The organism is Pseudomonadales bacterium (genome assembly GCA_024234435.1).
Lineage (GTDB): Bacteria > Pseudomonadota > Gammaproteobacteria > Pseudomonadales > Porticoccaceae > JACKOF01.
In genome coordinates this window covers 1210802-1268472 of record JACKOF010000001.1, presented here as the reverse complement: position 1 = coordinate 1268472, position 57671 = coordinate 1210802, and the positions used below count along the sequence as shown (strand labels likewise).

Sequence of the window (57671 nt, the reverse complement as noted above, 5' to 3'; positions counted from 1 at the left end):
GGAACCCGTTACGAAATCGCGCTGACGTCAAATATTGATTACGATTTTCGGTATAACCTGAAAGTAGTTGATGAAAATGTTGGCAAGATGATTCACTACCTTGAAACCGGTATATCTGTTGGTTTGCTGAACAACCTCGATCTCAATGTGAAACTTTATATGGATCGAGTTGAAGAGCCGCAAATGAGTCGTGATGGCAGTCGCCCTGACAGTGATGATTTGCGGTTGTCTGTTGGTGTCAATTACGATTTTTAGTACGGATGTCGCTGGGCAGCATCATCTTTTTTTCAACAGTGCTCCACACTCCAGGTGATGGGTGTAAGGAAACTGGTCGAACACGGCGAATTGTTGCACCTGATGACTTTTGTTGAGGGTGTCCAGATTCTCTTTCAGCGTGTCCGGGTTACAGGAAATATAAATGATATTGTCGAATTTGCTTACCAGTTCAAGAGTCTCGTCATCAAGCCCGGCGCGCGGTGGATCGACAAAGACAGTGCTGAAATTATAATTGTTGAGTGCTATTTCCCTAAGGCGTCGAAATGGGCGCACATTGTTCAAGGCCTGGGTAATTTCTTCACTGGACATTCGCACAACCACAATATTGTGGATTCCGTTTGCCTGAAAATTATGCTGTGCCGAGCGTACGGAAATTTTCGATATTTCAGTGGCCAGAACTTTTTCAAAGTTCTCTGCCAGTACGCAGGTAAAGTTGCCGTTACCGCAGTATAGCTCGAGTAAATCGCCGCCGAGATTCCGACTACAATTGAGCGCCCAGGCGAGCATCTTTTCATTCACTCTGGCGTTTGGTTGGGTAAAACTGTTTTCAATCTGCTGATAACTGTACTGTCTACCGCCGACCTGCAGTCGCTCGGTGATGTAGTCTTTATCCAGCACTACTTTCTGCTTGCGGCTGCGGCCTATGATACCAGTAGAGAGCTTGGCAGACAGCGTTTTCGCTTCTGTTCTCCACTGTTCGTTCAGTGGTTTGTGGTAGATGAGCGTGATCAACACTTCGCCGCTCAATGAAGACAAAAACTCGACGCTAAACAGACGTTTACTCAGTACGGGGCTGGCATTGATTTCGCTTAACAGTGCAGGCATTAATTGATTGATGAGTTTCGACGCAATCGGGAAATTATCAATCCTGTAAGGACGTTTTTCGCCGGGCCGGTTCATAGCGTAATGTGCCTGGCCATCTTCGTGCCAGATGCGGAATTCTGCCCGCATCCGAAAATTCAGCGGTTCGGATGCCAGAACACTGATTTGCGGTAATTCGAGTCCGGCAAACTGGTTTTTTAGCCGTTCGAGCTTGTGCTTCAGTTGTTGTTGGTAATTGTCGGGGTCGATAGTATTCAGCATGCTTTAACCCAAAAAGTGTTCAGCTTGAGTGAGCGGGGCGGGCATTATACTGGAACAGCTGCATTGGTTAATATTGCATTGAGTATTTGAGGAGAGTCCTTTTGATTTATGAGTGTGACATTAAGGTTGTCGGCCAGGGACTGCACGACATCACCGCCCGGGTTGCCACTCAGGTTTTGCAGTCAGGTGTGGATGAAGGTTTGTGCAGTCTCTTTATTCAGCACACATCAGCGAGTCTATTGATTCAGGAGAATTATGACCCATCGGCAAAAGCAGACCTTGAAAACTGGTTGAATCGACTGGTGCCGGAAAACGATCCAGTGTACAGCCATACCCTTGAAGGTCCGGACGATATGCCCGCTCATATCAAATCGGCGTTAACGGCAACTTCCCTCTCAATTCCTGTCATCAATGGAAAACTGGCACTGGGCACATGGCAAGGCATTTTCCTGTGGGAACACCGACACCAGGCTTGCCAACGCAAATTGCTGATACATCTGCTTAATAACTAAAAAACCATTGAATATAAATTTTTATTGCTAATTATTCTATCTGTGATTGGCTGGTGCGTACCTTTGTGACGATACTTGCAAGGTGGTTGGGCTATTTCTTTCACATACGTTACGCGTCAACCATACTGACGGTGGGTATAAAGGTCACCACAATCAATAGAACACAAGGAGTGGCTTATGAATCGACACTATTTTGTCAGTGGTAACCTGGACGAACTGGAAAATATCAGCAGGGAACTGGAGAGCAAAGATATCACTGCACTGCAGACCCATGTACTGACGCTTGATGATGCTGCTTTGGTAGGGCGTGGCTTGCATCAGGTGCCGTCATTTATGAAAAGCGATGCTGTTCGCTCTGCGTTGAAGGCCTCGGTTTTTGGCTTAATTACCGCGCTGCTGGTGATTCTTGTTGCTTATTTGATGGATCTGCCAGAGCAGGTGGGCTGGCTGCCATTTATTTTTTTGGCAGTTGTCTTAATGGGTTTTATCACCTGGGAGGGTGGCATGTGGGGTGTGCAGGAACCCAATGCGCATTTCAAACGCTTCCAGGAAGTACTGGCGGAAGGAAAGTATGTTTTTTATGTTGAAGTAAAAGAAGATCAGGAAAGCGCTCTTAAGCTCGTTATCGACAACCACCCTGATCTGGAGCATGCCGGTACAGAAGCGGTGCCAACCGACCTGGTTCTTAGTGTAGAAAGCGGTGTTTCAAAGTTTGCAAAATGGGGGCCCTGACAGGCTTTCGTGATACCAGAAATGGTGTTGGTTTTCCGAGGTAGCCTCTTTAAAGGGAGCTGTTTGTTTCAAGAAGCTGATCTGTTTTTGCCGCAGCAATGAAATCGTTGCGGTGTAGCCCTTGAATCTTGTGGGTCCACCAGGTAACTGAAACGTGGCCCCATTCCAGCAAAATAGCGGGGTGGTGGTTGGCGGTTTCGGCGAAACTCCCTAACCGGTTCGTGAACCTCAGCGCTTCGGCAAAATTTCTGAAGTGAAAGGTTTTCGTTAGTTGCATGACACCATCAATGGTTTGCATACTCCATCCCGGCAATTGTGTTAATAAAACGGGTATTTCCTGCTCCGGCACTTTTGGTGAGTCTGCGCGGCAGGCCTCGCATTGTTCTGATGCAAGTGATGGTTGCGCAATCTGTTTTTTTTCAGGATGGATTTCAGTCATAAAGGGCCCATTATTCAATGGAGTATAGTTGAAAACCGTTATTGCTTCAGGCTAAAGGCAGTCTTTGGGTTTTGGTAATCCCGCAATTTTTGCCGCAACCCGGGCCGGACTGGGGGGGAACAGTTGCATCATGTAAATACTGCGCCCCTTACTGATATCCAGGTGAGTGGCGATATATTTAAGCAGTGGGCGCATGGAGGGGGAAAAGCCGTATTCGGCATAAAATGATCGGGCGATATACAGTATTTCAATATGCTCAGGTGTCAGGCGAATATCTTCTTCATTAGCAAGCTGCCTGGCCAGAGATTCTGACCAGGCAGCAAGATTGGCTAAATAATTTTTTTCGGATACCACTCTCAGTAAAATCGCCTTTTATTGAGTGGTGACACTCGGTTGCAATTAGTCGTCAGCAAAGCCAATCAGGTGGAGCAGGCTGGTGAAAACGTTATAGATCATCACGTAAAGCGTGACGGTAGCGGATATGTAATTTTTCTCACCGCCGTGGATGATAGCACTGGTCTGCCACATGATAAGGCCGGAACAAACCACCAGGAATACACAGGAAATAGCCAATGAAAGTCCCTGAATCTGGAGGAAGTAATTGGCAATAGCGGCAATAAAGGCCACCAGAATGCCGGTCATCAAGAAGCCGGTCATAAAAGACAGTTCTTTGCGGGTAACCAGTACATAGCCGGAGCAGGCAAAGAAGATGATAGCGGTGCCGCCCAGGGCCATTAATATGGGCTCTGCGCCGGAAGTTGCCAGATAGAAGTTGAGAATGGGGCCAAGAGTGAAGCCCATCCACCCTGTGAGTGCAAATACCCAGAGCAGGCCCATTGCATTGTTTTTATTTTTCTCTGTGAGCCAGAGAAAAGCGATATAGGGCAGTAACATCCACAAACCCATGAAGGGCGCGTTGATCGCCATGGCTATGCCAGCAGTTACTGCACTAAAGGTGATAGTAAGAGCTAACAGGGCGTAGGTGTTGCGTAATACCTTGCTGACCTCACCGCTTAAAGCCGTGGATACAATACCACTCTGGTGATCAGTTGTTCGGTTTACAGGTTGTTGTTGCATGGTTTTTCCTCAAATGACATGGTCAAAGCTTGGACATATGTTACCTGTAGATGGTTTCAAATCAAGTAAACAATTGTGGCAGTTGGTTTGCTCGTAAATCGCCAGTAAACTCGCGCCTCCGATAGCGTAATTTTTTGATAGCAACTGAGAGTGGATTTAATGAAACAAACGGCAAACCTGAAAATAGAGAATGAGCGTCTGTTGACGCTGGCAGGCAATTTACTGAATAGTTATTTTATACAGGCCAATAAGGAACTGGGGAAAAAGCGTTTCAAGGAAATTGATGACGGCAAAGCCGTTCGGCTGGGATCTCTGGAAGGTGGCGATGGAAAAATGCAGGTGAATCTGAAATTGTCACTGGACGCTTCAGAATTTCGCGGCCATCTGACGTTTCACTTGTTTGTGCAGGCTCTTACTTCAATGCTTAAAAATTACAGTCATTATTTGCCGAATAAAAAGAAAGCGCCATTCTTTACCAACGATCAGGCCGGCGCCGGTATTTTTCTGGTTCCCGGAATTATCGAAAGTGACGGGCAAGCCAATATGCTGGTTCTGGGGGTAGAGACAGGAGGGGATAGCCTGAATCTGAAATTACAGTTTATTGATCCCGAGCAGTTTCGCAAAGAATCGCCGGAAGAGCAGGCGTAAGCCGGAAACGGGGGGCTAACCTGCCTCGGGATAGTGGCCGAATTAGTGTGAACAGGCCGTCGTCTGATCGGTTTGCTCCCGGCATGGCTCTATCTGTAGCTTGCCGTCTGTATCGTCGGACGTGTTCAGGTTGAAAAAGGTACGAATATCCTCGGCCTGTTTCATACCGTCGCGGTAACCAAGCTCCACCAGTTTCCGGCAGAACCCTCTGGAAAACAGTAAATAACTGGCGGCACTGATACCGCCGCCATGTGCTGTCGCACCCGTCAATCGCAAGAAGGCCCTAATGCTGTAGGGCAGTTCTTTAATGTAGTCAGCGGCGAGCTCATCAATTGGGTCAGAGGGTGAAATGGCCAGGTATTTCACTGGGCGAAGTGTTTCAATTCCGCCTGCAGCCCGCTCTTCAGGGCTAAGACGATCTGCCAGCTGGTTAACCATTTCCAGTGTTTCAAGATCACTTTCAATCGAGTCAATAAAGGCTGTGTTAAACATGTGACCGATGATTTGCGCGATGGACGGTGAGTGACGAATGAACTGATGTGGTTTTTTATGGATGGGATTGTCGCTGACGCCAATCACAAAAACCTTGTCGGCGCCCAAGTGCAGGGCGGGGCTTATGGGTTTGAGCTGACGTATGGCACCATCGCCATAGAAGCCATCTGCAATTTTGCGGGCAGGGAACAGTGTTGGAATAGCGGAGGATGCCATTAGATGGTCAACCGTTAAGCCGGTTCTGACGCCAACACGTCGCGATCTCTCCCAGGGTTGCAGATCGCCGCGTCCCTGAAAAAAACAGACGGATTGCCCGTTGGTGTAGCTCATGGCTGTAACACTTACCGCTTGCAGCTCACCGCTGGCAATAGCTTCATCCACATGACGAAAACGGACATAGTCTTTCAATAGTTCACGCAGAGGTTCGTTGTCCAGCAGGGCTTTTGGCTCTCCAAGGGCATAGCCGCTATTGAGAAAAGAGAACAGCATTTTGATGCTGTTTTTCAACACCCCCCAGGTGTCTGTGCGATATACATTCTCAGGCCCCAGGTTGTTCCATATGGTTTCCAGCTTGCGGATCCTGAGTCGGAAATGGCCAGCCCTGCCAGCAATTGCCAGTGCGTTGATCGAACCGGCGGAAGTGCCGCAAATAATGGGGAAGGGGTTGCAGACATTTTTGGGCAGGATCTCTGCGACAGCTTTGAGAACGCCCACTTGATAGGCAGCCCTGGCACCACCACCTGAAAGAATCAGTCCGGTTGTTCCTTTTCTTACAGGTGTTTTCTCAGTTTTTACTGTCATTGAATCTACCATTGATGCCCTGTTGTTCGTCAAAAAATGCCGATGCTCAATCCTGCGGCCATCGACTGCCCCAGCTCTTCCGCCTGTCGAAGATGTTCGCTGGTTATTTCTCCCTTGCAAATTAATGATTCTGAAACTTTTCGCAAGGGGTAACCTTTTACGATGCGATCTACTTCCCGCTCGGCGCCGCTGCCGTCGTTGCCAGCGCTGATAAAGACAGCATAGGGAAGGTTAATTTGGTAAGGCTCCGCTGGATAGTAGGTGCGATCAAAAAAATCTTTCAGTGCACCACTCATATAGCCGAAATTTTCCGGGGTGCCAAAGATGATGCCGTCTGCCCAGAGCAGATCATCAAGGTTGCTTTCAAAAGCTGTCCGAAACCGGCTTTCTACATCGGCCTCGTGAGAAGCGCCTTTTAGAACAGCTCTTGCAAGCTGCCCTGTGTTTCCGCTCTGAGTATGATAAATGATCAGTAAATGAGGGTTCATGGTGGAAGCGTAACAGATGTGCCTCACGGGGCACACTGTGGTTAAATACGGTCTCTTTTCTGCAACCATCAACAAGGATGTTAATGGTGTTTCGGTTATTACTGCTTTCTGTCGGTGTTTTTCTTGTGGGCTGGCTGCCACTGCTGCCTGGGTGGGTTTTTGTTGTTTGCCTGTCTTTGGTAATGGGTTTGCTGTTGCTTTTTGCCAGGCTGACGTCGAAATCTCCGCGCCTGAAAAATCTGAGTTACTACGCGGTATTTCTTTTGGCAGGCGTGAGTTACGGCTTGTATTCGGGCTATCAAATGCTTGCAAACCAGCTCCCCGGTAATTTGACAGGTCAGACCTTTAAGGTGGTTGGCAGTGTGGTGGGGCTGCCATCAGTCTCTTCACAAAGCGTGCGGTTTGAGTTCCAGGTCAAGCATGCTGTGGATAGCCGGTATGTGTGGCTCAATCGGAAAAAAATCAGCTTAAGTTGGCATTGGGGGGCGAATGGTGAAGTTGCTATTCCGGAGCCCGGCCAGCAATGGCAGCTGGAGGTGCGGCTGCGGCGCCCAAGAGGGTTTGTAAATCCATACGGATTTGATTATCAACGGTGGTTATTGAGCGAAGGAATAGCGGCAACCGGTTATGTGAGAAACAGTGGTGATAATGAGCTGATCTCTGGCAATCACTATTCGCTGTCACACTGGCGCTGGCAGTTGCGGGAAAGTATTCAGCAGCTTGAGCTTTCCTCTGACGTGCGGGCATTACTGGTGGCGCTAACGGTTGGTGACCGAAGTTTATTACCGGAAGATGTTTGGCAACAACTGACTCATGCCGGTGTTATTCATCTGCTGGTTATTTCCGGGCTGCATATTGGTTTGATCGCGTTGATGGGGTTCTGGCTGGGTAGTGGCGTGGGCCGGTTGGTTGTCGTTTGCTGGAAATTCGGCATTTCTCATTATTGGGGCAGTGCTTTTTCCATTACTTTTGCGGCCGGTTATGCGGGGTTATCCGGGTTGGGTCTGCCTGCGCAACGGGCTCTTGTGATGGTTGCCGTTGCAAACCTGATGATATTGATGAACCGGCAACTGCCACCAGGTTATGGTTTTGTGCTGGCACTTTTGGGGGTGGCTGTTGTCGATCCGTTGGCAACTCACAGTGGCGGGTTCTGGTTATCTTTTACTGCGGCAGCCATTTTGCTCTGGTTGTTGCCAACCCTGACGGAAAAGCAAACAGATGCTGTTGCAAAACTAAAGCAGCTGATGCGAGTGCAATGGTTAATGTTTGTCGGGCTATTTGTTGTTTTAATGCTATGGCAGTTGCCGCAATCAATTATTTCGCCACTGGTCAATTTTGTCGCTGTGCCGTGGATCAGCTTTCTGGTGGTGCCGTTCTGCCTGACTGCTGCCATGATTCAACCGTTCAGTACAGATGGTGCGGAGGTATTGTGGTGCCTCGGGGGATGGCAGCTTGAAATCTTCATGAACCTGATAGCTTCTATGCCGGATACAACACTGCCCACGATTGTACCGGGTCCGGTTATGACTGCTTCACTACTGGTGGTGGCGTTCTTATTGTTGATGCCGAGAGGTTTTCCTGGGAAGTATTTATCCGTTCCGTTACTGGCAGCTTCGTTATGCACCTCTGTGAAGTCTGGTTTTCCGCTGGTAATAACAGCGCTGGATGTCGGACAGGGACTGGCTGTGGTGGTTCGCACTGCCGCACATACACTGATTTATGACACTGGGCCGCGTTACAGTGAACGCTTTGATGCCGGTAGCGGGATTGTTGTTCCCTATCTCAGAGGGGTGGGGGCAGGCGCTCCGGATGTGCTGATTGTCAGCCATAATGATCTGGATCATGCCGGTGGTGTGGACGGTTTTCTCAAACACTATCAACCGCAAGAAATCCTGATGGGTGAGGTGATTAATAGCAGGGATAACAGGGATAACTGTTATTTGGGGCAGAGGTGGGAGTGGGATAATGTGACATTTCGTGTGCTGCACCCGGAACCAGGAAGTAGCAATAAAACATCCAATAACCGCTCTTGTGTGTTGTTAATCAGTTACGGGAACCGTCATATTCTGCTGCCAGGGGATATCGAAAGAGAAGTCGAGTTTGTGCTGCTGCCAAGACTGAAACAGATGATGGATAACAACCAGCTGACAATGCTGATGGCGCCGCATCACGGCAGCGCTACATCGTCGAGCTCTGCTTTTGTAAGAGCAGTCCGCCCTGAGCATGTGGTTTTTTCTGCAGGGTTTCAGCATCATTTTGGCCACCCTCACAAAAATGTTGTCAGGCGTTACCTGTATCAGGGGACTAAACAGTGGAATACTGCTTATTCGGGGGCATTAACGTTTCGATGGAATGAGCAGGGAGAGTTGTTCATTGATGAGCAGCGAGTGGTTGCCAGAAGATACTGGTTTCAGTAATTAAGTTCATAACAGTGCTTGTCGGGAAATGTGCGTGTTTTGCTGGCGGCGGTAGCTGATTGCAAAGGCGGTGCGGGCTATCAAATCTGTGGACTAATTACGTTGTCTTTCTTAGCTGAAAGCGAATGAATATGGTACAGTTTTGGCACTTTGGCTTTAGTGGGGTATTCAGTGTACGAACTCGTCGTTGCCGGTGGCTGGCTGATGCTGCCAATTATTCTTTGCTCAATCATTGTGATTGCGATTTCATTTGAACGCTACTGGACTCTCAGGCCGGAAAAAGTTGTACCTCCTACCTTACTGGGGCAGGTCTGGAATTGGCTGAAACATGAAACTTTTGATCGGGAAAAACTGAGTCAGTTACGTCAGTCTTCGCCTCTGGGAACGATTCTGGCGGCAGGGATCAGTAATTCGAGCCATGGCCGTGAAGTGATGAAAGACAGTATTGAAGAAGCTGCCAGCCAGGTTGTGCATGAACTTGAAAAGTATTTAGCCCCACTGGGGACCATTGCGGCTATCGCACCTTTGTTAGGGCTGCTTGGCACCGTTATTGGTATGATCAAGGTATTTACCGCCATTATGATTGAAGGCACAGGCAATGCGGGTGTGCTGGCGGGGGGTATTTCCGAAGCGTTGATTACTACTGCAGCGGGCTTGACGGTAGCTATCCCCGCTATGATTTGTCACCGTTATTTTGAGCGCAGGGTGGACTCGCTAGTGGTTGACATGGAGGAGCAGTCGATCAAGCTGGTAGACGCATTGCATGGCGATCGGCGTTTTAAAATGGATGAAAGCCATTGAAGTTTCGCCGTCAACGTAAATCCGAAAATGGCGTCAATTTGACGCCATTGATCGATGTGGTATTCCTGCTGTTGATTTTCTTTATGGTGTCGACCACCTTTACCAAAGAAACTCACTTGGTGATTGATTTGCCCGAAGCTGAAGGTGAATCGGTGGAACAACCGGCCATGGTTGTTGAAGTGCTGGTGAACAGGGATGGCAGTTACAGCATTAATGGCAATGCCCTGGTCAACAGAGATATAGAAACCCTGATGAAAGGTCTTTATGAGGTTTCCGGTGGTGATTCGGAGCTGCCCATGATTATCACCGCGGATGCTAAGGCGTCGCACCAGTCAGTAATTACGGCGATGGATGCCGCAGGTCGAATGGGATTCGTACATTTACAGATTACCACTCAGCAGCCTGCCGGGCAGTCGGCTGAACCTTCGCGGGAGTAGACGTGACAAGGGATAAGTACGAAGAAGTTCACCCCTCCATGTCCGGGGCACAGGTTTATTTTCGATTATTATCGCAGCTGAAACTGTACTGGAGCGTTTTTTTACTCAGTATCCTGGGTCTGATGCTGTTTTCCTCGATGGAAATTCTTTCCGTCGACCTGTTTGGTTATACCATCAATACCATTGCCGCAACGTCGGGAGATTCAGCGGAATTGCCTGCTGTTGCAAGCGGGCAGGGAAGCGGAATTACCTCCTGGTTAGTCGGTTTGTTGTCGGATGACGTTGGTGGCCTTGGCAGCCGTTTCATTATTCCACTGGTGATGTTCGGTATTGTGGTGGTTCGTGGTATCGGGTTTTTTGTCGGCAGTTACTGCATGTCTTACGTCACGCAGTATCTGGTTCACAATTTGCGCATCATGCTGTTTAACAAATACACCCGTTTGCCCAGTCACTATTTTGATCAGAGTATGTCCGGGCATTTGGTTTCCAGAGTCACTTTTCATGTGGCGCAGGTGACACAGGCGGCAACCGGCGCGCTAAAAACCGTATTTCGTGCCGGTTCTCTGGTTATTGGTCTGGTCTTTTATCTGTTTTATCTGAATTGGCGGTTGGCAATCATTTTTTTGCTGGTATTACCGGTGATAGGCATTCTCGTGGGGCTCGTCAGTAAACGATTTCGCACTCTGAGTCGGCGTATTCAGGCGTCGGTGGGTGACGTGACTCAGGTGACGCAGGAATCCGTCAGTGGTTATCGGGAAATGCGTCTGTTCGGTGGCGAGGATTATGAACGCAAACGAATGTTTCGCGCCAGCAACTATAATCGCAGGCAGCAAATGAAACTGGCTGTGGCGGAAGGGTTAAGTACGCCGGTTATTCAAATGCTGGTGGGCGCATCTTTATCGGTACTTGTCTGGATGGCCTTATCGCCAGAGGTGCTTACCGATATGTCTGGTGGGGAGTTTGTGCAGTTTTTATTGGCTGCCGGTCTTATGGCGAAACCTATCCGGCAGCTTTCTGAAGTCAACAGTATTATTCAGCGAGGGGTGGCGGCAGCCGGGACTATCTTTACCACGCTGGATGAAGGAGAAGAAACGGATTTAGGCACCATTGAGAAACCCCGGGTCAGAGGTGATTTCGAGTTCAGGGGTGTCAGCTTTTCCTACGATGGTGAACAGCCGGTACTCAACGACATTAATTTTAGTGTGGCTGCGGGCGAGTCTGTGGCGTTGGTCGGCGCGTCGGGCAGCGGTAAAACAACACTGGTGAGCTTAATTCCTCGATTTTATAGGCACACTCAGGGCGAAATTTTGCTGGACGGTGTGGATGTTAACGATTACACCCTTGCCAACCTGCGCGATCATGTTGCACTGGTATCACAGAACGTGACGCTTTTTAACGACACGATTTATAACAATATTGCCTATGGCGAGCTTGCTGGTCGGAGTGAGGAAGAGGTTCGGGCTGCAGCAAGGGCGGCCCACGCTCTGGGCTTTATTGAACAGTTGCCAGAAGGTTTTAAAACGGTGGTCGGTGATGACGGCGTGATGCTGTCCGGTGGGCAGCGTCAGCGACTGGCTATTGCCCGTGCGTTGTTGAAAGATGCGCCCGTGTTAATTCTGGATGAGGCTACCTCGGCACTGGACACTGAATCAGAGCACCATATTCAAGCGGCGCTTGAAGGTTTAATGAAAGGTAGGACGACATTTGTGATTGCACACCGACTGAGCACGGTCGAAAATTGTGATCGCATTCTGGTTCTTGAACAGGGACGAATTGTGGAGCAGGGCAGTCATCGTACATTACTGGAGTCGGGTGGACGTTATGCCAGCCTGTACCGCAAGCAGTTTACCGAACAACGGGAAGACTCGTGAGTTCGCGGTGATAGCCTATTCATGAACCAGTCAGCATTGGAAAGAGCCTGGTACCGTCGCGGCAGCTGGGCGGCTTTACTGTTACCGCTCAGTTGGCTGTTTACAGGTCTGTCCGGGTTTCGCAAACGGCGGTTGCAGAAAAAAGTCAGGCCGCCATTTTCTGTTCCGGTGGTGGTGGTGGGTAATATTTCTGTGGGTGGCACCGGAAAAACCCCACTGTTGCTGTCTATTATTGATTACTTTACCGGGCAGGGCTTTCGTCCTGGCGTTGTCAGCCGCGGTTACGGTGGCAAATGCTTGTCATATCCTTGTTTGGTTACTCCGGGTAGCGTGTCTAGCGAAGTGGGGGATGAGCCTCTGCTGTACGCGGGAAAGTGCCCGGTGGTTGTGGATCCAGATCGTGACCGGGCTGTTCACTACCTGCTGCAACAGCAGGATTGTGATGTCGTATTCAGTGATGACGGTTTGCAACATTATGCAATGCAGCGTGATATTGAGATTGCTGTGATAGATGGTCAGCGGGGCTTCGGTAATGGTTTCTGTCTGCCAGCCGGGCCGCTGCGAGAACCACCAGAGCGATTGCAAACAGTAGATTTTGTTGTGGTCAACACGGCATCAGGAGACTTTTTCCTGAGTCACCCTGGTCGTTATGAGATGGCGATTGAAGCATTGGCATTTACCCGCTTGGGTGATCAGAAGGTGATTGACGCGCATGCCTGGAGCGGCGATAAAAAGGTACACGCGGTTGCCGGTATCGGTCATCCGCAACGGTTTGCCGACACATTGCAACGGCTGGGGTTTGATGTGGAGCTGCATGCGTATCCGGACCATCATGTCTTTACCGGCAGCGAGTTGTTGTTTGAGGACCGAAAGCCTGTTGTTGTGACCGCCAAGGATGCGGTAAAGCTGGTTGATTTTGACCCCGGAACGGTGGATGTGGATATCTGGTCATTGTCAGTCGCGGCCAGAGTTGATGAGCACTTTTTACAGCAGTTAGTGCAAAAGGTCATCTGTTGCCAAACGAAAAAAACGGCATAATTCGAAAGTCTGTGACGACTTGCCCCGTTAACGTGATTTTTCCCAAGGTTTGAATATGAAATTTAATGTTGTCATTCCCGCTCGCTACAGTTCGTCTCGCTTGCCTGGTAAACCATTGCGTGACATTGCTGGCAAGCCTATGATTCAGCGCGTCTACGAACAGGCCTCACTCAGTGCCGCTGATCGGGTAGTCGTGGCGACTGACGATCAGCGTATTGCCGATGTCGTTGAGGACTTTGGTGGTGACTGCTGTATGACATCGGCAGAGCATCCGTCGGGTACTGATCGACTTCAGGAGGTGGCAGGGATATTGGGCCTCAATGCCCAGGATATTGTTGTTAATGTCCAGGGCGATGAGCCGTTGATCCCGCCAGAGGTGATTAATCAGGTGGCAGAAAATCTGTCAAACAACCCTCATGCGGGTGTGGCAACACTGGTTGAAGCTATTTTCAAATACGACGATTTCCGGAACCCCAACGTGGTCAAGGCGCTAGCGGATGCCCGGGGTATGGCCATGTATTTTAGCCGGGCACCTATCCCTTGGCCCCGCGACCTTCTGGCTGGAGAAGTTGACGACCCGATGCAGCGCATGTCTGAGACATTAAAGCCCATGCGTCATATCGGTATTTATGCCTACCGTGTGGAACAGCTGGATCAGTTTGTTGGCTGGCCGGTTGCCCCCATGGAGCAGCTGGAATGCTTGGAGCAACTGCGCTTTTTGTGGAATGGCACCGGTATTCACATTGCCGAGGCGGTTGCAGATGTGCCCGGTGGAGTAGATACCGAAGCGGACCTGCTGCGGATTGTTGATCTGATGGGCGAAGATATCTGATGAAAGCAGATGTCGGCGTGTTGTTTGTTTGCCTTGGCAATATTTGTCGTTCGCCTACTGCACACAGTATGTTTGAAGCCATGGTTAGCGAGCGAGGCCTTTCCGGTAGAGTGATTGTGGATTCTGCCGGAACCGGCGATTGGCATATCGGCAAGCCACCTGATAAAAGGGCGCAGGCGACGGCGCTGGGTCGGGGAATGGATATGAGTCACCTGCGCGCCCGCCGGGTCACTCGTGGTGACTTCCAGCTGTTCGATTACATTCTGGCGATGGATTATCAGAATCTGGCCGATCTTAAAGAAATGCGTGATGACCGCTATAAAGGTTATCTCGGGCTGTTTCTGCCTTTTGGTGGGGGACCTTTGGAGGAGGTGCCAGATCCTTACTTTGGCGGCAAGCAGGGCTTTGAGGATGTGTTTGATCTGGTCGAGCGGGCTTCAGCGGGGCTGTTGAATCACATTTGCGAACAGCATGGATGGTGACCGGATGTTGACGCTGGAAACCGGCCGCTCGTTAAGGCAGCACAATAGTCTGGCGATAGATGTTAAGGCAGAGTTCTTTTGCCGCATCACTACTGTTGAGCAATTGCAGGAAGCCATCCGTTACGCCAACCAGCACTGTTACCCTATTACCATTCTGGGCGGTGGTACGAACGTGGTACTGACAAAACATATGGCTGGTCTGGTGATTGCCATCGCTATTCCCGGTTTACGGTTGGACGAGCAAACTGATGACAGGCGATTAATGACGGTGGGCGCCGGTGAAAACTGGCATAAACTGGTTGAAATTACACTGGCTAACCGATGGTTCGGGCTAGAGAATCTGGCTCTGATTCCGGGTATGGCCGGTGCTGCACCCATTCAGAACATTGGTGCCTACGGGGTGGAACTGAAAGATCGCTTCGTGGCGCTGAAAGCGGTTGATCTGAATTCGGGAGAAGTTATCCGTATGGATGCCGCAGATTGCCAGTTTGGTTACCGTGACAGTATTTTCAAACACCGTTACCGTGACCGCTTTGCCATTTGTGACATTCAGCTGACACTTTCCACCGAGGCGGCGTTGAGAATTGAGTACCCGGCACTGCAGTCTGCGCTGCGTGAGACGGAAGACATAACACCGGAATTAGTGGCAGAAACAGTGTGTGCCATACGTCGCAGCAAACTGCCGGACCCTGAAAAAGCACCCAATGTAGGCAGCTTTTTTAAAAACCCGGTCATCAGTTCAAAGCAGGCTGAAGAAATCCGATGCAAATTCCCAGCGCTGGTGAGTTATTCCCAGCCTGGCAATGAAGAAAAACTGGCTGCCGGGTGGCTGATAGAACAGTGCGGCTGGAAAGGCTTTCGGCGTGGTAATGTCGGTGTTCACGAACATCAAGCTTTGGTGCTGGTTAATAACGGGGGCAGCGGATTGGAGCTGCTTGAGCTGGCAGCCGATATTTCCGCCTCGGTGAAAGAGCGGTATGGTGTTAGCTTGGAAATAGAACCCAGGGTTTATTTGTGAGCCCGGTCTATGGTTTGATGAACTAAGCCAGAAAAGTATTAAGACACAGGGATGGTGGTGATGGAGAGAGTGGCTGCGGGAACTGCTATGAAAAAAGTGTTGGTAGTGGATGATCACGACCTGGTCCGTCTGGGCATTATCCGGCTCTTGAATGACGTGCCGGGCATTTGTGTTGTGGCTGAAGCGGACAGTGGTGAAACAAGTCTTGAAAAAGTTCGCCAATACCACCCGGATATTGTGTTTATGGATATCCGCATGCCTGGCATAGGTGGTCTTGAAGCTACCCGCCGTATTCTGGCTGCACACCCGGAAATCAAGGTTATTGTGGTCAGCGCGTTTAGTGACGAGGTTTATCCATCACGTTTGCTGAATGCAGGTGCTTCCGGTTATATCACTAAAAATGCAGACTCCGCCGAAGTGAGTATGGCGGTGCAGACAGTGATAATGAATAAAGTCTACGTCAGCCCGACCCTGGCCCAGCAGATGGTGACCAGTAACCTGAATGGCAGGCTGGATGCATCGCCTTTCAGTCAGTTATCCGAGCGTGAATTGCAGGTAGCAGAAATGATCACCAGCGGTCGGCGGGTATCAGATATTGCCGACACACTTCATGTCAGCCCGAAAACCATCAATACTTACAAATACCGGATTTTTGAAAAAGTGGGTGTCAACAATGATGTAGAGCTGACGCTGTCGGCCGTTAAGTTTGGTCTGGTGGATCCTTCAGATCTGGTTTAATGAGGTAAAACCTCGGATAAATTTCCTTCTCATCTCCAATATTTGAACGTCAAAACCACGCCCGGCTGGGTTACAATTTGCCTATGTCGTTCGATTACCAGCCTTTTCTCAAGCAACTTACCCAGCACCCGGGCATTTATCAGATGATTGATGCCGAAGGCGCAGTGCTTTATGTGGGTAAAGCCCGCAATTTGCGCAAGCGAGTGAGCAGTTATTTCCGAAAATCCGGGTTGCCGCCGAAAACACAGGCATTGGTATCCCGCATCGCCCGAATTGATGTCACGATTACTGAAACCGAAGTGGAAGCCTTAATACTGGAACAGAACCTGATCAAGCAGGCTCGGCCGCCTTATAATATTCTGTTGCGAGACGATAAGTCCTACCCTTACATTTTTCTGTCGGACCGTGATTCGTATCCCCGGTTATCCTTTCATCGGGGGGCCAAAAAACGCAAAGGCAGTTATTTTGGTCCGTTTCCCGGGGCTCAGGCAGTGCGAGACAGCATGAGTTTTCTACAGAAAACGTTTCGGGTCCGGCAATGTGAAGACGCTGTTTTCCGGAATCGCGCCAGACCTTGCCTGCAATATCAGATAAAACGATGCACGGCACCCTGTGTGGGGTTGATAGACACCAAAAGCTATCAACGTGATGTGCGCCATACAGCCATGTTCTTACAAGGTGGCAGTGATAAGCTGGTGCGTGAGCTGGAAAAGGATATGGACAAGGCTGCTGCCGAATTTGCCTATGAGCGGGCGGCAGAAATACGAGATCAGATTATTTCATTGCGCAAGGTACAGGCCGAGCAGGTTATCGAGTCAGGCAAAGGTAATATTGATGTAATAGCTGCGGCCAATGAGGGTGACAAGGCTTGCGTACACATGCTTTACATCCGCCATGGGCGGATACTGGGAAGCCGCAGCTTTTATCCTAAAGTCCCTCTGGCTTCATCTTCTGCCGATGTGCTGGTGGACTTTATGCCGCAGTACTACTTGCGGGAAGGTGCCCGGGGAGATTTCCCCAGAGAGGTGCTGCTGCCGGAGACGATACCGGATGAGGAGCTGCTGGAGTCCGCCCTGAGTGGAGCGGCGGGCAGAAAGGTTTTGATTAATTCCCGCAGCCGAAGTACCCGGCAGCAATGGTTGCAACTTGCGTTGCGTACTGCACAGCAGAACCTGGCGGGGCGTCTGGCGGAACGAAAGAATTTGCTGCAGAAATTTACGGCTTTGGGTGAAGCATTACAGATGGACGAGCCTCCCGAGCGGCTGGAGTGTTTTGATATCAGCCATAGCAGCGGTGAAGCCACGGTTGCCTCATGTGTGGTTTTCAATCAGGAAGGTGCGGTTAAATCCGATTACAGGCGTTTCAATATTGAAGGTATTGAACCGGGAGATGATTACGCGGCAATGGAGCAAGCGTTGACCCGGCGTTACACCCGCCTGCAAAAAGGCGAAGGTAAAATGCCGGATGTGCTTCTCATTGATGGTGGCATCGGGCAAATGAGGAAGGCACAGTCGGCACTGAACGAACTTGGTGTAGCAGGCATTACGGTGGTTGGAGTTGCCAAGGGGGTTACCCGCAAGCCGGGTTTTGAAACGCTGTTTCTTGTAGTGGGTGACAGGGAAATTGAGCTTGATATCCAGTCATCCGGGTTGCTGTTAGTGCAGCAGGTTCGTGATGAGGCACACCGGTTTGCGATTACCGGTCACCGGCAGCGTCGCGATAAAAAACGCAGAACTTCTCCGTTGGAAAACATTGAGGGGGTCGGGCCTGGACGAAGGCGTGAATTGTTGCGTTTTTTTGGAGGACTTAAAGAGGTTGAGCGGGCCAGCGTTGCTGAATTAATGCGAGTTCCCACAATCAGCCGAAAAGTTGCAGAAGCTATTTACAGTGCCTTGCGCAATGGGTAAGTTGAACATTGTTACTTCATCCTGAACCTGACAAAGAGGACCCTATGTGGAACTTGCCAAATATTCTTACCCTGTTGCGGATTGTGCTTATTCCGCTATTCGTACTGGCGTTCTATTTGCCTTGGGAAGGACGCTATTTGGCTAGTGCGGCAATCTTTGGCCTTGCCGCAATAACTGACTGGCTGGATGGTTATCTGGCCCGAAAGCTGGATCAACACACCCCTTTTGGTGCGTTTCTTGACCCTGTTGCAGACAAGCTGATCGTTGCCGTAGCGTTATTAATGCTGCTGGAGAGCTATTCCAGCATAGCGTTTGCATTGCCCACTATGGTCATCATCGGTCGTGAAATCGTTATCTCTGCATTGCGGGAATGGATGGCAGAAATTGGCGCTCGCACCAGTGTTGCTGTTTCGTTTGTCGGTAAAATCAAAACCACCCTGCAGATGATTGCTATCGCTGTATTATTGCTGGTAAATCCTGAGCAGTACCCGGTCTATTCCTATTTGGGTATTGTGCTGCTGTATGCCGCAGCAATACTGACTCTGTGGTCGATGGTGATGTATCTTAAAGCCGCTTGGCCGACGCTTAAAGAAACCAGTAGTTGAGACCCAGGCTGGGAGGGGGTTACGTATGCAGAAATGCCAAACAATACCTGCCACAAGTTTTAACCGCGGCCATCCAGGTAAGGTTATTGAGCGCTTATCAGTATTAGGGTTCGACCATTGGATTTACTCCGCTATTCCCAATTATCACGATAACAGCAATATTAGAGTTAACAGGGTGAGTAGCTACCCGGATGGTTTTATTGAATCTTATAACCAGCTTGATTTTGCCCGTGTAGATCCGTTTACTCCGTATTGGTTTAAGCATGACGATCCCACCAGTTTCAGAAAAGTCAGGCAGTCAGCAATATTAACGCCGAGACAGCGAGAGCTGATGTCGCTTAACGCTGATTTCGCAGTAAATAAGGGTGTTGTCTTACCGTTAAAGAATGTCAAAGGTTTTAAAGCGGTATTGGCTTTATCATTTGATGGTTCTTTAGCGGAGTTGAACGCTTATATTGGGACGATTGAAAAAGAATTATATGAACTAGGGCAGCGGTGTAATCAGGGCTTCCTTCGTCAACATAAAGAGCTGTTTTTGGGTAACAACTCCCCGCAGCTTACCTCGCGGCAGCAAGAGGTAATGTTACTGTTGGTCAATGGCAAACTAACCAAACAAATTTCAGATATATTGTCTATTTCACAAAACGCTGTAGATAAGCACATAGCAAAAATCAAAACTACGTTATCGGCTCGCACAACTCCCGAAGCCGTCGCTCTGGCCCTTCAATGGAACCTGATTTAAATCGCAAACTTCACAATATTTAAAACTCCAGATTTCCTGACTATCCACCACTAATTTATTAGCCAGAATAGCTTCTACACATTAATCAGATACGTGGATGAAGTGATGGATATAAAAAAGAAAAAGCGCTTGTGTATGGCAGCCGTTCTACTGGTTTCTTTTACTCATGTGGTCTTCTCGATGCCGCGAACCGGTGAGGTTGACACTATTGATGAAATAAAAGAGCAGGCATTGGCTGGAGTCGAAATGCTATCCAATAGCGAACTTAAGCAGCGCATTGAAGATAACCCCAAACTGGTATTGCTTGACGTTCGAACCGAACAGGAATATACCGCAGGGCATATTAAAGGGGCAGCCTGGGTTCAACGAGGGATTGTTGAGTTTGTGCTTGTCAGAACACTGAGAGATGCCGATCAGGAGATTGTGGTTTATTGCAAAAAAGGTTATCGGTCAGGGCTTGTAGTAAAAGCGTTGCGTGAAATGGGCTATAACAATGTTTATTCACATGTTGGTTTTGATCAGTGGGTAAGTGAGGGTAACAGTTATCAAAACTACCATGGTGAATCCAGACTGATCAGGCCAGTTGAAAAAACCGCAGCTGGTTTTAAGCCGGATTATTTTCAGCCAAAAAATAACGCAGGGAGGTAATGACATGTCAGTTATTGCGATAGCGAAAGTTACGGCTGCAGACGGTGAGGCTTTAGAGGCGCTAGCTATGATAAAGCAAAGCCAGGTGAAGGCGCTGAACAGTGATGTGTGTGAAAAGTTCGATATTTTACAAAATGTTGAAAACCCTCATTGCTTTTCACTCTTTGAAGTATGGCATTCCATAGAGGGGCATAAAGCATTCTTACAAATGCTTATGAAAACCAGAGACTTCACAGAAGGAATGAAATGTGTTGCGGAAGGCCCCTATATTGAATATTTTGATTTAAGATGAGTGAATTAAAATAACAAACTCTCATTGACGCTATGGAACCATTCAAAAACAAATTCTCCCCTCAGTTGGTAGCCAGTATTTCTTACCATCTTGCAAAGCACATCAATGAATTTGATAGTGCTGGGTTTGAATCCCGGATACTCGATATACTCGACTCGTTGGAGTTAAAAGAGCGCTCGCAGTTGATAGCGGATCACGTGCACAGAGTATTGCCAGAGAACTCTCAGGCGCGCCACAAAGTACTTTATGCCATGCTCCACCCTGAAGAAGTCACCCAGAGTGGTGAGCAGCAAAGTGATTATGATGGCATTCGCGGTTGGGGAATGATGCCATTATGTGCTGTGGTAGGGCAGCATGGGTTAGATACATTTGAAGAATCGCTATTGCTGCTAAAAGAAATGACCAAACGATTTTCGTCAGAATTTGACGTTCGTTACTTTTTACTGGCAGATCAGCAGCGTGCGCTTAACGTGATGAGTGCCTGGGTTGACGATCCTAACCGACACGTGCGCCGTTTGGTTTCGGAAGGTACTCGCCCGCGGCTGCCATGGGCGATGCAACTGCCCCAGCTTATTGCCGACCCAAGCCCGGTACTGCCATTATTGGAAGCGTTAAGAGATGATAGCGAAGAGTATGTTCGTCGATCCGTAGCAAACCACCTGAATGATATTGCCAAAGATCATCCGGAACTGGTTGCTGAAATAGCGAGGGAATGGTTACAGGATGCAACGCCGAAGCGGGTGAAGCTGGTACGCCATGCGTGTCGCACATTGATCAAGCAGGGGCACCCAAAGACACTTGAGGCGTTTGGTTTACAGCCTGCCAAGCTTGAGTTAGTCAAACTCCGTATTGAAACACCGAATGTAGTTCTTGGTGATGCGCTGGTTTTTTCTGCTGAACTTAAATCGAAAGGTAAAACACCACAAGAGCTGATGGTCGATTACGTTATTCATTTTGTAAAATCGAATGGAAACCGCGCGGCGAAGGTCTTCAAATGGAAAAAACTTGTGATAAAGCAAGGCGAAACAGTAACACTTTCTAAGTCGCACCCCATTCGTGCTATTACTACACGCCGTTATTACAGCGGCGTTCAGGCAATCTCATTGCGGATTAACGGTGAAGATACCGAAATTGCCGAATTTAATCTGGATGTCGGTAGCTAAACAAGCTGTAGTCGATTGGAAAATGGCATAATAACGAGGCTTTTTAACGTAATGGCAAAAACACAAACTCTAGGCTTGGTTCGTCATGGAGAGACCTATGCTAATATCGACAAAGTATGGCATGGCCACACAGATACAGAGCTAACCGATAACGGCCGCCTGCAAACTCAAAAGCTCGGTACATATTTCCATAATTACATGCGGCCCGATGTGATTTATTCCAGCCCTTTGCAACGAGCAAAAAATACCGCCAAGGCTGTTGCCAAAAGCTTTGACCTACCCGTAAACCTCGACGCTCGCTTGATGGAGTTTGGCTTCGGTGAATGGGAGGGCAAAACATTTGAGGTGCTGGAAAGTGAGCATAATATCTCGGCGAGGCTTACCGAGGAGGGGGATTTTTCACCACCTGATGGCGAATCGTTAAATAGCGTTAAGATCCGCATGATAGAAGCCATTGAAGATATTATTCAGGCACACCCGGATAACAATGTTCTTATTGTTTCGCATGGAGTCGCGCTTTCAATTGCTATTTCTCACTACCTGAATAACGACGTAAAGCTTTGGCCGCAGTACGCCAAAAGTAATACAGCGTTCTCTGAGTTGTGCTTAACGACATGCAGCCTGACTCGTTTTAATCAAGCAGAGCATCTAAAGTAACCTGATAGTTCACTGGAAGAGGGTAGATAGGTTGCCGATATACATTGTTGTTGGAACAGCAGTTTGTGTGTTGATAGCCTGGGGTGTTCATCGTTACCGGCGCAATCAATATCTGAACAAGCTGCTTGATTCGCCATTGGCACCCGAGCATGTTGATGTTCTGGTTGCAAATGTGCCGCTCTATTCGCGGTTGCCAAAAGATCTTCAGTTGGTATTACAAGGTTGTGTAAACTATTTTCTTGCTACCAAAGTATTTGTGGGCTGTGACGACTTTAGAATTACGGACGAAGTTCGTTTAACGGTGGCGGGGAACGCCTGTATTCTGGTATTGAATAGAGATAAAAAACACTTCCCCGGTTTTGAAACAATACTCGTTTATCCGCACACCTACGTTGCCAAACAAGTCAGATATGACGGGCTTGTCGAGATTCACGAAGATAGCTCACGTGCTGGCGAGTCCTGGCACCGAGGCCCTGTTGTTCTGTCATGGGCTGATACGGTTCACGGCTCTGACAACCCGCATGATGGCCACAATGTTATTCTGCATGAGTTCGCCCATAAACTGGATGAGGAAAATACCCTTATGGATGGCCTGCCAGTGCTGCGTGAAAGTTCACATTACAAAGAATGGGCATCTGTACTGACTGCGGAATACGCTGAATTTATCAACCGCGTTACTCATGGAAAAAACGATGTTATTGATGAATATGGTGCTGTTTCTGCTGTAGAGTTTTTTGCGGTTGCAACGGAGTCGTTTTTTGAAAAATCGAAACAAATGAAGGCAAAACTTCCGGAGCTGTATGGCCAGTTCAGGACGTTTTATGGATTGGATCCGGCAGAGTGGAAGTAAGTAGGGCTGCGCCGGGAACAAGGCGTTACCTAGGCATAGCGAAGACTGATTTTTCGTATCACTGATGCTTGAAAATGGTGCCCGGGGCCGGGGTCGAACCGGCACGGCCGTTTCCAGCCGAGGGATTTTAAGTCCCTTGTGTCTACCAATTTCACCACCCGGGCATAAACATTGGATGAGTTTTTGCTTTTAAATCGACTACCACCCAAAGCTGATGTTCAGCCCTGGTGAATAGTGGAGGCGCGGGTCGGAATCGAACCGGCGTACACGGAGTTGCAGTCCGCTGCATAACCACTCTGCCACCGCGCCATAAATTCTGTTGTTGCACTTGCCGGTTTAATGACCGGTACTCTTACTATTCGTGCTGTAGGCACTCTCTGAAGGGGCGGCATTCTAACTGAGAGTGCCGGTAAATAACAGCTCTTATGAGGTATTTATGGGCTAATATTGAGTATCTCAAGGCAATGATTTGATTTGTCTACAAGCTGGAGATGGCGAGTGGATGGAAGGTTGAATTTCCAGAGTGAGGATACGACTTAATGGGTTCTCAAACGGCAACGTTGTTATATACTGCTCGCTGCGAGATATGGATATCACCGGGAAAATAGTGGAAATTCACGAGGGTAGGCGAATTAGCCAGCAACTAACTAAGCAAATTGGCATCACGCTGGCTTTTTTTATGGCCGCAGTGCTGCTGTTTCTCGTTAATGGGCACTTGGTTAACCTGCCCGTGTGGGTATTCCCTTGGGCATTAGTTGCTGTCTGGGTGTTATCTGTTATATCGATTCCTTTCTATCAAAGGGTGGATGAGCCAGTAGAGAGTTCTTCGTTGCTGGGAGCTTTGGCGCGAGCTTCAACACTGGTTTGTCTAGTCAGCCCTGACCAATTTGTCCGGTTTAGGTCTCACGGAGAGCTGCTTGAGCAGGCTCTCGACGAGTGTGCCGTTGCTCTGCCTGATCTGCTCGGCGATATTGATCGCGCCAGGCAAGGTGGCAGTTTTATGTCGTTTTATGCTCTGGGTGATCGTACCTACAGAGTGCATTTTCAGCCCGCGGTCAGGAGTACGGATACCGTTACGATTGTTTTTGTGGACGTTACCCAGGAGCAAGAAAGAAACGCTGAACTGGAGTTGTCGACAGAAATTTTTAATAACACCAGTGACGCCATTATTGTTGCTGACGAACACCGGCACATTTATTCAGTCAATGCCGAATTTACGGCGATTACTGGTTTCACTGCTGACGAAGTGCGCGGCAGAAAGCTGGGCTTTCCTAAAAGCCCTGACCATCGTTTTCGTTTTTACCGTGAAATTTTTTCCAGGCTCCGTGAGCAGGGTAGCTGGCAGGGTGATGTGTGGAGCAAACGCAAGAATGGTGAGGTTTTTAGTGGCCGAATGAAGGTGGCGGTACATCGATCCCTGAATGGCAAGATTAAGGATTACGTTGCTTTTTTCTCGGATATCACGGAGTTGCGCCAGTCTGAAGAGGAGCTGCGCTACCTCGCCAACCACGATACCCTCACGGGTTTACCGAACCGGAGGCTTTTCTTTGACCGTGTAGACCAGGCAATCAAGCGTGCACGGCGATCGGATGGTCAATTTGCGGTCTATTTTATTGATCTGGACAGTTTTAAAGCTATCAATGATGAGCTGGGACACCCGGTAGGTGATGAACTGCTGAAGATGGTGGCTGACAGGCTGTCCAAGGTTGTCAGGGAGAGTGATACCGTTGCCCGCCTGGCGGGTGATGAGTTTACGATTGTGGCCGAGCAGGTGGATAGCCTGGAAGAAGTAAAAAGTATTGCCGAAAAAATTGTTAAATGCTTTGATCCGGTATTTCAACTCAGTGAACACGAGGTCTATGCCTCTGCCAGTGTCGGTGTTGGTATCTACCCTACAGATGCTGACGATATGATGGGCATTGTCAAGGGTGCAGACACGGCTATGTACAAGGCGAAGATGGAAAAGGGGCGAGGCTCCTATTTCCTCTTTGGCAGCGAGGCTGAACCCGAGAAAGGGGTAGATGACTTCTTTGTGGCTGAGCTGCATCAGGCGATGAAGAGAGATCAGATGGAGCTGTTGTTTCAGCCTCAGGTGATCTTGCACAGTGGTGCGATTGTAGGCTGTGAGGCTTTACTGCGCTGGAGGCATCAGCAGTTAGGGCAGGTTATGCCCCATCAATTCATGCCTATTGCTGATGCAGAGGGTTTATTGCCAGAAATGGAGCAGTGGGTGTTAGAGAAGGTTTGTTCACAAATGGCGGCCTGGCTCAGGAAAAAAATCCCTGTTCAGTTCGTGACTCTGAACGTTTCTCATCATCAGCTCGACAATCCCGAGTTTGCAGTCACCGTTGCAAAGGTATTGGGTGCAACCGGTTTGTCGCCGACTCATCTGATTGTTGAAGTCTCTGAAGTGACGTTATTGCAGGATAAAAAGCGTGGCCTGCGATTTGTGCAGGCTCTGAGAGAGATAGGCGTATCAGTAACCATTGATGATTTTGGTGTTACCCGCAGTGAGTTTGGTTATCTGAAAGGTCTGCCTGTGTCCGGCCTCAAAATTGATAATCAGCATCTTCAGAATATCAAGCAGGGTCAGCAGGGCGATACACTGATTCGTGCCATGATTGGCCTTGGCGAAATACTTGATATCGATGTGGTTGCTGTTGGTGTTGAAAGAGGGATGCAGGAATACTATCTGCAGGCGGCGGGTTGCCGTTTGGGGCAGGGGTATCTTTACGGCAAACCCATGATTGCTGAATCATTTGAACGTCTTTTTAATCGTGCGCCAGAGGTTGATCTGGTTTGATCATTGCCCCTAACTGAAGCATGACGCCTGAACGCTACCAAAAAATTCTGACTGTATTGCAACGTCGCCAGCCTGACTTGACGGTTATAACAGATCAAGTCCACAAGGGGCAAAATCTCTCGGCAATTATCCGTACCTGTGATGCGGTTGGAATCCACCGAGTTCATGCTGTTTATCAGGAGGGTCCTTTCCGGCCCCATACCGGCACTGCGCTTGGCAGTCACAAGTGGGTAGAAACCACGGTCCACCGGTCTATTGGTCAACCGATAGGGCTTTTGCAACAGCAGGGCTTTCAGGTGATAGCGGCACACTTTACTCCAGGTGCTGTGGATTACACCGAGGTGGACTACACTCGACCCACGGCGTTGTTGCTAGGCGCCGAAAAGTGGGGTGTCAGTGAACAGGCTACCGCTCAGGTTGACGGGTGTGTGGTGATTCCTATGTTGGGAATGGTAGAGTCTTATAACGTCTCGGTAGCCTGCGCCATCATTCTTGCGGAAGCGCAGCGGCAGAGAGAGGCCGCTGATCTTTATGCCCAAAGACGACTACCGGATGGCGAATATCGCAAGCTACTGTTTGAATGGTGTCAGCCAGTGGTTGCTAAATACTGTCGGCGGCACGGGCTGGACTATCCTGAGCTGAATGATCAGGGTGACGTGCTAAACCCGGACAAGCTCCGGTTGACGTTAGCGGGTTCACGATAGAGTTGTAAATTATGGCTATTGGGCGTTTACTCAGACATGTTGAATTTGATTTGAGTCAGTAAATACCAGGAGTAATAGGGAATGACCATTTATAAAGCCCCCGTTGAAGATATGAGTTTCCTGCTGAATCATGTTCTGGGCATGGACGAAATCTCCCGCTTGCCGGGTTATGAGGAAGCTACTCCGGATATGGTCGCTGCAATTTTGACAGAAGCAGCAAGATTTTTCGATGAAGTAGTGGCACCTACCAATATGATTGCTGATCGCGAGGGGCTTAAACTTGAAGGCAATCAAGTTATCACGCCTCCATCGCTGGATGGGGTTTATCAGCAGATGGTGGATGCTGGCTGGCAGAGCCTTGCAGGTGATCCTCAGTATGGTGGGCAGGGTATGCCCCAGTTACTCTCTTTTGTTGTTGATGAAATGTGCCAGAGTGCCAATTTGAGTTTTAGTTTGTGCCCATTGTTAACAAAAGGCGTAATTACGGCGTTAAGCCGTTACGGTAGTGAACAACAGAAAATTGAAATCATTCCGAAGCTGATGTCCGGGCAATGGTCCGGCACTATGAATTTGACCGAGCCACAGGCCGGATCCGACCTTGCAGCCATTACGACGAAAGCCGTTCCAAATGGCGATCACTACCTCATCTCCGGGCAAAAAATCTATATTACCTGGGGAGAACATGATTACAGCGAAAATATTATTCATCTGGTTCTTGCCCGCACCCCCGATGCACCGGAAGGCGTCAAGGGTATTTCGTTGTTTGTTGTGCCCAAGGTTTTAGAGGGTCAGGGCGAAAGTGCTCGTAACCGAAATGATGTCTATTGCATAGGCCTTGAGGAAAAGCTGGGAATTCATGCAAGTCCGACCTGCACCATGTCTTACGGTGAGAATGGTGGTGCTGTCGGGTATCTGGTAGGCAAGGAAAATGAAGGCCTCAGCTATATGTTTGCCATGATGAACCATGCGCGGCAATCGGTTGGTTTGCAAGGGGTGGCTATTGCTGAACGCGCCTACCAACAAGCAGTGGATTATGCCAGGGAACGGGTTCAGGGCGATGTGCCGGGTAAATCGCGGGTGACAATTATCAACCATCCGGATGTCAGACGTATGCTGATGACAATGCGTGCCTTGACCGAGGGTGGACGTGCGCTGGCTTATTCATCCATGGCCCATGAAGATTTGTCAGAGAAAGCAGAAAACGAACAGCAATCAGCCTATCACCAGCGCAGAGTCGACTTGTTGACACCGCTAGTTAAAGGCTGGTGTACAGACGTGGGGCTGGAAGTTGCCTCTTTGGGTATTCAGGTTCACGGCGGTATGGGATTTATTGAAGAGACCGGCGCCGCTCAACACATGCGGGATGCCCGAATTCTGCCGATTTACGAAGGCACAAATGGTATACAGTCACTTGATCTGGTTGGACGTAAAATTCTACGTGACAAGGGAATGGCGGCCACTGAGCTAGTGGTTGAATGGAGTGAAATTCTGACCGAAGTTGAAGCGGCTGGTGAAGAGATGGCGCCAATAGCCAGGGCATTGAAAGCAGGTATAACCGATTGCAGTACCGCTGTTAAAGCATTATTTAAGGCGGCTGTTGATGATTGGGCCGCGGCTGAGGCTGGCGCATATAATGCCTTGATGCTGATGGGGACAACGGCAGCAGGCGCATTACTGGCAAAAAGTGCTCTGGCGGCAGTGAAACTAAATGAAGCCGGACAAGGCAACAAAGATTTTAATGACGCCAAAATTATTACGGCAAACTTTTTTGCTCAATATGTCATGGCGCGTAATAGCGGTTATGTTGCAGCAGTTCAGGCAGGGCCTGAAAATGTAATGGCGTTGGCTGAAGAAGCTTTTTAAGCTCGCGTTACTGCTTTTCTGATTTCAGTAGCTCAATAAAAGCTCTGGCTGCATTGGACAGGGTTTTTTCCCGGTGGTGAATATACCCCAACTGGCGCTCTATATAGATGCCTGAAATGGGAACCTGGCTTAATCCTGATTCCAGCATACTGCTGGGTAACAAGCTCCAGCCGAGACCAATACTGACCATCATTTTGATGGTTTCCAAGTAGTTAGTTGCCATTCCCGATGGCAGTGAAATTCCATGTCTGTCGAACTGGGCCTTTGTCATGCGGCCCGTATAGGTGCCTGAGCCGGGTAATATCGCCGGGTATCTTGATAAGACCTCCAGCGTTACTCCAGGTGTTTTTGCCAGCTCGTGCTCTTTCGCTACCATAAATACCAGTGGATCAGGCCATATTGACTCGGCAAATACCTTTGGATGGGGAGAGGGGGAAAGCGTAATAGCAGCCACCTCAAAATTGCCATGTAGTATGCCGTCATAGGCTTTTTCAGAGTCCATAAAATCTACATCGATAGACACTTCAGGGTAGTGCTGGCTGAACGTTTTTAAAACAGGGGGTAATCGGTGCAAACCGATATGGTGGCTAATGGCGAGCCGCAGACGGCCGGTAATGGCGCCTGATAGATCGTTGATGGCTTGTTGAGTGTCTACAATATCCTGCAAGATTAACTTTGCTCGGGGAAGTAACGCTTCTCCGGCTTCAGTCAATGATACCGATCGTGCAATTCGGTCAAACAATCGGCAGTTCAGTTGTTCTTCAAGTAATGAAATACGTTTACTGACCGCGGGTTGAGTCAGATGAATACGTTCTGCGGCAATAGAAAAGGAATGGCTTTCTGCCACAGCAATAAAGGCTTCAAGAAGTTGAGTGTCCATAGGGCAGCATGGTTATCTATTCCAAAAAAGAATGCAAACAATAAAAAATATGAATTGGTTTTATTTGTTGGTTGGCGCTAGAATTCAACTTTTCAAAAAATCGTATCGAACAATTCACAGTGACAGGTATTGGTTATGTCGGCGAAGACGCTTTATGACAAATTATGGGATGCGCACTTGGTCAAGCAGCGGGATGACGGTTCCGCACTGATCTATATTGATCGCCAGGTTATTCATGAAGTCACTTCCCCCCAGGCTTTTGAAGGTCTGCGAATCGCTGGTCGTAAGCCTTGGCGAATTGATACCAATATCGCAACGCCAGATCATAATGTTTCTACCGATGCGGTAGAGCGAGCGGCAGGTGTGGACGGTATTGTTGACGAAACCTCCCGTATCCAGGTGCGTACACTTGATGAAAACTGTGATGAATTTGGTATTCGCGAGTTCAAAATGAACGAGATGGGGCAGGGTATTGTACATGTTATGGGGCCAGAGTTAGGTGCCACGCTTCCTGGGATGACGGTGGTTTGTGGTGATTCTCACACCGCCACCCACGGCGCAATTGGTTGTTTGGCGCATGGTATTGGTACCTCTGAAGTGGAGCATGTGCTGGCTACACAGTGCCTGGTAACCCAGAAAATGAAAAATATGTTGGTTCGTGTTGATGGTGAGCTGGGTCTTGGTGTTACCCCCAAAGATGTGATTCTGGCCATTATTGGCAAGATAGGCACAGCGGGTGGCAACGGTTGTGCGATTGAATTTGCGGGTACTGTTTTCAGAGAGATGAGTGTTGAAGGCCGTATGACTGTTTGCAATATGGCGATAGAGGCAGGTGCCCGCGTTGGTATGGTCGGTGTTGATGACAAGACTATCGAATATGTTAAAGGTCGTCGGTTTGCGCCTGTCGGCGAGCAATGGGATCGCGCAGAACAATATTGGCGTACGCTGCACAGCGATGTTGACGCTCGATTTGATGTTGTTGTTGAAATGCGCGCAGAAGATATTGCGCCGCAAGTGACCTGGGGAACATCGCCTGAAATGGTGGCGCCGGTCACGGGTAGCGTACCAAGTCCTGAACAAGAGTTGGATTCCGTGAAACGACAGGGCATTGAAAAGGCTCTTAAATACATGGGGCTTACAGGTGGCATACCGATAACCCGAATCCCAGTGGACAGGGTGTTTATCGGTTCCTGTACGAACTCTCGCATTGAAGATATGCGCGCTGCGGCAGCAGTGGCCAAAGGTCGTAAGGTGGCAGGCAGTGTTAAACAGGTTTTGGTAGTGCCCGGCTCGCAGATGGTAAAAGCTCAGGCTGAAGCCGAAGGCCTGGATAAGATTTTTGTTGAAGCGGGTATGGAGTGGCGTGAGCCCGGCTGCTCGATGTGTCTTGCCATGAACGCCGATAAATTAGGTGCGGGAGAGCATTGCGCCTCCACATCAAACCGTAACTTTGAAGGGCGGCAGGGTAACGGTGGCCGCACGCATCTTGTCAGTCCGGCGATGGCGGCGGCGGCGGCTGTTGCGGGCCACATTACGGATGTTCGGGAACTGGCTGCTGTTGGAGGTGAAGTCTAATGAAAGCATTTACATTGCATACAGGTGTCGTCGCGCCGATGGATAGGGCCAATGTTGATACCGATATGATTATTCCCAAGCAGTTTCTGAAATCCATCAAACGCAGTGGGTTTGGCCCAAACTTATTTGATGAGATGCGTTATCTCGATGAAGGTTTGCCGGGTCAGGATTGTTCGAAGCGCCCTGTTAATGCAGATTTTCCTTTGAATTGGCCAAGATATCAGGGCGCTTCGGTATTGCTGGCTCGTGAGAATTTTGGTTGTGGATCAAGCCGGGAGCATGCGCCCTGGGCGTTGGACGACTATGGTTTCAGGGTTGTGATAGCCCCCAGTTTTGCAGACATATTCTTTAACAACTGCTTTAAGAATGGTCTTTTACCTATTGTTTTTAATGAAGATATTGTTTCTGATCTGTTTGTTGAGCTAGAGGCAAATGAAGGTTACGCGTTAACGATTGATTTGCCGCGACAGGTTGTCGTTAAACCTGACGGTGAAGCGTTACCATTTGAGATTGATGAATTCCGCAAGCATTGCCTGCTAAACGGTCTGGATGATATTGGTTTGACCTTGCAGAATGAGGCCGAGATTCGAAGTTTTGAAACCCGACATGCAGAACGGTTTCCCTGGTTGTACGGCGCTATTAATTAGCTGGTTGAACAGCTTTCTGAGGGGGCATAGCTCCCCGTCGCCGTTGAAAAATTGTTTCACTTACCGCGAGTTAAAAGAAGCCAATGAAAAAAATATTATTGTTGCCTGGTGATCATATCGGGCCTGAGATTGTTGCTGAAGCAGTGAAAGTGCTGAAAAAGGTGGATCGTCAATTTGATCTTGGCTTGTCATTTGAAACGGGCCTGTTGGGTGGCGCAGGAGTGGATGCGGTGGGTGAGCCGTGCCCTCAGCAAACATTGGATAGCGCCAGGGCAAGTGATGCGATTTTATTGGGCGCTGTTGGTGGTCCCGAATGGGATGGCATTGCGCATGATATCCGACCCGAGAAAGGCTTGTTGAAAATACGTTCGGAGCTGGAACTGTTTGGTAATTTGCGTCCGGCTATTCTGTACCCGCAGCTGGCGGATGCCTCCTCTTTGAAGCCGGAAATTGTGGCAGGTCTGGATATTTTGATTGTTCGCGAGCTGACAGGAGGGATTTACTTCGGCGAGCCCAGAGGTATCCGTACACTTGAGAATGGTGAGCGCGAGGGTTACAACACCTACAAATACTCGGAATCCGAAATTCGCCGTATTGGTAAAGTGGCGTTCGAGGCAGCAATGGTTCGCAACAAGAGGGTCTGCTCTGTTGATAAAGCCAATGTGCTGGAAGCAACAGTACTGTGGCGTGAAGTGATGGAGGAGGTGGCAAAAGACTACCCGGAAGTACAACTCAGCCATATGTATGTAGACAATGCAGCCATGCAACTGGTCCGGGCTCCGAAACAGTTCGATGTGGTGGTTACTGGCAATATGTTTGGCGATATTCTGTCCGATGCCGCTGCTATGTTAACGGGGTCAATTGGTATGCTGCCTTCTGCCTCTTTGGATAAAGACGGTAAAGGTCTGTATGAACCCTGTCATGGGTCAGCTCCGGATATTTCCGGGCAAGGTATAGCGAACCCTCTGGCAACGATTCTGTCGGCTGCAATGATGTTGCGCTATTCATTATCTGAAGCGAAGGCGGCTGACGCGATTGAGCAGGCGGTGAGCCGAGTTCTGGATAACGGTTTGCGCACATCAGATATTTACACTGAAGGTACCCGCAAAGTGGGCACCGTAGAGATGGGTGACGCGGTAGTTGCGGCGCTTTGATATATATGAAATTTGATAGTTGAAGGTTTTACTGAGATGAACAAAGTAGGTTTTGTAGGCTGGCGTGGAATGGTTGGCTCTGTATTGATGGAGCGGATGAGCCAAGAAAATGATTTTGCCGGTATTGAACCGGTGTTCTTCACTACATCACAATTGGGTCAGGCTGGCCCAGACATTGGTAAGAATGTGGCATTGTTGCAGGACGCGAACTGCATAGACACGCTTCGAGAGATGGACGTCATCGTTACGTGCCAGGGTGGAGACTACACCAAAGCCGTATACCCCAAGCTGCGTAAAAGCGGTTGGCAAGGCTACTGGATAGATGCGGCCTCAGCGTTGAGAATGGAAGAGAATGCGTTGATTGTGTTGGACCCGGTGAATAACGATGTTATTCGAAAAGGCATAGACAGCGGTATAAAAGATTTTATTGGTGGGAACTGCACGGTTAGCCTGATGCTGATGGCTCTCGGTGGGCTTTTTAACGCCGGGCTGGTGGAGTGGGGCAGTGCCATGACCTACCAAGCTGCTTCCGGTGCTGGTGCCAATAATATGCGCGAGCTGATCGCGCAAATGGGCGTTATCGAATCTGCCGTGTCAGCGGAACTGGCGGATCCAGCCTCGGCGATTCTTGAAATTGACCGGAAAGTAGCACAATCCATGCGTTCCGGTGATTTTCCATCGGATCATTTCGGCGCCCCTTTGGCCGGCAGCTTGTTGCCCTGGATAGACACTCAGCTGGATAATGGGCAAAGTCGTGAAGAATGGAAGGGGCAGGCCGAAACCAACAAAATTCTCGGTAGCGATACGCCTGTGCCAATTGATGGTATCTGTGTACGAATCGGTGCGATGCGCTGTCACAGTCAGGCACTCACCCTGAAATTGAAACAGGATGTGCCGCTGGCAGATATTGAAGCGATTCTGGCGCAAGCCAACGATTGGGTTAAAGTGGTGCCCAACGAGCGCACGCGAAGCCTGAAAGAGCTTACTCCGGCAGCTGTGACAGGCAATCTTCACGTGCCGGTGGGGCGGTTGCGCAAGATGAATATGGGCGGAGAGTATCTGTCTGCATTTACGGTTGGTGATCAGCTTTTGTGGGGTGCTGCGGAGCCGTTGCGACGCATGTTGCGCATTCTTTCCGACAATTGACTGTCGCCTGGGTCGCGGAGCTATTTGTACCTGGTGCACTTTGTTCGTGTGCGCCAGGTCAAAAAAAAACATATTTTAATGCTCGTAAAGGGGTTGAATTGTACCCTTAACGGTTGAACAAAACCTTTTTGTCATAAATACTTACGCCAAGCTATTGATGACTTGTCGAGGAAGTCATCCCCGGTTATGTCAATTGGGTTGCAAAGCAGTCAGAATGAATTGCGGGCAGGCCCGGCAGTCTGCAACGAAAGTAGCCCAAAGATTGATAACAATAACCTCGATACTGCTGACAGGGATAAAAAGGAAAATCATATGAAATCACGCAAAACGATACTGGCAACAGCCGTAGCAGGCTTGCTGGCAACCCAGACAGTTTTGGGCCTGGGGTTGGGTGAAATCAAGCAAAACTCAGCATTGAATGAGCCGATGGATGCCGAGGTGGAAATCCTCGGGCTGGGTGATTTATCTGAACTTGAGCTACTGGTTGATCTCGGTTCAAAGAATGATTTTGTCAATGCCGGAGTGGAAAGGGAGTTCTTTCTAACCCAGTTGAATTTCAGTGTCGACCTCAATGACAGGCAAAACCCGGTCGTTCGTATTACGTCCAAACAGCCAATAAGGGAACCCTATCTGGATTTCCTGATGGAAGTTCAGTGGCCTTCAGGCAGACTGTTACGTGAATACACCGTATTGCTGGATTTACCTGTGTTTACGGAATCCTCCCAGGTAAAGAGCGTTGAGGCTGCGAGCACTCGCTCCCAGCCTCGAACTCAGTCAGGCTCCAGAACGGCTTCTTCCGGTAGACAGGGTGCTGCTAATCGTGCTCCTGTGCTTGCTGGAGGTGAAGAATACCGGGTGAGTTCCGGTGACTCTCTCTGGGGTATCGCAAGACGTGCGCGCCCGGAAGGCGCTTCGATCCATCAGACAATGGCGGCGATCCACCAGCTGAATACCAGCGCCTTCATCAATGGGGATATTAACCTGTTGAAAAGTGGCCATGTACTCAGACTGCCGCAGGGTTCTGATATTAACCAGGCTGACAGCGGTAATGTGCTGAATCAGCTGGCAACAGACACCTCGTCCTATGCGGCCTCTTCAACCATCGATGACGATCAGCCAACGGATATATTGCTGGATGCTACTGCCCGGCAGCAATCGTCTGATAGTACATCATCTGATGACGTCGATGGACGTCTTAAGTTAACGACACTGGACCCGAGCAGGACATCTTCCGGAACAAATGCTGCAGGCGGTGAGCGCGGTGACAATTCTGCCGGGGAAGTGATTCAGAATGAGTTTGCGATAGTTGAGGAAGAGCTGGATAAAACCCAGCGAGAAAATGCCGAACTGCGCGAACGCCTTGGCAACCTCGAACAGCAAATTGAGACGATGCGCCGCCTTGTGGAGCTGAATGATCCGGACTTGGCAGCATTGCAGGGCAGGGATACAGAAGATCAGCCCGCCGATCCGGGGTTGGATGATGCTCTAGGTGCTGATGATGCTCCTGAAACTGACGTCTCTCATGGGCCTGAAGGCTCCCCCGAAGCTGAAGACGCTTTAATGGAAAATGAAGAGTCGGCTGCCGAAGCAAAGACAGAGCTGGAAACGCCGATAAAACCTGCTGTGGATAACAAACCGACGGCTCCGGTAACAGAATCCGGCTGGAAGTACTGGCTTGATCTGCTGATGTATCCATTGATAGGTCTGTTGGGACTGCTTTTGGCCGTGTTCCTGTTTTTCCGTAACAAGCCGGAAGAAGAGGATGAACTGCTTAATGACCGGGATCTCGTTGTTACCACAAAAGGTCAGCCGGAAGATTATGACGAAGATGCACTGACCGCTGAAGACCTTGCTGTTGCGGCAGAAATGGGCGAAACCATAACAGAAGAGGATTTGTCAGGGCTCGAACTGGATGACGATGAAGGGCTTGATCCAGAAGGGGAGGCGGATATTTATCTGTCGCTGGGTAACTATCTGCAGGCCGAGGATGTACTGAAAGAGTCCCTGGACAGTGATCCGGATAACAGTGATTTACATCTGAAGCTGCTCGAAGTTTATGTGGCCAGCCAGGACACAGAGAAATTCAATCAACAATTTAATCAGTTGAACGGATTGGGGAATGCAGAAGCCAGTGAAAAAGCAGAGAAGCTGCGGCAGGAGCTTTTTGCTGGAGATGGGGCTGAAACAATAGAAACAGACCTCTCCGAGAGTGAATATGACTTTGATGAAGCTGTTGATGACACTATTGATGACACAACAGCAGGTGTAGCTGAAGAGATTGATGTCACTGAAGAAGATCAGCAACAGGCTGAGCCGAAACTTATTGATCTGGACCTCGACGACCAGGATTCAGATGATCTTGCCGATTTACTTGATGAAGGTCAGCTGGAGGTTGAACTAGAAGCGCCTGAACAGGATGAGATTGAAAATGATGCCGCTGATCTTTCCGCCCTGGATGATCTTTTGGGCGATCACGAAAGTCCGCTGACAGAACCTTCTGCTTCAGGTGAAACAGGCGCCGCGGATGATCTGGATTTTGATCTGGAGCTGGAGCTTGATGATCTGGATATGGAATCTCTTTCCGGGGACATCGACAAACTCTCTCTTGAAACAGAAAGCGACCCGGAAGCCGAGTTGCTCTCTGCAAGCATAGACGAGTTGGACGTGGGAGACCTCGATATCGATTTGGATGACTCTGCATCAGATAGGGGCGTAGAGGAAGTAAGAGAAGAGCTTCTGGATGAGGCAGAACAAACACTCGCAGAACTGAATGAATCGGATAGTGATTCGCTCGGCGAAATTGGTGAGGTCGATATTATCGACGAACAGGCCGAAACGCTGCACAGCGAAAAAGCTGATGTCGAAGCCTTTGATACCGATCTTGATGCTGATCTTGACATGTTGTCCGAGGCCGATGAATGCTCGACCAAACTGGATCTGGCTACAGCCTTTCTGGAAATGGGTGATCAGGATGGTGCCAGAGAAATTCTTGAGGAAGTGGTTTCAGAGGGCAGTGTTGAGCAGCAGGAAAAAGCCCGTTCACTACTGGATTCGATTTAGTATTGAATGACAGCACCTCGATCATGGCGCTATTTGCCTAATTGTCTTGTTCCTGTTGACCAGCAGCTTCCCGAAGGGGTGACGCGAATTGCCGCTGCCGTCGAGTACGACGGCAACGCTTTTTGTGGCTGGCAGCGCCAGTCGCACAGTCCCAGTGTTCAACAGGTAGTCGAAGCCGCCTTGTCGAAAGTTGCAAACGAACCGGTGACGCTGTCCTGTGCGGGTAGAACCGATACAGGCGTTCATGCAACAAACCAGATTGTTCATTTTGATACTCGTGCCATCCGAAGTTCGCGCAGTTGGTTACTGGGGGCAAATGCCAACCTGCCCGATTCGGTTCAGCTGCACTGGGTTGATGAAACATCGGCGTTATTTCACGCCCGGTTCAGTGCGACAGCCAGAACATACCGTTATATTGTTGCCAATCAGGCCTCTCGGCCTGCCATATGGCACAGTGGTGTTACTTGGTGGCGCAATCCGCTTGATGAAAACAGCATGCACAACGCTGCGCAACTGTTACTGGGCGAGAGAAATTTCAGCAGTTTTCGGGCTGCGGGTTGTCAATCGAATTCACCTTTTCGCAACGTGCATGCTGCCAAGGTCTGGCGATGTGGTGGTGCCGTGATTTTCGAGATCAAGGCAAACGCATTTCTACATCATATGGTGCGCAACCTGATGGGGGCATTGCTGCTTGTTGGTGAGGGTAAGCATGATGCCGCTTGGCTGGCGAATTTACTGTCGCAGGAAGATCGGACTCAGGCTCCGGCGACGGCGCCTTCAAACGGTCTTTATCTGGTAGCCGTTGATTATCCGCAGCAGTTTGAAATGCCAAAATTACAGAAAGGGCCGTTACTGATTGTTGAAGACTGATGCGAATTGTTAAAAGATTTAGGGTTTCGCCTGTATCTTCTAATTCATCATTTTTGTTACAATTTCGGGTTTAGCATAAAAGCGATTTTTGATTATCCGCTATGGGTAATCGAATCGCTTTGAGAGCAACTTTTGAATTCAGTCAGAGTAAAAATTTGTGGCATTACCCGTGTTGAAGATGCGCAAGCGGCATTGGCGTACGGGGCAGATGCTATCGGGCTGGTGTTTTATGACAAAAGCCCACGCTTTGTTGATATCGGCACGGCTCAGGCCATTGCGAGAGTGGTGGGTCCTTTCGTGAGTGTTGTTGGGCTGTTTGTCAATGCAAGCCCTGCTGAGGTACAAGTGACGGTATCCCGGGTGGGGCTTGATCTACTTCAGTTTCATGGTGACGAAGACGAGTTGTTCTGTCGGCAGTTTGACAGGCCCTATATCAAAGCCATTCGCATGTTGCCCGGACTGGATATCGAAGCTGAAGCGAAACACTTTGCTTGCGCCAGAGGCTTATTATTTGATTCTTGGAGTGAGAGCAAATACGGTGGTACAGGGGAAACTTTTGACTGGCATCGTCTGCCAGACAATATTGAAAAGCCCCTGATCCTTGCGGGTGGACTGACTCCGGATAATATTGAAAAGGCAGTTTTGGAAACGAAACCTTATGCCGTCGATGTCAGTGGAGGCGTTGAAGTGGCGCCCGGCATTAAATCAGCAGCATTGATTGATAGATTCATTCGGCGAGCAAAGAACGCACAGAATCATACGAGAAGCCAAGAGAGAAGTTTATGAGTAACCCCGGCGCTGATATTGATTTCAGCCAGATGCCTAATGCCCTGGGCCATTTCGGCCCTTACGGTGGCAGGTTTGTTTCCGAAACACTTGTTTCTGCTCTGGACGAGCTGGAGGCTCTTTACCGGCGTTTGAAAGACGATAAAGATTTTCAGACCCAGTTTGATTATGAACTGGCCCAATATGTAGGGCGGCCATCGCCACTGTATTTTGCCGAACGTTGGAGCCGCGAAACAGGTGGCGCCAAACTGTTTTTGAAACGCGAAGATTTGAATCATACCGGTGCCCACAAAATCAACAACACTATCGGCCAGGCTTTACTTGCCAAACATTCGGGTAAGAAGCGCATTATTGCGGAGACGGGTGCCGGTCAGCACGGAGTTGCCTCTGCTACTGTTGCTGCCCGCCTGGGACTTGAATGTCATGTATTTATGGGCGAAGAAGACATCAAGCGGCAATCACTGAATGTCTATCGGATGAAGCTGCTTGGCGCGGAGGTGGTGCCCGTAACATCCGGCTCCAAAACCCTCAAAGATGCCATGAACGAGGCCATGCGTGACTGGGTAACTAACGTTGATGATACCTTTTACATTATCGGCACCTGCGCAGGCCCGCACCCCTATCCTGAGCTGGTGAGGAATTTCCAGTCTGTAATAGGGCGGGAGGCACGCCAGCAATGCCTTGACCAGACCGGTCGGTTGCCTGACGCTCTGGTCGCCTGTGTGGGGGGGGGATCCAACGCTATCGGTCTGTTTCACCCCATGTTATCAGACAGATCAGTCGCTATGTATGGTGTCGAAGCCGGTGGCCATGGTCTGGCAACTGGCCAGCACGCAGCGCCGCTGAATGATGGTATCCCTGGTGTGTTGCACGGTAATCGTACCTATCTGATGGAAGATGAAAACGGTCAGATTATTGAGACGCACTCCATTTCTGCTGGGCTGGATTACCCGGGTGTTGGTCCTGAACACGCCTGGTTGAAAGATATTGGTCGGGTAAATTATGTGGCGATAGATGACGATGAAGCGATGGCTTCGTTTCGAAGTCTGACCAGGGTTGAGGGGATAATGCCTGCTCTGGAATCCAGTCATGCCATTGCCTATGCCGAAAAACTGGCCAGGCAAATGACGCCGGAACAGACCATTATTGTCAATTTATCGGGTCGTGGTGACAAGGATATCCTGACGGTCGCAGAAATTGACGGTATTACCCTGTAATTGAGGCGGTATTATTTTATGAATCGAATTAATCAATGCCTCAAAAAACTGGCATCTCAAGGCCGAAAAGCTCTCATTCCGTACATTGTGGTAGGTGACCCGTCCCTTGATGTGACGCTGGCAACCATGCAAAAGCTGGTAGCAGAGGGAGCAGACATTCTTGAGCTTGGTGTGGCTTTTTCAGACCCCACAGCTGAAGGGCCGGTGATTCAGCGAGCCCATGAAAGGGCTTTGGCAAAAAATACCAGCTTGCGGGATGCGCTCAGCCTGGTTGCTGAATTTCGAAAAACTGACAGTATCACGCCTGTCGTTCTGATGGGATACACCAACCCTATTGAACGAATGGGGTATTCGGCATTCGTTGAGAACGCTTCCCGGGCAGGTGTTGATGGCGTGCTCACGGTGGATTTGCCGCCGGAAGAGGCTGAGGGCTTTACTGCACAGCTGCGCGCTGCCGAGATAGAGAATATTTTTCTGATTACGCCAACAACAACGATAGCGCGCCAGAAAAAAATTGTCTCTCTTGCTGGAGGTTACCTCTATTACGTCTCTCTCAAAGGTGTAACTGGCGCCGGTAACTTGGATGTGAACTCGGTAAAGGAAAAGCTTAAGGAAATTAAAACATTGACTGATTTACCGGTTTGCGTCGGTTTTGGTATTAAAGATGCGCAGTCTGCGGCAGCAGTTGCGGATTTGTCTGACGGTGTTGTGATTGGCAGCGTGCTGGTAGATAAGATGTCGCAAATGGAGCAGCAGGGGTGTTTTGAAAAAGAAGCGATTGCGGCGGCAGTATCTGCAATCATTAGTGAAATACGATGTGCCATTGATGCTTAGTATCTTCGGCTAGCGCCTTTGCCAACAAACGATTAACGTCGTTGGTTGAGCATGGGACCCCTCTATCCTGGCACCCAACGATTGAGTTATCGATTTTTTTGGCGGAGAACTTAAATCGATGAACTAACCGGGCAGGGCACTAGGCAGCTGTTCAAAACCTGTTAAACTTCGGGTAATAAACCATCAAGATAAGTCAAACTCTAACGGTGAAAGCGAAATGAGCTGGTTGGAAAAAATAAAGCCTTCCGGGCCCACAGGCCAGAAAAAAACACGGACGGCCAGCGTGCCAGAAGGCCTGTGGAAAAAATGCCCAAAATGTAGTGCCCCGCTTTATCGTCCTGAGCTGGAAAAAAATCTTGACGTCTGCCCGAAATGTGAGCACCACATTCGCATTGGTGCCCGTCGTCGACTGGATATCTTCCTGGATAAAGACGGCCGTCAGGAAATAGCGTCCGATGTAAAGGCAATTGACCGCCTGAAATTCAAAGATGTGAAGAAATACAAGGATCGTCTCACCGAGGCGCAAAAGGCAACGGGTGAAGACGAAGCCCTTCTCGCCATGCAGGGTACTGTTTGCGATATTCCTGTGGTGGCGGTGGCCTTTGAATTCGCCTTTCATGGTGGTTCCATGGGCTATGCTGTTGGTGAGCGCTTTACACGAGCCGCTCAGGTGGCTCTGGAGCAAAACATTCCTCTGGTTTGTTTCTCTGCTACTGGCGGTGCCAGAATGCAGGAAGCACTGATTTCCCTGATGCAGATGGCGAAAACCAGTGCCATTATTGAAAAACTGAAGCAGCAGGGCACACCCTACATCTCGATTATGACCGACCCGGTCTATGGTGGGGTTTCTGCGAGTCTGGCGTTGCTCGGAGATATTAATGCTGCGGAACCGGGTGCCCGGGCAGGGTTTGCAGGTCCAAATATCATTGAGCAGACTATTCGTCAGAAATTGCCAAAAGGCTTTCAGCGCGCAGAGTTTCTGCTTGATCATGGTGCAATTGACATGATTATTCATCGAGCCGACATGCGCCGCTGCGTTGCCAGCCTGCTTTCCAAGTTTACCAATCAGCCGGAACCTGAAAAAACGGATGACCAAGAAGCGGTCGCTAGCTGAATGGCTGACGCTGCTGGAACGGCGGCACCCCTCTGAAATTGATCTCGGTCTTGAGCGCATCGCTCAGGTCGCCGATCGGTTGCAGTTGAATTCACCCGCTGCAAAAGTGATCACTATTGCCGGAACGAATGGCAAAGGCAGTTGTGTCACTGTGTTGGAAAGACTTCTGTGCGATGCCGGGATAGCTGTGGGGGCATACAGTTCTCCCCATTTACTCCATTACAACGAACGCATCCGTATCAACGGTTCGGATTCAAGCGATGAATCCATTTGTCGAGCATTTGAGCAAATCGAGCGAGCGCGTGGTGATACGAGCCTCACCTATTTTGAGTTTGGTACGCTGGCGGCACTGTTAATCATGCGTGATGCGCGTGTTGATGTGGCCATTCTTGAAGTGGGCCTTGGCGGGCGGCTGGATGCCGTCAATATCGTTGACGCCGATGTTGCTATCGTCACCAGTATTGCCCTGGATCATCAGGACTGGCTGGGAAGTGATTTGAACGTCATTGCCGGAGAAAAAGCAGCTATCGCCCGGGCGGAAAAGCCGTTGATTTACGGTGGTGACCAGATGCTGCCTGCTATCACCGATACCGCAAAAAATACAGGCGCCAGGTTATTACACCTGAAACAGGATTTTTATTTCGATTTGCCGACGCCGCTGGTATTGCCTGAAGCCAGCGTGCAGTGTGCGTTGCAGGCACTGAGTTTCGTTGCTCCGGAGGTGTCAAAAAGCCTTGATCTTCTACGCCTGAAAGACATCACCCTGCGGGGGCGGTTTCAAAAAGTTCTGGTTGATGACGTTATGGTTATTCTCGATGTTGCTCATAATCCCGCTGCGGCAAGCAGGTTGGCGTTTAAGCTAAAAGAGATTGAAGCAAAGGGTCATCTGCGGGCGGTTGCTGGTATCATGGCGGACAAAGATATGGCTGGTATTGTCGCGCCATTAAATGAACTCGTGGATGACTGGTTTCCTGTTGAAATACCCGGACAGTCCCGTGCTGCAGATCGGAAGGAATGGCAGGGAATTCTGTGCAATACCCGTGTTCACGAGTCAGTCGAAGCGGGTTTCGAAACTGCTCTGTCCCGGAGTGAAGCAGGGGATACCTTGCTGGTGTTTGGCTCATTCTTTACTGTGGCACCGGTATTGAAACTGTTAGATCAAAAGGGAGTAGTTGTGTGAATGTCGCATTGAAACAACGCATTCTCGGTGCTGTTGTGTTACTTGCACTGGCGGCTATTTTTTTGCCTGCTTTATTGAATTTTTCTGACAGGCGAGCAGTTGATCGGACAACTCAAATCCCCCCACAGCCCGATATATCCCCAATTGATACTCCCGAACCCGTCAGGCCCGAAGGTATTACCCCTGCCGAGCGCGACACTGAGATCTTTCAAGTCGGTGTTGATCGTGCAGATCAGGGCGAGGATCAGGACCCGGAAAAATCCGGTTTGAATACAGCAGGCATCCCCAAAGCCTGGCTGGTTCAGGTTGGCGGCTTTCGCGAGCGCGATAAGGCGCAGGAGCTGCTCAATGGTCTCTTGAACGATGGTTACAAAGCCTTTATTCGTGTTGGTCCCAGTAAAAGTGGTGAGCTGCACCGGGTGTTTGTGGGACCCAAAATAGAAAAGCAACGGGCGCTTAGTGATAAGACGGCTATCGACAAAAAATACCATGTTGATTCCATAATAGTGCGTTTCGAACCCTGACCTGTGAAACGCTCTCTGTTACACTTGCCTGCGAACTTATACGGCAGAAACCTGGTGCAAAAAACATTATGAATTGGGCCGACTGGGCAATCCTCAGTGTATTGGGTTTATCCGCCCTGATTAGTGTAATTCGTGGCTTTGTGAAAGAAGCTGTGTCGCTATTGATCTGGGTAGCTGCTGCTGTTGTGGCGTCTGTATTCTATGAACGTCTGGCTGTTTGGCTGGTCGATCTTATCGACCCTGCCTCGTTGCGCTTACTGGTGTCGTGGGTCGGGTTGTTTGTAGCGGTGTTAATTGTTGGTGGTCTGGTTAATTTTTTGCTGGGGCACTTGGTCAAGGCGACAGGTTTGAGTGGTACAGATCGATTGCTTGGTCTGTTGTTCGGGGTGGCGCGGGGCTTGATCATTGTGATGGCTGTGTTGATTCTGCTTCCTGGAATATTGCCTGTTCAGCAGGATGACTGGTGGCAACAGTCAGTATTGATTCCGGAATTTCTGCGATTTGAAAGCTGGGCCAGGGATATAGGCTCGTCTTTTGTTAATTTTTTCAAACAGCTTTTCTAGATTAAGGTTTTCTGAATATGTGTGGTGTGGTTGGCATTGTCGGTACAAGTGATGTAAATCTGAAGTTATATGATGCGCTGACAGTGCTGCAGCATCGTGGACAAGATGCTGCCGGTATCATGGCATGTGAGGATGGTCGTCTTAGTCAAAGAAAAGATGTGGGCTTGGTGAGAGATGTATTTCATTCCAGGCATATGTCGCGACTGCGGGGAAAGATGGGTATCGGTCACGTGCGCTACCCCACCGCGGGCAGTTCGGGTCCTGCTCTGGCTCAACCGTTTTATGTCAACTCGCCCTACGGGATATGTATGGCTCACAACGGCAACCTGACGAATACGGATGAATTGCTGGCGGACCTGTTTAAAACCGATTTACGGCACATCAATACCGATTCGGATTCCGAGGCGTTATTGAATGTGTTTGCACGGGAATTGCAGGCACAGGAAAAGCTGCAACCCGAACCCGCCGATGTGTTTGCGGCGGTACGGCGGGTTCACAGACGCTGTAAGGGGGCTTACGCTGTTGTAGGTATGATCGCCAGCTACGGATTGTTTGCCTTTCGCGATCCCCATGGTATCCGGCCACTGGTCTATGGTCAGCGTAAAACGGATCGCGGAACAGAATACATGATAGCTTCGGAGAGTGTGGCCCTTGATGTACTCGGTTTTGAATTGGTTGATGATGTTGCTCCTGGCGAGGCTATCTATATTGATGTACAAGGTGAACTGCACCTTCAGCAGTGCTCAGATCATGCCGAGCTGACTCCCTGTATTTTTGAGCATGTCTACTTTGCTCGTCCGGATTCGATCATCGACGATATTTCTGTATATAAATGCCGTTTGCGGATGGGGGAAAAACTTGCCGATAAAATTGTCAGGGAGCACCCGGATCACGATATTGATGTAGTAATTCCTATTCCTGATACCAGCAGGGTAGCATCCCAGGCTATCGCGGAAAAACTGGGGCTGAAGTTTCGTGAAGGCTTCATGAAGAACCGCTATATCGGGCGGACATTTATCATGCCTGGTCAAACTCAGCGCAAAAAATCTGTTCGCCAGAAGCTGAACCCGGTAAAGCTCGAGTTTCAGGGCAAGAATGTATTGCTTATTGATGACTCTATTGTCAGGGGTACCACCTCGAAGGAAATCATTCAAATGGCCAGAGAAGCGGGTGCCAAAAAAGTTTATATGGCCTCGGCTGCACCGGCAGTGCGTTACCCGAATGTTTATGGTATTGATATGCCTTCGGCGCAGGAGTTGATTGCCCATAATCGTACTGATCAGGAAGTGGCCAAAATCATAGGCGCCGACTGGCTGGTGTACCAGGATATTGATGACCTGGTTGAAAGCGCCCGGGAGGGTAACCCGTCAATCAAGAAGTTTGATTGTGCGGTGTTCGATGCAGATTATATTACGGGAGATGTCGACCAGCACTATCTCGACCTTCTTGAATCAAAACGCAATGACAGCGCCAAGATGAAAAACAGTTCTGCGTCAGGAGATCGCTCTGTCGATGTTCTTGGCTTGCATAACAGCGATGCTGAAAGAGCCTGAACGCACACTAACGAATAGTAACAGGGAGCCTTGAAAAAGGTGAGTGAGAACAACGAACCTGACAACTTACATCTGGATACGCTGGCAATTCGCACAGGTCATGTGCGAACACAGCACAGTGAACACAGTGAACCTGTATTTCTGACATCCAGTTACGTGTTTGACAGTGCTGCTGATGCGGCAGCCATATTTGCTGGTGATCAGCCGGGCAATGTCTATTCCCGCTATACCAACCCGACTGTGGCGGCATTTGAAACACGCATTGCCGCACTGGAAGGCGGTGAGCAGGCCGTCGCCACCTCATCCGGCATGGCGGCTATTCTGAGTACCTGTATGGCGCTGTTGAAAAGCGGTGACCATGTGGTGTGCTCGCGCAGTGTATTTGGTACTACCACCAATCTTTTTGACAAGGTTCTGAGAAAATTTGGTGTTGAGACAACATTTGTCACGTTGACTGACCTTGAATCATGGCGAGCAGCCATCACGCCCGAAACCCGGTTGCTGTTTCTGGAAACGCCTTCCAACCCACTGTGTGATGTCGCGGATATTCCAGCCCTGGCAGATCTTGCGCATGACAATGAGGCATTGTTGGTGGTAGACAACTGTTTCTGCACCCCGGCTCTGCAGCAGCCGCTATCTCTGGGAGCGGATATAGTCGTACATTCTGCGACCAAATATCTCGACGGGCAGGGCCGTTGCCTTGGTGGTGTCGCGATTGGAAGGGGCGAGCATATGCAGGAGGTGCTGGGTTTCATCCGTACCTGCGGGCCAACCATGAGTCCTTTTAATGCCTGGGTCTTTCTGAAAGGACTTGAAACCCTGCGCCTGCGTATGGAAGCGCATTCTGGTAATGCACTGGTGCTGGCGCAATGGCTTCAGCAACAGCCTTGCGTGGAAAAGGTTTTTTATGCTGGCCTGGAAGATCATCCGGGCCACGAACTTGCCTGCCGCCAGCAAAAAGGGTTTGGTGGGGTGTTGTCATTTCAGGTGAAAGGAGGTCGGACAGAAGCCTGGAAAGTGATCGACAATACACATTTGTTGTCACTGACAGCGAATCTTGGTGATGCCAAGACGACAATTGTTCATCCCGCAACCACTACCCACGGCAGACTTTCGACAGAACAAAAGGCCGAAGCCGGAATTGCCGAAAACCTTATTCGCATTGCGGTTGGCCTCGAGCACATCGACGATCTCAAGGCTGATCTTGCACGGAGTTTTGCGAAGCTGTAGCACATCAGTTTGACGTTGATAGCGTACAGTTATCCGGATGCCAACGGGCGACCCGTTCGAGATAAGGACATGCCATGCAAAAAGTGATCGAGACTATCATTGGTCATGTCAGTCAGGTACTGATTGGCAAAGAGCAGCAAGTCAAATTGTCACTGGCCTGTCTCTTTGCCCGGGGCCACTTATTGATTGAGGACTTGCCCGGGATGGGTAAAACCACGCTGGCTCATGGTCTGGCCAGTGTTCTTGGACTGTCTTACCAGCGTATACAGTTTACCAGCGATCTGTTGCCGGCCGATGTTATCGGCGTTTCTGTATTCAACAGGGACAAAAGCGAATTCGAGTTTCACCCCGGGCCGGTTTTCAGTCAATTATTGCTGGCTGATGAGATTAATCGCACCACACCGAAAACCCAGAGTGCTTTGCTGGAGGCTATGGCAGAAGGACAGGTCACCGTAGATGGTGAAACCCGACCACTGCCTCAGCCATTTTTTGTTATAGCGACCCAGAACCCTGTCAATCAGGCAGGAACCTTCCCTTTGCCGGAGTCCCAGCTCGACCGGTTTTTAATGCGCATTGAGCTGGGTTACCCTGATCCTGCTTCGGAGAGGCAAATACTGTCAGGTACTGATCCCCGAAAACTGCTCCAGCAACTGAAACCCCTTATATCGCCCGAGCAATTAACAGCCATTCAGAACAAGGTGGACACCATCAAGGCTTCTGAAGCCCTGATCGATTACCTGCAAAGGCTAATTCAACATACACGTGAAGCACCGGTTTTCCACCATGGCCTGTCACCGCGAGGCGCCCTGGCTGTGTTGCAAGGCGCCAGAGCCTGGGCACTGATTCATGGCCGGGGCTACACCATTCCCGAAGATATTCAGGCTGTTTTTCCGGCTGTGGCAGGGCATCGCCTGCGAGTAAAAGCCGAGCTTGCCGAGCACTCCGATGTTGCCCTGGCCGAGCAGGTGCTTGGCAGTGTTGATATTCTTTAGCGCCAAGGCGAAAAACAACAAGGGTCCAGGCATGTTACGCCGGGTTTGGATCTTCGGGTTGGCACGGGGTCGCTGTAAGGTATTGATCAGTATCTACTCCCATACAGATTGAGCGAAATGGAAATGGCGCAGCGAATGGGTACATTGTTCAGATCAAGGCTTGATCGCTGGTTTAAGAAACGATTGCCTCCGGCTAACCTCATACAGCTTTCCAGCCGACGTTTGTTTATTTTCCCCACCCGTGCAGGGTTTGTCTGGCTGGGGCTGTTACTTTTGAGTTGGCTGGTAGCGACCAATTATGAAAATAATGTGGTGTTCGGGTTTACCTGTCTACTGACAGCACTGTTTATCGTCGGCATCCTGGCTACCTATGCCAATCTGTCTGGTGTCAGTATTCGCTATATTCATGCAGCGCCTGTGTTTGCGGGTGAAATCGCCCTGATAGAAGTTGCCATTAGCCAACCTGTCAGGCGTGAACGCACGGCACTTCGATTGTATTTCAGTGAGGATGAGGCTGTTGCGGTATCCCTGCATGGGTTGGAGAGCCTATCCGTTAAGATCCCTGTGGCAACCACCCATCGAGGCTGGTTTGCCCCCGGCTGGCTGACAATTGAAAGTGTTTACCCTTTGGGTTTATTGCGGGTCTGGAGCCGTCTGGATCTGAATGGTCGTTGTCTGACCTACCCACGTCCAGTAAGTGGCAACCCGATTCAAACATTGATATCCGGTGCCGGTGGCGATCAAATCTGTACTGATGAAGGCAGCGAAGATTTTGTCGGTCTGAATAATTATCAGCCGGGAGACTCTTTGAAGCGGGTTGCCTGGAAGCAGTTTGCCCGAGGGCAGGGTATGCATATCAAGTATTATGCTGATTTCCAGAGTGAGGAGCTGTGGCTGGATTGGGAGTCATTTTCCGGTTGTGACAGAGAATCGAGGTTATCCCGTCTTTGTGGCCAGGTTTTGCGCATAGAAAACAGCAACCAGACAGATATATGTTATGGACTGAGGCTGCCAGGATTGGAGATTGCCCCCGCTTGTGGGGAAACACATCGCCAGCAGGTTTTACGCAGTCTTGCATTGTTTGAACTGTCGCATGATCGCGAAGGTCAGGGCCAAAATGCCCTGCAAGGGCGTCAGTGATGACAGCTCATTGGCAGCTAAACCGGGCAGGGTTATTCTGGTTGGTCGTTGCATTTTGCGTTATCACAGCAATGCATTTCGATCATTTACCCCCCTGGATAAACGCTGCCGGGGTAGTCGTGGTGGTGTGGCGCATTCAGCTCTACCGGGGAGCGTGGTCGCCTCCAGGCCGATTAATGCGATTCCTGTTGATGGCTCTCTGCGTCATGGGTTTATTGGTAGAGTATGGCAAACCAACCGGACTGGAGCCTATGGTGGCGCTGCTGGCATCCACTTTTGCCCTGAAGCTACTGGAAATGAACAGTAAGCGGGACAGCTACCTGGTTGTTTTTATGGCATTTTTTCTGTCATTGTTGCTGGCTCTTTTTGATCAGTCGATCCGATCGGCATTGTTTATGGCTATATGCCTGCTGCTTTCTACAGCAGCACTTATCGGTTTGCACGGGCAGGGAGTTGAATACCGTCTCTGGCGTCCGTTGCGAAGTGCATCAATATTATTGCTACAGGCTGTTCCACTTATGGTACTGATGTTTCTGGTTATGCCGAGGATTGGTGCATTGTGGTCGGTTCCTCAGAACAACCACAGTGCAAAAACAGGCATGTCAGAAACGGTGTCTCCCGGGGACTTCAGCAAGCTGGCCAGATCTGCAAAGCTGGCATTTCGGGTCAGTTTTGAGGGTGAAGTACCTCCCCGGCACCAGCTCTACTGGCGTGGGCTGATTCTCTCGAATTTTGATGGTCGTCAATGGAGTGGCGCGGGAGCACAGGGTTATGGGCGAGAGTCTCTGTTGTGGTGGCACGGAGAACCTGTGCCTGACTGGAACAAACTGGTAGAGCGCCGCAGCAACAGGGTCGATTATGAGGTTATTATTGAGCCTACTCAGCAGGCCTGGCTGTTTGCGCTGTCAACACCACAACCAAAGAGTCGTGATGTAGCCTTGACAAGGGATTTCCGGCTCATTGCCCGTCGGCCACTGGCGGCAAAAACCCGATATCGTGTACAGAGTTGGCTGGATTACCGGCTATCACCCGACAGTCTGACTCGCTGGCGGCGTGCCGTCGAGCTGAACATTCCTGAAGGCTTTAATCCGCAAACAGTTGCACTGGCACGGCAGTGGCGCAGCGAAAACCTTGACGAGCATACGTTAATACGCCGGGTGCTGGGCTTATATAATGAGCAGTTTGTTTACACCCTCGAGCCACCCCCGTTGGGCAAGCACAGCGTTGATGAATTTTTGTTTGCATCGAAACGGGGCTTTTGTGAACATTTTGCCAGCAGTTTTGTTTTTTTCATGCGAGCCGCCAGCGTACCTGCCCGTGTGGTTGTGGGCTATCAGGGAGGTGAGGTGCACCCTGATGGTTACCTGCTGGTCAGGCAATATGATGCCCATGCCTGGGCAGAAGTCTGGATCGAAGGTGAGGGCTGGATAAGAGTTGACCCCACCGCAGCGGTGGCACCGGAGAGGATTGAAGGCAGCCTTGCCGATATTCTGGGAGAAGAGCAGGAATTTCTTGCAGACTCGCCGCTGTCACTGGTGAGATTTCGGCATATCAACTGGCTGAACAACGTGCGCCTTCGACTGGAGTCAATGAACTACGCATGGGCACGCTGGGTACTGGGTTACGATAAAGAGCAGGATAATATTCTCAAGAACTGGTTTGGGGATACAAGTCCGGTACGTATTGCTCTGTGGTTATTATGCGTGGGTGGTGCGATCATCGGAGCACTGTCATGGTTGTACCTGCGGCAGTCTGTTGCCAGTCGGCACGACGAGCTGGATCAACTTTTTTTACGTGTATGCCGCCAGTTGGAAAAGGCGGGATATCCCCGAAAAACGGGTGAAGGACCTCAAGCTTATGCTGAAAGAGTCGCCGCCAGCAGGCCGGATATTGCAAGACAGGTGACTGCAATTAACAGGCGTTATCAGCGAATGCGCTATGGCGGTGAGAGCCTCACCAGACTGACGGAACTCAGGCGCGCGGTAAAGCAATTTAAAGCGAGTAAAACCGGGGCTTGAGCTATCTTTTGTGAAGACTGGTTCAAAACAGTAACGGAGAACACGATGTTTGGCTTATCGAAAAAAACTGAAATGGTAAAGGCGGACCAAGCGCTGCCGGGGCGGGTTGAGCCTGTAGCGATTACCAATCGGCACTTTGTTAACGGGCATCTGTTGCTGCCGCCATTTCCTGAGGGAATGAATCAGGCTATTTTTGCTCTGGGGTGTTTCTGGGGAGCCGAAAGGCGCTTCTGGCAGCAAAAAGGTGTGTATTCTACGGCTGTTGGCTACGCCGGTGGATTTACCCCAAACCCCACCTATGAAGAGGTGTGCAGTGGGCAGACCGGGCATACAGAAGTGGTACGGGTGGCTTTTGATCCCGAATCCATCAGTTACGGAAAGCTTCTGGAAGTATTCTGGGAATCCCACGATCCGACACAGGGCATGCGCCAAGGTAATGATGTTGGTACACAGTACCGCTCGGCGATTTATTGCTATGGAGAGCAACAACTGTTCACCGCAGAACAGAGCAGGCGTCATTACCAGCAGCAACTGGATAAATCCCGTTACCCCAAAATTACCACCGAGATAGCGCCGGTTCGAGAGTTTTACTATGCCGAAGACTACCACCAGCAGTATCTGGCCAAAAACCCCGGTGGTTATTGTGGTCTGGGAGGTACCGGTGTTTGTTTTTCCGGGCCTGCCAAGGCCCATTGAATGGCCATTTTTACGGTCAATCGCTTATCTGGGATGGCTAAATCGCATTTTTCCGCATCACTGGAGACAAGAATGATCCCATGTCGTGATAATTCAATGCGTGTTAACAGACTCTGATTAATGTTCTTCGCTATCGCCAATAGCTACCGGATTTTCCGGATAGCTGGACCAGTCGCTCCAGCCGCCGTCGTAAAGGCAGCTGTTTTCAACCCCGGCAAGCGCCATCGACAGCAGATTTACACAGGCCGTTACACCTGACCCGCAGTAAACCACATAGCGTTCTGCACTGGGCAATTGCTGCCAGATTTGCTGCTGGCACAAAGCCGGTTTGACGGTACCGTTTTCTTCGGTCACCCGTTGCCAGGGTGCATTGAATGCTCCGGGAATATGTCCGGCACACAAATCGATCGGTTCTGCTTCTCCACGGTAGCGGATGGCTTCTCGCGCATCAATCAGTTTGACTGCCGGATCGTTAAGGTGTTGGCTGACCCATCGCCGGTCAACAACGGGTAGCTGCCCTGGTCTTGCCTTGAAATTACCGGTTACCTTTGGCGGTTTAACCAGGGTTGATGTTGAAAATCCCGCCGCTTGCCAGCCAGATAAACCGCCATCCAGAATCATGACGTTTGAGTGGCCAAAATAACGCAATAACCACCAAAGTCGTGCTGCGCCCGCGAGTCGATTGTTGTCATAGGCGACCACAAGAGTATCCGTGTTGACGCCGTGCTGACGCATACGCTGTTGAAAAACTGAGGGGTCGGGCAGAGGATGGCGGCCGCCGTGTTGTGATTTGATGGCAGCAGACAGATCCAGCTCCATGTCCAGATGAAAAGCACCTGGAACGTGGTTGTCACCAAACTGTTGTTTGCCGAGGGTGTGGTCTGCCAGTGAAAAACGGCAGTCAAAAATAACGACCTTGCCTTTTTCAAGACCGGAAAGCTGTTGTGGCGTGATAAGCCATTGTTTCATGGCGTATTCCTGTCGCGCATTTACTGGATAGGGGTATTCTACCTTGCCATAGTGCTATCGGTTTCCCGACCTGTTGCCTGACCGGGTTCCTCCAGTGCTGCCACGATTTTGATCGTTTCTGCTACGATTGTTCCCGCTGGCACTGTTTCCCTGGTTGCCTCCGGTTCGATGTCTTTTGTTTTTACCTGCAGGTTTGTGGCCCCGTGCGGTATCGCCCGAGCGCAGGCCATCCCGATGGCCAGGTTTGGGTTTTTTGGCTTTGTTGGGCTTTATTGGCCGGTGATCAAGCCTTGATTCTGGCACATCGTGGCTAGGTTCGTAACCGTCAATTAATTCTCTGGGCAGTACCTGTTTAATCAAACGCTCAATATCCGACAGTTGCTTGGATTCGTCAGCACTGACTAGTGAGACGGCTTCGCCAGTAGCTCCGGCGCGACCGGTACGCCCAATTCTGTGCACGTAATCTTCGGGCACATTGGGCAGGTCGTAATTCACGACATGGGGTAACTGGTCAATATCCAGACCGCGTGCGGCTATGTCGGTGGCAACCAGAACCTGTGTCACCCCCTTTTTGAACTCGGCAAGTGCTTTGGTGCGTGCGCCCTGGCTCTTGTTACCGTGAATGGCCGCTGCCTTGATACCGGCATCTTCCAGTTGCCGGGCGATCTTGTTGGCACCGTGTTTTGTGCGTGAGAAAACCAGCACCTGTTGCCAGCGGTTATTTGCAATCAGCTCAATGAGGAGCGGTGTTTTCTGTTTTTTGTCTACCGGGCAAATCCATTGTTTGACTGCTTCAACAGTTGAGTTAGGTGGATTGACAGAAATCTCTACAGGGTTATGCACCAGCCCCTTGGCCAGCTTGCGAATTTCGTCCGAGAATGTGGCTGAAAACAACAGGTTCTGGCGTTGTCTGGGCAGCAGTGAAATGATGCGGCGAATATCGTGAATAAAGCCCATATCCAGCATGCGGTCAGCTTCATCCAGTACCAGTATTTCCAGTTGCTTGAAGTTCACGGCATTCTGGTTGTACAGGTCAAGTAGCCTGCCTGGTGTTGCGATCAGAACATCAACACCATTTCTCAGCTTCATCATTTGAGGGTTGATTTTCACACCGCCAAATACAACGGTGGAACGCAGGGGAAGATGACAGCCGTAAGTGGCTACGGCTTCTGCAACCTGGGCAGCGAGTTCACGTGTAGGGGTCAACACCAGCGCGCGGGCCTGGTTTGCCTTCGCGCGCTCACCTTTGCAGAGTCGGTCCAGCAATGGCAACGTAAAACCGGCGGTTTTACCGGTGCCGGTCTGGGCGGCCGCCATAACATCTTTACCCTCAAGAATAGCGGGTATTGCCTTGGCCTGAATCGGCGAAGGATCTTTATAGCCCTGTTCGGCTACTGCTTGCAGAATAGGGGCGGATAGCCCCAGGGTGTCAAAACTCATGGAATGTGCTCAATTAAATGGCGGGTATGTCAATCATGCTTGAAGGCCGTGCAGCTTACAGGAACTGGCCGTTAAGGGCTACGGAAAGTATGACCGGATGGATTTCGTGCTGTGCGTACCGGAAAGTGGGCTTTTCGGTTGTGGGTTTGCCTGAATCATGCGCGCCTGGCATTCAGTTCCTGGCTGGAGAGGTATTCCTCGTAGGTTCCCTGAAAATCAATCAGCTTGTGATTTTTGATTTCAATGATGCGGGTGGCCAGTGATGAGACAAACTCACGATCGTGGCTGACAAAAATAAGCGTGCCAGGGTAATTTTCCAACGCCAGATTGAGTGCCTCAATCGATTCCATATCAAGATGGTTTGTCGGTTCATCCATAATCAGAATATTACTGTCCATCATCATTAGTTTGCCAAACAGCAGGCGATTTTTTTCTCCACCGGAGCAGACGTTGACCTGCTTTTGAAAATCATCAGCTGAGAATAACAATCTTCCCAGTGTCGATCGCACAATCTGGTCATCATGTCTGGGTTTTCGCCACTGACTCATCCAGTCAAACAGGTTCAAGGTAGAGTCAAAGTCAGCGGAACTGTCCTGCGGGCAATAGCCCAGTGTGGCATTTTCCGCCCACTTGATAGTACCGCTAGCGGGTGTCAGTTCACCCATCAGGCAGCGCAAAAAAGTGGATTTTCCTGCGCCGTTTTCACCGATAACCGCGAGGCGGGCACCGGCTTCCAGTAACAGGTTGCCGCCTTGAAATAGATGGGTTTGGTCAAAACCATGGGCCAGTTCTTTAACGGTCAGTGCCTGACGGTGAAGTTTCTTTTCCTGATTGAAGCGAATATAAGGGCTGACGCGGCTGGAAGGTTTAATCTCATCAAGTTTAATTTTTTCAATCTGTCTGGCGCGCGATGTCGCCTGCTTGGCCTTGGAGGCGTTGGCTGAAAACCGGCTGACAAATTGTTGTAACTCTGCTATCTGGGTTTTCTTTTTCTCATTTTCAGAAAATTGCAGTTCGCGTGCCTGGGTTGAGGCAGTCATGAAATCATCGTAGTTGCCGGGATAAACTCGCAGCTCACCGTAGTCAATATCAGCGATATGGGTGCAGACAGCATTCAGAAAGTGGCGGTCGTGGGAAATGATCACCATCGTGCTTTTGTGCTGGTTTAAGATGCCTTCAAGCCAGCCAATAGTGTCGATATCGAGATTGTTGGTAGGTTCATCCAACAGCAGAATATCGGGGTCTGAAAACAGGGCTTGAGCCAGTAGTACGCGCAATTTCCAGCCTGGGGCAACATCGCTCATGAGGCCAAAATGAAATTCTTCATCAATGCCGGCCCCGAGCAGAATTTCTCCGGCTCGACTCTCGGCACTGTAACCATCCATTTCTGCAAACCGTACTTCAAGATCGGCCACCTTCATACCGTCTTCTTCACTCATTTCCGGCATGGCATAAATGCGCTCGCGTTCTTGTTTTACTTGCCAGAGCTCGGTGTGGCCCATGATGACGGTATCGATAACACTATAATGTTCAAAGGCGAACTGGTCTTGATTCAGCTTGCCGACTCGCTCATTGGGGGAGATGGAGACATTGCCGGCAGTGGGTATCAGGCTGCCATCCAGAATTTTCATGAAAGTGGATTTGCCACAGCCGTTGGCGCCAATCAAACCATAACGATTGCTATTGCCAAATTTGACGGAGATGTTTTCAAACAAGGGTTTGGCACCAAACTGCATGGTGACGTTTGCGGTAGCAATCAAAGGGTTATTCCTGAATGGTGGGCTGAAACGGGTGGGGTATGAGGCGCGTACTATAAGGCTTGGGAACCGATACGTCGAGTGATACCGACAGTATGTTGTCTGGCGTATTGCCCGGAAGAAGCATATGGCAATACAATCGAGTGGGTTTGGCTGTTTCTGGCCGTTTTTATGGGGCCGTGGGGGCTGCAAAATTACTAACCATCAAGGATTAACATGAGCTTTTACGAAGACAGAATCTTGCCTCACATTATAAATTGCGGTTGTTCTACCTCGGGTATTATGGATTTGCGTAGCAAAGTGGTGCCGCTGGCTTATGGCGATGTGTTGGAGGTAGGCATGGGGTCGGCCCTGAATCTGGGTTTGTACAATGCGGAAAAAGTGCAGAAAGTCTGGGGATTGGAACCATCTCTGGGGATGCGGAAAAGAGCAGCAAAGAATCTCGCAAAATCACCCGTTAATGTTGAGTGGCTAGGCTTGCCCGGTGAAAGAATTCCCCTTGACGACAACTCTGTCGATTCAATCGTATTAACTTATACCCTGTGTACAATTCCGGATTGGCGTGCGGCTATGGATCAAATGCACCGGGTGCTAAAGCCGGACGGGAAACTGTTTTTTTGTGAGCATGGTCGCTCTCCGGAAGGCTCTGTAGAAAAGTGGCAAAATAAACTGAACCCGGTGTGGGGCAAGGTATTTGGCGGCTGTAATCTCAACAGACCTGTTCAGAAAAACATCGAAGCAAGTGGTTTTTTGATAGAGTGGATCAAGAACAGCTATGTAGACAAAATGCCTAAATTTGCTTCCTATATGAGCTACGGTGAGGCTCATAAAATTTAGCCTCATTATCTGGCGGGTCTGGCCTGGAGGTACAAGGAAGGCGAAATCTGCTCAAGAGTTTCCTGCTAAAGCATGGAAATAACCTGTTCAATACGCTCGGCGTGACGGGTCTCTTCACGTGCGTTGAGTCGCAGAAGAGTTGCCACCTCTTCGTTGTCTTCATTACTGGCCCATTTGCTATATACATCATCGCCATGTCGCTCAAGAGCTGCCAGCATCACGAGAAATGCCTTATCGACAGCAATAGCATTCGAGGAATGTATAAACGGATTATCTTCCGGTGCTGGCAGGGTGAATGCTTCTCCCTTCACCCGCAAGGCTTTTTGCAGGCGATGGGCGTGACCACGCTCCTCTTGGCCATTGCGCTCCAACAATGCCCGTGTCTCATCGGAGGGCAGGTTGCTGGCCAGCCCTTTATAAAAACTCTCTCCGAATTGTTCTATCAGGGATAATATTTTCAAGTCATTGACAGAAAGTCGGTCGTAACTGCAAAGCAGATCAAAGGCTTCATTGGCATCAACGGGGTATCCCTGAGGAATGGCTGACATGCTTGTTCTCCTTTTCGGGTTTCGATGTTATCAAACTGTAGATGGGTCGCATCGGTTTGGCAACGCAAAAGATTCTATGGTTTGAGTGAAGGGTTAGAGAAACATACTGGAGCGCAGCGGACCATATTTCCAGAGTTCTACAATACCTGGTTCTGCTGCCAGTACATCCGGTATACGGTTAAACAGGCTGCTTGCAGACGCCATGCTGGACTCTTCCCGGACGACACGTACTTCCATACTCGGCTTGCCTTCCACTTTCCAGATCATTTGTTCTTTTTCATTCTGTTTGAAGTCGCGATACTCGAAGTGGCTGCACACAGAAATGCCCTCGCGGGTAGAAATTTCCACTAACATGCGTGTACCAATCACGGTACCTGCGGGCAGTGTTCGTTTTAGCCAGTGACTCTCGTGATCCTGTTCCCAGATAATGGGTTCAAGGCGCTCACTGGTGTTCGCAACTTCTAGTCCGAGAGCATCGATCACACACAGCGATGGAATTTTTGGGATTCCGGCTAAACCTTCCTG

56 protein-coding genes and 2 tRNA genes (2 of these 58 running past the window's edge) are annotated in these 57671 nt (G+C 49.8%); 44 read left to right on the top strand and 14 right to left on the bottom strand.

The window, feature by feature from the left end; all coding sequences use genetic code 11:
• On the top strand, positions 1-255 hold the 3' end of the coding sequence (locus tag H7A02_05860) for a DUF481 domain-containing protein (protein MCP5171775.1). The gene continues 837 nt to the left of window position 1, outside the view; the window shows 255 of its 1092 coding nt (coding positions 838-1092); its start codon lies off the left edge, out of view; its stop codon occupies positions 253-255.
• Positions 256-276: 21 nt separating this feature from the next.
• On the opposite strand, the gene trmA is transcribed toward H7A02_05860, so the two are convergent.
• Positions 277-1359, bottom strand: a complete 1083-nt coding sequence (gene trmA, locus H7A02_05855) for a tRNA (uridine(54)-C5)-methyltransferase TrmA (GenBank protein ID MCP5171774.1) — start codon at positions 1357-1359, stop codon at positions 277-279.
• 101 nt (positions 1360-1460) lie between these two features.
• On the opposite strand from trmA, the gene H7A02_05850 reads away from it, so the two are divergent.
• Positions 1461-1871, top strand: coding sequence for a YjbQ family protein (locus tag H7A02_05850; GenBank protein ID MCP5171773.1), 411 nt, complete (start codon positions 1461-1463; stop codon positions 1869-1871).
• Positions 1872-2048: 177 nt separating this feature from the next.
• On the top strand, positions 2049-2603 hold the full coding sequence (locus tag H7A02_05845) for a hypothetical protein (GenBank protein MCP5171772.1): 555 nt from the start codon (positions 2049-2051) through the stop codon (positions 2601-2603).
• A 49-nt stretch (positions 2604-2652) separates the two neighbouring features.
• Here H7A02_05845 and H7A02_05840 read toward each other — a convergent pair whose 3' ends face one another.
• The 3 genes from H7A02_05840 to H7A02_05830 are packed head-to-tail and all read right to left on the bottom strand — an operon-like array spanning position 2653 to position 4119.
• Positions 2653-3042, bottom strand: coding sequence for a 4a-hydroxytetrahydrobiopterin dehydratase (locus H7A02_05840; protein MCP5171771.1), 390 nt, complete (start codon positions 3040-3042; stop codon positions 2653-2655).
• Between the two features lie 51 nt (positions 3043-3093).
• Positions 3094-3402 carry a TusE/DsrC/DsvC family sulfur relay protein gene (locus H7A02_05835; GenBank protein ID MCP5171770.1) on the bottom strand — a complete coding sequence of 103 codons (309 nt, stop codon included), beginning with the start codon at positions 3400-3402 and terminating at the stop codon, positions 3094-3096.
• A 39-nt stretch (positions 3403-3441) separates the two neighbouring features.
• Positions 3442-4119, bottom strand: coding sequence for a Bax inhibitor-1/YccA family protein (locus H7A02_05830; GenBank protein ID MCP5171769.1), 678 nt, complete (start codon positions 4117-4119; stop codon positions 3442-3444).
• A 159-nt stretch (positions 4120-4278) separates the two neighbouring features.
• Between H7A02_05830 and H7A02_05825 the strand changes: the two genes are divergently transcribed.
• Positions 4279-4767: a hypothetical protein gene (locus H7A02_05825; GenBank protein MCP5171768.1), complete on the top strand. Its 489-nt coding sequence runs from the start codon at positions 4279-4281 to the stop codon at positions 4765-4767.
• A gap of 42 nt (positions 4768-4809) precedes the next feature.
• On the opposite strand, the gene H7A02_05820 is transcribed toward H7A02_05825, so the two are convergent.
• Together H7A02_05820 and H7A02_05815 are read right to left on the bottom strand one after the other, a co-directional pair.
• Entirely contained in the window at positions 4810-6060 is a 1251-nt protein-coding gene (locus H7A02_05820; protein MCP5171767.1) for a patatin-like phospholipase family protein, read from the bottom strand.
• Positions 6061-6089: 29 nt separating this feature from the next.
• Positions 6090-6548, bottom strand: coding sequence for a flavodoxin family protein (locus H7A02_05815; protein ID MCP5171766.1), 459 nt, complete (start codon positions 6546-6548; stop codon positions 6090-6092).
• 83 nt (positions 6549-6631) lie between these two features.
• On the opposite strand from H7A02_05815, the gene H7A02_05810 reads away from it, so the two are divergent.
• From H7A02_05810 to H7A02_05730, 17 genes are all read left to right on the top strand, one after another.
• On the top strand, positions 6632-8965 hold the full coding sequence (locus H7A02_05810) for a DNA internalization-related competence protein ComEC/Rec2 (GenBank protein MCP5171765.1): 2334 nt from the start codon (positions 6632-6634) through the stop codon (positions 8963-8965).
• A gap of 171 nt (positions 8966-9136) precedes the next feature.
• Entirely contained in the window at positions 9137-9766 is a 630-nt protein-coding gene (locus H7A02_05805; protein ID MCP5171764.1) for a MotA/TolQ/ExbB proton channel family protein, read from the top strand.
• Positions 9763-10203 carry a biopolymer transporter ExbD gene (locus tag H7A02_05800; GenBank protein ID MCP5171763.1) on the top strand — a complete coding sequence of 147 codons (441 nt, stop codon included), beginning with the start codon at positions 9763-9765 and terminating at the stop codon, positions 10201-10203. The genes H7A02_05805 and H7A02_05800 overlap by 4 nt, the downstream gene beginning before the upstream one ends.
• A 38-nt stretch (positions 10204-10241) precedes the next feature.
• Positions 10242-12074 carry a lipid A export permease/ATP-binding protein MsbA gene (gene msbA, locus H7A02_05795; protein MCP5171762.1) on the top strand — a complete coding sequence of 611 codons (1833 nt, stop codon included), beginning with the start codon at positions 10242-10244 and terminating at the stop codon, positions 12072-12074.
• 21 nt (positions 12075-12095) lie between these two features.
• A complete protein-coding gene (locus H7A02_05790) occupies positions 12096-13112 on the top strand; it encodes a tetraacyldisaccharide 4'-kinase (protein MCP5171761.1) in 1017 nt (338 codons plus the stop codon).
• Between the two features lie 55 nt (positions 13113-13167).
• On the top strand, positions 13168-13944 hold the full coding sequence (gene kdsB / locus H7A02_05785; GenBank protein ID MCP5171760.1) for a 3-deoxy-manno-octulosonate cytidylyltransferase: 777 nt from the start codon (positions 13168-13170) through the stop codon (positions 13942-13944).
• Complete coding sequence (locus H7A02_05780) at positions 13944-14426, top strand: low molecular weight phosphotyrosine protein phosphatase (protein MCP5171759.1); 483 nt, start codon at positions 13944-13946, stop codon at positions 14424-14426. Before kdsB ends, H7A02_05780 begins: the two co-directional genes overlap by 1 nt.
• A 4-nt stretch (positions 14427-14430) precedes the next feature.
• The gene (gene murB, locus H7A02_05775; GenBank protein ID MCP5171758.1) at positions 14431-15444 is read left to right on the top strand and encodes a UDP-N-acetylmuramate dehydrogenase; all 1014 of its coding nucleotides are present in this window, start codon (positions 14431-14433) and stop codon (positions 15442-15444) included.
• An 87-nt stretch (positions 15445-15531) separates the two neighbouring features.
• A complete protein-coding gene (locus H7A02_05770; GenBank protein ID MCP5171757.1) occupies positions 15532-16182 on the top strand; it encodes a response regulator in 651 nt (216 codons plus the stop codon).
• Between the two features lie 83 nt (positions 16183-16265).
• A complete protein-coding gene (gene uvrC / locus H7A02_05765) occupies positions 16266-18089 on the top strand; it encodes an excinuclease ABC subunit UvrC (GenBank protein ID MCP5171756.1) in 1824 nt (607 codons plus the stop codon).
• A gap of 44 nt (positions 18090-18133) precedes the next feature.
• The gene (pgsA, locus tag H7A02_05760; protein ID MCP5171755.1) at positions 18134-18694 is read left to right on the top strand and encodes a CDP-diacylglycerol--glycerol-3-phosphate 3-phosphatidyltransferase; all 561 of its coding nucleotides are present in this window, start codon (positions 18134-18136) and stop codon (positions 18692-18694) included.
• 25 nt (positions 18695-18719) lie between these two features.
• The gene (locus H7A02_05755) at positions 18720-19436 is read left to right on the top strand and encodes an autoinducer binding domain-containing protein (GenBank protein MCP5171754.1); all 717 of its coding nucleotides are present in this window, start codon (positions 18720-18722) and stop codon (positions 19434-19436) included.
• A gap of 135 nt (positions 19437-19571) precedes the next feature.
• On the top strand, positions 19572-20084 hold the full coding sequence (locus tag H7A02_05750; protein ID MCP5171753.1) for a rhodanese-like domain-containing protein: 513 nt from the start codon (positions 19572-19574) through the stop codon (positions 20082-20084).
• 4 nt (positions 20085-20088) lie between these two features.
• Positions 20089-20376 (top strand): hypothetical protein, encoded by a 288-nt coding sequence (locus tag H7A02_05745; GenBank protein MCP5171752.1) that lies wholly within the window; start codon positions 20089-20091, stop codon positions 20374-20376.
• 32 nt (positions 20377-20408) lie between these two features.
• Complete coding sequence (locus H7A02_05740) at positions 20409-21539, top strand: DNA alkylation repair protein (GenBank protein MCP5171751.1); 1131 nt, start codon at positions 20409-20411, stop codon at positions 21537-21539.
• A gap of 51 nt (positions 21540-21590) precedes the next feature.
• Positions 21591-22196, top strand: coding sequence for a histidine phosphatase family protein (locus H7A02_05735; protein ID MCP5171750.1), 606 nt, complete (start codon positions 21591-21593; stop codon positions 22194-22196).
• Positions 22197-22263: 67 nt separating this feature from the next.
• A complete protein-coding gene (locus tag H7A02_05730) occupies positions 22264-23046 on the top strand; it encodes a zinc-dependent peptidase (GenBank protein ID MCP5171749.1) in 783 nt (260 codons plus the stop codon).
• A 75-nt stretch (positions 23047-23121) separates the two neighbouring features.
• Here H7A02_05730 and H7A02_05725 read toward each other — a convergent pair.
• Together H7A02_05725 and H7A02_05720 are read right to left on the bottom strand one after the other, a co-directional pair.
• A tRNA-Leu gene (locus tag H7A02_05725) sits at positions 23122-23210 on the bottom strand.
• A gap of 71 nt (positions 23211-23281) precedes the next feature.
• Positions 23282-23355: transfer RNA gene (locus tag H7A02_05720), tRNA-Cys, on the bottom strand.
• Positions 23356-23632: 277 nt separating this feature from the next.
• On the opposite strand from H7A02_05720, the gene H7A02_05715 reads away from it, so the two are divergent.
• The 3 genes from H7A02_05715 (at position 23633) to H7A02_05705 (ending at position 28416) form a co-directional block, all read left to right on the top strand.
• Complete coding sequence (locus H7A02_05715; protein ID MCP5171748.1) at positions 23633-25849, top strand: EAL domain-containing protein; 2217 nt, start codon at positions 23633-23635, stop codon at positions 25847-25849.
• A gap of 20 nt (positions 25850-25869) precedes the next feature.
• Complete coding sequence (gene trmH, locus H7A02_05710; GenBank protein MCP5171747.1) at positions 25870-26553, top strand: tRNA (guanosine(18)-2'-O)-methyltransferase TrmH; 684 nt, start codon at positions 25870-25872, stop codon at positions 26551-26553.
• 81 nt (positions 26554-26634) lie between these two features.
• Positions 26635-28416, top strand: a complete 1782-nt coding sequence (locus tag H7A02_05705; GenBank protein ID MCP5171746.1) for an acyl-CoA dehydrogenase — start codon at positions 26635-26637, stop codon at positions 28414-28416.
• A 7-nt stretch (positions 28417-28423) separates the two neighbouring features.
• Here H7A02_05705 and H7A02_05700 read toward each other — a convergent pair whose 3' ends face one another.
• Entirely contained in the window at positions 28424-29296 is an 873-nt protein-coding gene (locus H7A02_05700) for a LysR family transcriptional regulator (protein MCP5171745.1), read from the bottom strand.
• A 135-nt stretch (positions 29297-29431) separates the two neighbouring features.
• Between H7A02_05700 and leuC the strand changes: the two genes are divergently transcribed.
• The 19 genes from leuC to msrA all read left to right on the top strand — a co-directional run bounded on the left by leuC (position 29432) and on the right by msrA (position 51595).
• A complete protein-coding gene (gene leuC / locus H7A02_05695; protein ID MCP5171744.1) occupies positions 29432-30871 on the top strand; it encodes a 3-isopropylmalate dehydratase large subunit in 1440 nt (479 codons plus the stop codon).
• Positions 30871-31518 (top strand): 3-isopropylmalate dehydratase small subunit, encoded by a 648-nt coding sequence (leuD, locus tag H7A02_05690; GenBank protein ID MCP5171743.1) that lies wholly within the window; start codon positions 30871-30873, stop codon positions 31516-31518. The genes leuC and leuD overlap by 1 nt, the downstream gene beginning before the upstream one ends.
• An 83-nt stretch (positions 31519-31601) precedes the next feature.
• The gene (gene leuB, locus H7A02_05685; GenBank protein ID MCP5171742.1) at positions 31602-32672 is read left to right on the top strand and encodes a 3-isopropylmalate dehydrogenase; all 1071 of its coding nucleotides are present in this window, start codon (positions 31602-31604) and stop codon (positions 32670-32672) included.
• A gap of 36 nt (positions 32673-32708) precedes the next feature.
• Positions 32709-33818: an aspartate-semialdehyde dehydrogenase gene (gene asd, locus H7A02_05680; protein MCP5171741.1), complete on the top strand. Its 1110-nt coding sequence runs from the start codon at positions 32709-32711 to the stop codon at positions 33816-33818.
• A gap of 312 nt (positions 33819-34130) precedes the next feature.
• Positions 34131-36878 carry a hypothetical protein gene (locus H7A02_05675; GenBank protein MCP5171740.1) on the top strand — a complete coding sequence of 916 codons (2748 nt, stop codon included), beginning with the start codon at positions 34131-34133 and terminating at the stop codon, positions 36876-36878.
• 6 nt (positions 36879-36884) lie between these two features.
• The gene (gene truA, locus H7A02_05670) at positions 36885-37748 is read left to right on the top strand and encodes a tRNA pseudouridine(38-40) synthase TruA (GenBank protein MCP5171739.1); all 864 of its coding nucleotides are present in this window, start codon (positions 36885-36887) and stop codon (positions 37746-37748) included.
• 132 nt (positions 37749-37880) lie between these two features.
• The gene (locus H7A02_05665; GenBank protein ID MCP5171738.1) at positions 37881-38534 is read left to right on the top strand and encodes a phosphoribosylanthranilate isomerase; all 654 of its coding nucleotides are present in this window, start codon (positions 37881-37883) and stop codon (positions 38532-38534) included.
• Positions 38531-39751: a tryptophan synthase subunit beta gene (gene trpB, locus H7A02_05660; GenBank protein MCP5171737.1), complete on the top strand. Its 1221-nt coding sequence runs from the start codon at positions 38531-38533 to the stop codon at positions 39749-39751. Before H7A02_05665 ends, trpB begins: the two co-directional genes overlap by 4 nt.
• Positions 39752-39769: 18 nt before the next feature.
• Positions 39770-40585 carry a tryptophan synthase subunit alpha gene (locus H7A02_05655; protein MCP5171736.1) on the top strand — a complete coding sequence of 272 codons (816 nt, stop codon included), beginning with the start codon at positions 39770-39772 and terminating at the stop codon, positions 40583-40585.
• Positions 40586-40802: 217 nt separating this feature from the next.
• The gene (locus tag H7A02_05650; GenBank protein MCP5171735.1) at positions 40803-41699 is read left to right on the top strand and encodes an acetyl-CoA carboxylase carboxyltransferase subunit beta; all 897 of its coding nucleotides are present in this window, start codon (positions 40803-40805) and stop codon (positions 41697-41699) included.
• Entirely contained in the window at positions 41674-42879 is a 1206-nt protein-coding gene (gene folC, locus H7A02_05645; GenBank protein MCP5171734.1) for a bifunctional tetrahydrofolate synthase/dihydrofolate synthase, read from the top strand. Before H7A02_05650 ends, folC begins: the two co-directional genes overlap by 26 nt.
• A complete protein-coding gene (locus tag H7A02_05640) occupies positions 42876-43403 on the top strand; it encodes an SPOR domain-containing protein (GenBank protein ID MCP5171733.1) in 528 nt (175 codons plus the stop codon). Before folC ends, H7A02_05640 begins: the two co-directional genes overlap by 4 nt.
• A 68-nt stretch (positions 43404-43471) precedes the next feature.
• On the top strand, positions 43472-43966 hold the full coding sequence (locus H7A02_05635) for a CvpA family protein (GenBank protein ID MCP5171732.1): 495 nt from the start codon (positions 43472-43474) through the stop codon (positions 43964-43966).
• Positions 43967-43983: 17 nt separating this feature from the next.
• A complete protein-coding gene (purF, locus tag H7A02_05630) occupies positions 43984-45519 on the top strand; it encodes an amidophosphoribosyltransferase (protein ID MCP5171731.1) in 1536 nt (511 codons plus the stop codon).
• 39 nt (positions 45520-45558) lie between these two features.
• Positions 45559-46749: an O-succinylhomoserine sulfhydrylase gene (locus H7A02_05625; protein ID MCP5171730.1), complete on the top strand. Its 1191-nt coding sequence runs from the start codon at positions 45559-45561 to the stop codon at positions 46747-46749.
• Between the two features lie 74 nt (positions 46750-46823).
• Positions 46824-47741, top strand: a complete 918-nt coding sequence (locus H7A02_05620) for a MoxR family ATPase (protein MCP5171729.1) — start codon at positions 46824-46826, stop codon at positions 47739-47741.
• A 135-nt stretch (positions 47742-47876) separates the two neighbouring features.
• Positions 47877-48881 (top strand): DUF58 domain-containing protein, encoded by a 1005-nt coding sequence (locus H7A02_05615; GenBank protein MCP5171728.1) that lies wholly within the window; start codon positions 47877-47879, stop codon positions 48879-48881.
• On the top strand, positions 48881-50899 hold the full coding sequence (locus H7A02_05610; protein ID MCP5171727.1) for a DUF3488 domain-containing transglutaminase family protein: 2019 nt from the start codon (positions 48881-48883) through the stop codon (positions 50897-50899). Before H7A02_05615 ends, H7A02_05610 begins: the two co-directional genes overlap by 1 nt.
• Before the next feature lie 45 nt (positions 50900-50944).
• Entirely contained in the window at positions 50945-51595 is a 651-nt protein-coding gene (gene msrA / locus H7A02_05605; GenBank protein MCP5171726.1) for a peptide-methionine (S)-S-oxide reductase MsrA, read from the top strand.
• A gap of 117 nt (positions 51596-51712) precedes the next feature.
• Here the strand turns inward: msrA and H7A02_05600 are convergent, their stop codons facing one another.
• The 3 genes from H7A02_05600 to H7A02_05590 all read right to left on the bottom strand — a co-directional run bounded on the left by H7A02_05600 (position 51713) and on the right by H7A02_05590 (position 55764).
• The gene (locus H7A02_05600; GenBank protein MCP5171725.1) at positions 51713-52564 is read right to left on the bottom strand and encodes a sulfurtransferase; all 852 of its coding nucleotides are present in this window, start codon (positions 52562-52564) and stop codon (positions 51713-51715) included.
• Positions 52565-52618: 54 nt separating this feature from the next.
• Entirely contained in the window at positions 52619-54004 is a 1386-nt protein-coding gene (locus H7A02_05595; protein ID MCP5171724.1) for a DEAD/DEAH box helicase, read from the bottom strand.
• A 155-nt stretch (positions 54005-54159) separates the two neighbouring features.
• Complete coding sequence (locus tag H7A02_05590) at positions 54160-55764, bottom strand: ABC-F family ATPase (protein MCP5171723.1); 1605 nt, start codon at positions 55762-55764, stop codon at positions 54160-54162.
• 213 nt (positions 55765-55977) lie between these two features.
• Between H7A02_05590 and H7A02_05585 the strand changes: the two genes are divergently transcribed.
• Positions 55978-56598 (top strand): class I SAM-dependent methyltransferase, encoded by a 621-nt coding sequence (locus H7A02_05585; GenBank protein MCP5171722.1) that lies wholly within the window; start codon positions 55978-55980, stop codon positions 56596-56598.
• Positions 56599-56663: 65 nt separating this feature from the next.
• On the opposite strand, the gene H7A02_05580 is transcribed toward H7A02_05585, so the two are convergent.
• Both H7A02_05580 and H7A02_05575 read right to left on the bottom strand, forming a co-directional pair.
• The gene (locus H7A02_05580; GenBank protein MCP5171721.1) at positions 56664-57146 is read right to left on the bottom strand and encodes a ferritin-like domain-containing protein; all 483 of its coding nucleotides are present in this window, start codon (positions 57144-57146) and stop codon (positions 56664-56666) included.
• Positions 57147-57239: 93 nt separating this feature from the next.
• Positions 57240-57671, bottom strand: the 3' portion of a protein-coding gene (locus H7A02_05575; protein ID MCP5171720.1) for a hypothetical protein. The gene runs 588 nt beyond the window's last position; 432 of the gene's 1020 nt are visible here — the last part of the coding sequence; the start codon falls outside the window, past its right edge — the gene reads right to left on this strand; the stop codon is at positions 57240-57242.

Excerpts from the sequence above, each read along its gene's own strand:
- H7A02_05715 (MCP5171748.1), top strand. The coding sequence starts at position 23,633 with ATGGATATCACCGGGAAAATAGTGGAAATTCACGAGGGTAGGCGAATT.
- H7A02_05755 (MCP5171754.1), top strand. The coding sequence starts at position 18,720 with ATGCAGAAATGCCAAACAATACCTGCCACAAGTTTTAACCGCGGCCAT.
- H7A02_05655 (MCP5171736.1), top strand. The coding sequence starts at position 39,770 with ATGAATCGAATTAATCAATGCCTCAAAAAACTGGCATCTCAAGGCCGA.
- H7A02_05770 (MCP5171757.1), top strand. The coding sequence starts at position 15,532 with ATGAAAAAAGTGTTGGTAGTGGATGATCACGACCTGGTCCGTCTGGGC.
- H7A02_05595 (MCP5171724.1), bottom strand. The coding sequence starts at position 54,004 with ATGAGTTTTGACACCCTGGGGCTATCCGCCCCTATTCTGCAAGCAGTA.
- H7A02_05675 (MCP5171740.1), top strand. The coding sequence starts at position 34,131 with ATGAAATCACGCAAAACGATACTGGCAACAGCCGTAGCAGGCTTGCTG.
- trmH (MCP5171747.1), top strand. The coding sequence starts at position 25,870 with ATGACGCCTGAACGCTACCAAAAAATTCTGACTGTATTGCAACGTCGC.
- msbA (MCP5171762.1), top strand. The coding sequence starts at position 10,242 with ATGTCCGGGGCACAGGTTTATTTTCGATTATTATCGCAGCTGAAACTG.
- asd (MCP5171741.1), top strand. The coding sequence starts at position 32,709 with ATGAACAAAGTAGGTTTTGTAGGCTGGCGTGGAATGGTTGGCTCTGTA.
- pgsA (MCP5171755.1), top strand. The coding sequence starts at position 18,134 with ATGTGGAACTTGCCAAATATTCTTACCCTGTTGCGGATTGTGCTTATT.
- H7A02_05580 (MCP5171721.1), bottom strand. The coding sequence starts at position 57,146 with ATGTCAGCCATTCCTCAGGGATACCCCGTTGATGCCAATGAAGCCTTT.
- trmA (MCP5171774.1), bottom strand. The coding sequence starts at position 1,359 with ATGCTGAATACTATCGACCCCGACAATTACCAACAACAACTGAAGCAC.
- H7A02_05815 (MCP5171766.1), bottom strand. The coding sequence starts at position 6,548 with ATGAACCCTCATTTACTGATCATTTATCATACTCAGAGCGGAAACACA.
- H7A02_05750 (MCP5171753.1), top strand. The coding sequence starts at position 19,572 with ATGGCAGCCGTTCTACTGGTTTCTTTTACTCATGTGGTCTTCTCGATG.
- leuD (MCP5171743.1), top strand. The coding sequence starts at position 30,871 with ATGAAAGCATTTACATTGCATACAGGTGTCGTCGCGCCGATGGATAGG.
- H7A02_05635 (MCP5171732.1), top strand. The coding sequence starts at position 43,472 with ATGAATTGGGCCGACTGGGCAATCCTCAGTGTATTGGGTTTATCCGCC.
- H7A02_05825 (MCP5171768.1), top strand. The coding sequence starts at position 4,279 with ATGAAACAAACGGCAAACCTGAAAATAGAGAATGAGCGTCTGTTGACG.
- H7A02_05705 (MCP5171746.1), top strand. The coding sequence starts at position 26,635 with ATGACCATTTATAAAGCCCCCGTTGAAGATATGAGTTTCCTGCTGAAT.
- H7A02_05610 (MCP5171727.1), top strand. The coding sequence starts at position 48,881 with ATGACAGCTCATTGGCAGCTAAACCGGGCAGGGTTATTCTGGTTGGTC.
- H7A02_05600 (MCP5171725.1), bottom strand. The coding sequence starts at position 52,564 with ATGAAACAATGGCTTATCACGCCACAACAGCTTTCCGGTCTTGAAAAA.
- murB (MCP5171758.1), top strand. The coding sequence starts at position 14,431 with ATGTTGACGCTGGAAACCGGCCGCTCGTTAAGGCAGCACAATAGTCTG.
- leuB (MCP5171742.1), top strand. The coding sequence starts at position 31,602 with ATGAAAAAAATATTATTGTTGCCTGGTGATCATATCGGGCCTGAGATT.
- purF (MCP5171731.1), top strand. The coding sequence starts at position 43,984 with ATGTGTGGTGTGGTTGGCATTGTCGGTACAAGTGATGTAAATCTGAAG.
- H7A02_05735 (MCP5171750.1), top strand. The coding sequence starts at position 21,591 with ATGGCAAAAACACAAACTCTAGGCTTGGTTCGTCATGGAGAGACCTAT.
- uvrC (MCP5171756.1), top strand. The coding sequence starts at position 16,266 with ATGTCGTTCGATTACCAGCCTTTTCTCAAGCAACTTACCCAGCACCCG.
- folC (MCP5171734.1), top strand. The coding sequence starts at position 41,674 with ATGACCAAGAAGCGGTCGCTAGCTGAATGGCTGACGCTGCTGGAACGG.
- H7A02_05615 (MCP5171728.1), top strand. The coding sequence starts at position 47,877 with ATGGGTACATTGTTCAGATCAAGGCTTGATCGCTGGTTTAAGAAACGA.
- H7A02_05780 (MCP5171759.1), top strand. The coding sequence starts at position 13,944 with ATGAAAGCAGATGTCGGCGTGTTGTTTGTTTGCCTTGGCAATATTTGT.
- H7A02_05830 (MCP5171769.1), bottom strand. The coding sequence starts at position 4,119 with ATGCAACAACAACCTGTAAACCGAACAACTGATCACCAGAGTGGTATT.
- H7A02_05840 (MCP5171771.1), bottom strand. The coding sequence starts at position 3,042 with ATGACTGAAATCCATCCTGAAAAAAAACAGATTGCGCAACCATCACTT.
- leuC (MCP5171744.1), top strand. The coding sequence starts at position 29,432 with ATGTCGGCGAAGACGCTTTATGACAAATTATGGGATGCGCACTTGGTC.
- H7A02_05810 (MCP5171765.1), top strand. The coding sequence starts at position 6,632 with ATGGTGTTTCGGTTATTACTGCTTTCTGTCGGTGTTTTTCTTGTGGGC.
- H7A02_05740 (MCP5171751.1), top strand. The coding sequence starts at position 20,409 with ATGGAACCATTCAAAAACAAATTCTCCCCTCAGTTGGTAGCCAGTATT.
- H7A02_05820 (MCP5171767.1), bottom strand. The coding sequence starts at position 6,060 with ATGACAGTAAAAACTGAGAAAACACCTGTAAGAAAAGGAACAACCGGA.
- msrA (MCP5171726.1), top strand. The coding sequence starts at position 50,945 with ATGTTTGGCTTATCGAAAAAAACTGAAATGGTAAAGGCGGACCAAGCG.
- H7A02_05620 (MCP5171729.1), top strand. The coding sequence starts at position 46,824 with ATGCAAAAAGTGATCGAGACTATCATTGGTCATGTCAGTCAGGTACTG.
- H7A02_05650 (MCP5171735.1), top strand. The coding sequence starts at position 40,803 with ATGAGCTGGTTGGAAAAAATAAAGCCTTCCGGGCCCACAGGCCAGAAA.
- truA (MCP5171739.1), top strand. The coding sequence starts at position 36,885 with ATGACAGCACCTCGATCATGGCGCTATTTGCCTAATTGTCTTGTTCCT.
- H7A02_05700 (MCP5171745.1), bottom strand. The coding sequence starts at position 29,296 with ATGGACACTCAACTTCTTGAAGCCTTTATTGCTGTGGCAGAAAGCCAT.
- H7A02_05845 (MCP5171772.1), top strand. The coding sequence starts at position 2,049 with ATGAATCGACACTATTTTGTCAGTGGTAACCTGGACGAACTGGAAAAT.
- H7A02_05585 (MCP5171722.1), top strand. The coding sequence starts at position 55,978 with ATGAGCTTTTACGAAGACAGAATCTTGCCTCACATTATAAATTGCGGT.
- trpB (MCP5171737.1), top strand. The coding sequence starts at position 38,531 with ATGAGTAACCCCGGCGCTGATATTGATTTCAGCCAGATGCCTAATGCC.
- H7A02_05790 (MCP5171761.1), top strand. The coding sequence starts at position 12,096 with ATGAACCAGTCAGCATTGGAAAGAGCCTGGTACCGTCGCGGCAGCTGG.
- kdsB (MCP5171760.1), top strand. The coding sequence starts at position 13,168 with ATGAAATTTAATGTTGTCATTCCCGCTCGCTACAGTTCGTCTCGCTTG.
- H7A02_05745 (MCP5171752.1), top strand. The coding sequence starts at position 20,089 with ATGTCAGTTATTGCGATAGCGAAAGTTACGGCTGCAGACGGTGAGGCT.